This window comes from Jejuibacter sp. L23, assembly GCF_050815825.1.
Taxonomy (GTDB): Bacteria; Pseudomonadota; Gammaproteobacteria; order Enterobacterales; family Enterobacteriaceae; genus Jejubacter; species Jejubacter calystegiae.
Genome location: NZ_CP138199.1, coordinates 4286933 through 4344603, shown reverse-complemented (window position 1 = coordinate 4344603; position 57671 = coordinate 4286933). Strand labels below are relative to the sequence as shown.

The window sequence follows — 57671 nt, the reverse complement described above, 5'->3', positions numbered from 1 at the left end:
ATTTTCGCCGGGCCGAAGAAACGTTTAAGAGTGGCGACAGGATGCCTGTAGCACCGCGTTTTCCTTACGGGCCGCCCATGCGGCGAACCCCGAACAAATTAGCAGCAGCAGACCGAAGGCGAACGGGCTCCACCATCCGACAGCGTCAAACAGGAAACCACCAATACCCGCACCCAGCGTAATCGCCATCTGAATCACCGCCACCATTAACCCACCGCCCGCTTCGGTATTATCAGGCATTGCCCGACTCAGCCACAGCCCCCAGGCCCTCGCCGCGATAGGGCGAGGCCTTAGCGAGTGGGGACTATTTCGCTGGCGGCGTCAGGCCGTCGGCGCGCATGCGTTCGCGGATGTGCGCGGCACGCTCTTCGGAGCCCGGGTGGTCGTCAAACATTGAGCTGCTGCGACCCTGCTCCATTTTGGCCAGTTTCTCGAAGCTGGTGACCAGCCCGGAAGGGTTGATGCCTCGTTTGCGTAGCAGATCGTAGGAGTAGTCGTCGGCTTCGGACTCCTGGCGTCGTGAGAATTGTGCGTTAACCAACTGCCCGCCCAGCGCGCCCAGTTCCGACTGGGAGAGGCTGCCCAGAATTCCCCCGGCTGAGGCGGCAATCGCCCGCAGGGTATTGGTGCCCATGGCGACCTGAATCCCTTTTTTCACATGGCCGAGCGCTACGTGGCCCATTTCGTGGCCGACAACCGCTTCCACCTCGTTATCGTTCATCATGTCCATCAGCCCGCTGTAGACGCGAATACAGCCGTTGGCCATGGCGAAGGCGTTGACCTCTTCGGACTGATAGACCTTATAGTTGGTCTTCACGCCGTTAATATCGCTCCCCAGGGCGCTGGCAATTTTGTTCAGGCGTTGGCTGTATTCGCTGTTGGCTGGCGCAATAGTCGATTTACTGTCCATTTCAGTACAGGCTTTGTCGCTCAGTTCGATGACCTGTTCATCGCTGACCGGGAACAGATTTAGAATACTGGAATCAGAGGATCCCGAGCCGCCGGAATCAAGAGTCTGGCAGCCACTCAGCAGTGTCGTTGCGGCGACGATACCCAACAGCATCGGACGCATTTTCATGTGTTAACTTCCGTTTTAAAAAGATAATGAAGGGATCTGAAAAGCGGCGACGATGATATCAGGCGCCGACCTGGGGCTGAGTATAAATAAGAACCCCTGTCGTGGGCGAGCCATTGTCCGGTTTTATTGCCCGTTCCGGAGATTTCCTAAGTGGACAAAAGGATGCTCCATGTACATGACCAGCGGCTTGCGGTACATTGTTGATAACATTTTTGTTCAAATCTAAGGCGTAGCCTGTAACCATCCGATCTGGAGTCAAAATGTCTTCTCGTAAAGAGCTTGCCAATGCCATTCGTGCGCTCAGCATGGACGCCGTTCAAAAAGCCAAATCCGGTCACCCGGGTGCCCCTATGGGTATGGCGGATATCGCAGAAGTTCTGTGGCGCGATTACATGAATCACAATCCGACCAACCCGCACTGGGCCGATCGCGACCGCTTTGTGCTCTCTAACGGGCATGGTTCCATGCTGATCTACAGCCTGCTGCACCTCACTGGCTACGATCTGCCGATGTCTGAACTGCAGAACTTCCGTCAGCTGCATTCGAAGACGCCGGGCCACCCGGAAGTCGGTTACACCGCGGGCGTTGAAACCACCACCGGTCCGCTGGGGCAGGGGATTGCCAACGCGGTGGGTATGGCGATTGCCGAAAAAACCATGGCGGCGCAGTTTAACCGTCCGGGCCACGATATTGTCGACCATCATACCTATACCTTCCTGGGCGACGGCTGCATGATGGAAGGGATCTCCCACGAAGTGTGCTCGCTGGCGGGTACCCTGAAGCTGGGCAAACTGGTCGCTTTCTACGACGATAACGGTATCTCCATTGATGGCGAAGTGGATGGCTGGTTCACCGACGATACCGCGAAGCGCTTCGAAGCTTACGGCTGGCACGTGGTTCGTGGCGTTGATGGTCACGACGCTGACGCTATCAAAGCCGCCATTGAAGAAGCGCGTGGCGTCACTGACAAGCCTTCTCTGCTGATGTGCAAAACCATTATCGGTTTTGGCTCGCCGAACAAGGCCGGTACTCATGACTCCCACGGTGCGCCGCTGGGCGATGCCGAAGTTGCCGCTACCCGCGAAGCGCTTGGCTGGAAGTATGAGCCGTTTGTGATTCCTCAGGATATCTACGCGCAGTGGGACGCCAAAGAGGCGGGCCTTGCGAAAGAGCATGCCTGGAATGAGAAATTTGCCGCCTATGCGAAAGCTTTCCCGCAGGAAGCCGCAGAATTTACCCGCCGTATGAAGGGCGAAATGCCGGCCGACTTTGCGGAAAAAGCGCAGTCTTTCGTCGAGAAACTGCAGGCTGAACCGGCGAAAATCGCCAGCCGTAAAGCTTCCCAGAACGCTATCGAAGCTTTCGGTCCCTGGCTGCCTGAATTCCTGGGCGGCTCCGCCGACCTGGCGCCGTCTAACCTGACGCTGTGGTCCGGCTCTAAAGCGCTGAATGAAGATCCGGCGGGTAACTATATCCACTACGGCGTGCGTGAATTCGGTATGACCGCTATCGCCAACGGTATCGCGCTGCACGGCGGTTTCCTGCCGTACACCTCTACCTTCCTGATGTTCGTTGAATATGCCCGTAACGCGGTGCGTATGGCGGCACTGATGAAGCAGCGCCACGTGATGGTGTACACCCATGACTCTATCGGTCTGGGCGAAGATGGCCCGACTCACCAGCCGGTTGAGCAGCTCTCTTCCCTGCGTCTGACGCCGAATATGAGCACCTGGCGCCCCTGTGATCAGGTGGAATCTGCCATTGCCTGGAAATATGGCGTTGAGCGTCACGACGGTCCGACCGCGCTGATCCTCTCCCGCCAGAACCTGGCGCAGCAGGAGCGTAGCGCTCAGCAGCTGGCGGACGTTGCTCGCGGCGGTTATGTGCTGAAAGATTGCGCAGGCCAGCCGCAGCTGATTCTGATCGCCACCGGCTCTGAAGTTGAGCTGGCCGTGGCTGCCTGGGATCGCCTGACGGCGGAAGGGGTGCAGGCGCGCGTGGTTTCCATGCCGTCCACCGACGCTTTCGACAAGCAGGATGCCGCTTATCGTGAATCGGTACTGCCGAAAGCCGTTAGCGCTCGTGTGGCTATCGAAGCTGGTATCGCCGACTACTGGTTCAAGTATGTGGGTCTGAACGGCGATATCGTGGGTATGACCACCTTTGGTGAGTCTGCTCCGGCAGAGAAACTGTTCGAAGAGTTTGGCTTCACCGTGGATAACGTGGTTAACAAAGCGAAAGCGCTGCTGTAACCCCATTATCGGGTATTGATGAAAGGCTCCCGGTGGGAGCCTTTTTTCGTTGGCTTCCTTCCAGTGACGTTATTTTGTGACGCACATCAAGTTATTTTCCCGGTACCGCACCCAGGGCGTTCCTTTTAGCGGCCGTTTCGCTTATTCTGGCTGAAGCGTTTCAGTTGTTTCGTTTCAGTAGAAAAAATGCTCGACAAACGACCAAACAGTCACCCTTTGGGCATGCAAAGATTCCTTAAGGCATCACGCTGGATTACTCTGTCAGCCGTTTTGGTGGGAATCTGGCAGGAGAGATATGACCGTACGCATCGCGATTAATGGCTTTGGCCGCATCGGACGCAATGTGGTTCGCGCCCTCTACGAATCCGGGCGCCGCGCGGAGATTGCCGTGGTGGCTATCAACGAACTGGCGGATTCCGCCGGGATGGCGCATCTGCTTAAGTACGATACCAGCCACGGGCGCTTCGGTTGGGACGTTCGTCAGGAGCGTGACCAACTGTGGATTGGCGATGACGTTGTGCGCCTGCTGCATTTGCGCGAACCCGAACGGCTTCCCTGGCGCGATCTGGGTATTGATGTGGTGTTGGACTGCACCGGCGTGTACGGCAGCAGGGCCGATGCCGAATTGCATCTCGCCGCAGGTGCGAAGAAGGTGCTGTTCTCTCATCCCGGAGGGAATGACCTGGACGCTACCGTGGTTTACGGGGTGAATCATCAGGCGCTCAGGGCGGAAGATCGTATGGTGTCCAACGCCTCCTGCACCACCAATTGCATTATCCCGGTGATTAAGCTGCTGGAAGATGCCTGGGGCATTGAGTCCGGAACGGTAACCACGATTCACTCCGCGATGCACGATCAGCAGGTTATCGATGCATATCACCCGGATCTGCGGCGTACCCGGGCGGCCAGCCAGTCGATTATTCCGGTTGATACCCGGCTGGCGGCGGGCATTACCCGTATCTTTCCGCAGTTCTGTGACCGCTTTGAAGCGATAGCGGTCAGGGTGCCAACCATCAACGTAACTGCCATCGATCTGAGCGTTACGCTGCGCCAGGCGGTGACGGTTGAACAGGTTAACCTGTTGCTGCAAAAAGCGGCACAGGGGGTATTTCATGGTATAGTTGACTATACGGAATTACCGTTGGTCTCGACAGATTTTAACCACGATCCGCACAGTGCCATCGTCGATGGCACCCAGACGCGGGTCAGCGGTGGGCACCTGGTCAAAACCCTGGTCTGGTGCGACAACGAATGGGGCTTTGCTAACCGAATGCTCGACACAACGTTAGCGATGGCCGCCACTGGTTTCAGGTAAGGCGCGGTTTGCGCCTGCAAAACTTTAAGAATCAACGAGAGGATTCACCATGTCTGTAATTAAGATGACCGATCTGGATCTGGCTGGTAAACGCGTGCTAATCCGTGCGGATCTGAACGTGCCGGTTAAAGATGGGAAAGTGACAAGCGATGCCCGTATCCGTGCCTCCCTGCCCACCATCGAACTGGCTCTGAAGCAGGGCGCAAAAGTGATGGTCACTTCCCACCTGGGTCGTCCGACCGAAGGCGAGTACAACGAAGAATTCTCTCTGCTGCCGGTAGTTAACTACCTGAAAGACAAGCTCTCTAATCCGGTTCGTCTGGCGAAAGATTACCTGGACGGCGTTGAAATCGACGCTGGCGAACTGGTGGTGCTGGAAAACGTTCGCTTCAACAAGGGCGAAAAGAAAGACGACGAAGCTCTGTCTAAGAAATATGCCGCACTGTGCGACGTGTTCGTGATGGACGCTTTCGGTACTGCGCACCGCGCCCAGGCTTCCACCCACGGTGTGGGCAAGTTCGCCGACGTTGCCTGTGCTGGCCCGCTGCTGGCTGCCGAGCTGGACGCGCTGGGTAAAGCGCTGAAAGAGCCGGCTCGCCCGATGGTTGCCATCGTTGGTGGTTCCAAAGTTTCTACCAAACTGACCGTGCTGGACTCGCTGTCTAAAATCGCTGACCAGCTGATCGTGGGCGGCGGTATCGCTAACACCTTTGTTGCCGCACAGGGCCACAACGTGGGTAAATCCCTGTACGAAGCTGACCTGGTAGATGAAGCCAAACGCCTGCTGGGCACCTGCGATATCCCGGTTCCGACCGACGTACGTGTGGCAACCGAGTTTTCTGAAACTGCGCCTGCAACCCTGAAGTCGGTAACCGACATTAAAGATGATGAGCAGATTCTGGATCTGGGCGATGTTTCCGCTGAAAAACTGGCGGAAATCCTGAAAAACGCTAAAACCATTCTGTGGAATGGCCCGGTTGGCGTATTCGAATTCCCGAACTTCCGCAAAGGCACCGAGATTGTTGCCAACGCTATCGCTGACAGCGAAGGCTTCTCCATCGCAGGCGGCGGCGATACCCTGGCCGCCATCGATCTGTTCGGCATCGCCGATAAGATCTCCTACATCTCCACTGGCGGTGGCGCATTCCTGGAGTTCGTGGAAGGCAAAGTACTGCCGGCAGTCGCCATGCTCGAAGAGCGTGCTAAGCAGTAATGCATCTTCAGGCGGGAAAATCCCGCCTGTTTTTCAATGACATCCTGGCGATTTCACTCAGGTGAAAGACGACGGATGAAAGGCCGAGAAGATACAGGACAACGTAACATGTCAAAAATTTTTGATTTCGTAAAACCTGGCGTGATCACTGGCGATGACGTACAGAAGGTGTTCCAGGTAGCAAAAGAGAACAATTTTGCTCTGCCGGCAGTTAACTGCGTGGGTACTGACTCTATCAACGCCGTGCTGGAAACCGCTGCGAAAGTAAAATCGCCGGTTATCGTCCAGTTCTCTAACGGCGGTGCGGCTTTTATCGCGGGTAAAGGCGTTAAGACCGATGTTCCTCAGGGCGCGGCCATTATGGGCGCTATCTCTGGCGCGCATCACGTGCACCAGATGGCTGAACACTACGGCGTGCCGGTTATCCTGCACACCGACCACTGCGCCAAGAAACTGCTGCCGTGGATCGATGGCCTGCTGGACGCCGGTGAGAAGCACTTTGCCGCGACCGGTAAACCGCTGTTCTCTTCCCACATGATCGACCTGTCTGAAGAGTCTCTGGAAGAGAACATCGAGATCTGCTCTAAATATCTGCAGCGTATGTCCAAAATGGGCATGACCCTGGAGATCGAACTGGGCTGCACCGGCGGTGAAGAAGATGGCGTGGACAACAGCCATATGGACGAATCCGCGCTGTACACCCAGCCGGAAGACGTGGACTACGCGTACACCAAGCTGAACGCCATCAGCCCGCGTTTCACCATCGCCGCTTCCTTCGGTAACGTACACGGCGTTTACAAGCCGGGTAACGTTAAGCTGACTCCGACCATTCTGCGCGACTCTCAGGACTATGTTTCCAAAAAACATAACCTGCCGCACAACAGCCTGAACTTCGTGTTCCACGGTGGTTCCGGCTCTACTGCTGCTGAGATTGAAGAGTCTGTAGGCTACGGTGTTATCAAAATGAACATCGATACCGACACCCAGTGGGCAACCTGGGAAGGTATTCTGAACTACTACAAAGAAAACGAAGCCTATCTGCAGGGCCAGTTGGGTAACCCGAAAGGCGCAGATCAGCCGAACAAGAAGTACTACGATCCGCGCGTATGGCTGCGTGCCGGCCAGCAGTCCATGGTGACTCGCCTGGAAAAAGCGTTTAAAGAGCTGAACGCTATCGACGTACTCTAAATCAGCGCGTAACGCACTGTTGACAGGGCCTGCTGCAAGCGGGCCCTTTTTTTGTTTTTATTCTCCTCTTGTGGTTGCCTGCTTCTCCCCTGGTATAATCCCCCTCCTTTGCTTACCCTTTAAGGGGATTGCTTCGGCGAAGCGAGTTTAAACCATAACGATATTAAGGATTTATGGATGGAAGACATTAACGTCATTGGCGGCATTGAAAATGCCGGTAACTGGGTCGTGCGCAATCAGGCGCTGCTAATTGGCTACGCGGTTAATATTGCCGCCGCTATCGCTATCATCATCATCGGTATGATCGTGGCCCGCATGGTGTCTAATGCGGTCAATAAAGTCATGCTGTCCCGTAAGATAGACTCCACCGTGGCGGATTTCCTTTCCGCACTGGTACGCTATGGGATTATCGCCTTTACGCTGATCGCCGCCCTGGGGCGGGTTGGGGTACAGACCGCTTCGGTGATTGCAGTACTGGGTGCTGCCGGTCTGGCCGTGGGGCTGGCGCTGCAGGGCTCGCTCTCTAACCTGGCGGCTGGCGTATTGCTGGTTACTTTCCGCCCGTTCCGCACCGGCGAATTCGTCGATATCAGCGGCCAGTCCGGCACCGTGCTGAACGTGCAGATTTTCTCTACTACCATCCGCACCCTGGATGGCAAAATAGTGGTGATTCCAAACGGCAATATTATCAGCGGCAATATCGTGAACTATTCACGCGAGCCGGTACGCCGTAACGAATTTATTATTCAGGTCTCTTACGATGCCGATATTGATGAGGTAAAACGCCTGCTCAATGAGCTTATCCAGGCTGACGATCGCATGCTGAAGGATCATGATATCGTGGTGCGTCTGAATGAACTGAGTGCCTCTTCGGTCAACTTTGTGGTGCGTGCCTGGAGTCGCAGCAGCGAACTGATGCCGGTTTACTGGGATTTCCTGGAAAACGTGAAGCGCACCTTTGATGCCAACGGTATCAGCTTCCCGTATCCGCAGATGGATGTTCATCTGAATCAGGTGAAGCCTGCGGAAAAAGCATAATTTTTATGGCCGGCCAGTGCGCCGGCTTTTTTATCCCCTCCTGTATTAGCCCATCTTATCGTTGATTAAAATTATCCATTTCCTCTAATAATTCTGCGGTATTACACTCTGCCGACAATGATAAAGAGTGGAGTTGTATTGCTATGTTATCCTGGTATTTTCAGGGGCTTATATTAGGTTCAGCCATGATTTTGCCATTGGGACCGCAAAATGCGCTGGTGCTGAACCAGGGCATTCGCCGCCAGTATCACCTGATGGTGGCGACGCTGTGCGCCTTAAGTGACCTGGCGCTGATTGGCGCCGGTATTTTTGGCGGCAGCGCGCTGCTGTCTCAGTCACCCTGGTTGATGGCGCTGGTGACCTGGGGCGGCGTGGCCTTTCTGTTCTGGTACGGATGGGGGGCCTTTAGGGTCGCTATGAGCCCGGATGTGGCACTGACCAGTGAGGAGACTCGCAAGCAGGGAAGAGTGCGGATTATCATCAGTATGCTGGCGGCCACCTGGCTTAATCCTCATGTCTATCTGGATACCTTTGTGGTGTTGGGAAGCCTTGGCAGCCAGCTGGAAGCAGAGCCAAAGCGCTGGTTTGCTATCGGGACTATCAGCGCCTCTTTCCTGTGGTTCTTCGGTCTGGCGCTTATGGCCAGTATGCTGGCTCCCCGGTTGCGTACCGCTTTGGCCCAGCGCATTATTAATGGCGGCGTGGCGCTGGTGATGGTCGTTATCGGCCTGCGTCTGGCAGGCGAAGGCATTGATTTGCTGAAAACGCTGGCAGGCTAACCCCGGCGCCGTCGATAAACTACACTAAAGGCCGGATATCGTGATTTTTCAGGCGAAAAGCACTTGCAAGGCAGCAGCGATTTCGGCTGAATGGCAGGCATCATTTGTGGAATGAGGAACGGAGGAATGACAGTGAAGTTTAAAGTATTAGCATTAGCGGCTGTGTTAGGGCTGAGCGGCGTGGCCGCGCAGGCAAACGAGTTGCCGAATGGGCCGCATATCGTCACTTCTGGCACCGCCAGCGTCGATGCCGTTCCCGACATCGCCACCCTGACCATTGAGGTGAGTGTTTCATCGAAAGAGGCCGCTACCGCCAAGAAGCAGGCCGACGATCGCGTTGCCCAGTATCTGGGTTTTCTGCAGAAGAACGGCGTAGAGAAGAAAGATATCAGCTCCGCGAATCTGCGCACTCAGCCGGAATATGATTATCTGAAGGACGGCAAGTCTCAGCTTAAGGGCTACCGCGCCGTACGTTCGGTCGAAGTGACGCTGCGCCAGTTGGATAAGCTGAACGAACTGCTGGACGGTGCGCTGAAGGCCGGCCTTAATGAAATCCGTTCGGTCTCTCTGGGTGTAGCGCATCCGGAAGAGTACAAAGAAAAAGCGCGTAAGGCGGCGATCGACGATGCCTTACGTCAGGCTCGTAGTCTGGCTCAGGGCTTCGACAGCAAGCTGGGGCCGGTCTATAGCGTTCGCTACCACGTGGCTAACTATCGCCCAACGCCGATGGTGCGGATGATGAAAGCCGAAGCGGCGGCGCCGGTATCGGCGCAGGAAACCTACGATCAGCAGACCATTCAGTTTGACGATCAGGTGGATGTGGTATTCCAGTTGCAGCCGCAGGGTGGGGCGCAGCAGCAGTAACTTCCCCCTGGCCCTGACCTTCTCCCCAATGGGGAGAGGGTCAAAGGGTTAATCCTGGCGTAGTACCTTATGACCGAATGCCACCAGGGCATCGGTCACTTTGCGCATCATCCGGCTTTCTGGCGCGAAGCGGTGCCAGTAAAGCATCCGGCGCTGATACAGACCCGGGGTCAGGTCAATCAGCTCGCCATTTTCCAGCTCTCTCTCAATCTGAAGATGCGGAATCATACAGCAGGTGGTGCCCTGACGCGCCAGTTGAACGAAGGCTTCCGATGAGTTCACAATATGACAGGGCACGCTGCCTGGCGGCAGATCGAAGTTCTGCTGCAGGAAGGCCTGATGCATATCGTCGAGGTGATCGAAAGCCACCGCGGGCGCTTTAAGCAGCGCTGAACGGGTGACGCCATTGGGAAAATAGCGTTCGGCGAACGCCTTTGAACCGACGAACAGATAGTCCAGTGCGCCCAGTTTATCCACCAGGCAGCTCGGCAGCGCCTGGGACTGAATACTGACTGCGCCGACCACTTCACCGCGGCGCAGGCGCTCCTGAGTGCGGGTTTCGTCTTCGACCTGAAGATTCAGACGAATAGGGGAGTCGGCCAGCACTTCCGAAAGCGCAGGCAGCAGCCAGGTCGCCAGACTGTCGGCGTTCACCGCCAGCGAAAGCAGCAGCGGCGTGGAGCCGGATTCATCTCCAAGCCACTCCTCTTCCAGTAGTTCCACCTGGCGCAGCAGCGCCAGCAGCTTTTGCCCCTGTTCGGTAGGGCGCGGCGGAACGGTTCGTACCAGAAGCGGTTGCCCGAACATATTCTCCAGCTGCTTGATGCGCTGTGACACCGCAGACTGGGTGATGCACAGCTTCTGCGCGGCGCGCTCAAAACCCCGCTCGCGTATGACCGCATCCAGTGCCTGTAATGTCCTGTAGTCCGGGCGTTTCATTGTTGTGTTGTACTCCTGTTTTTATCGTGCCCAGCACTATGACACAATTTCGGTCTTGATCCAGTATTGGATCGCCGTCGGGCTGCCCACTTTTGTGTCGTCATGCACTATAATGCCGACATCTTTCACGAACAGGCATAACCATCATGACGCAGGATGAACTGAAAAAAGCGGTCGGCTGGGCCGCTCTCCAGTACGTACAACCGGGAACTATTGTGGGCGTTGGCACCGGCTCCACCGCCGCTCATTTTATCGATGCGCTGGGTACCATGAAGCACCAGATAGAAGGCGCGGTATCAAGTTCAGACGCCTCAACGGAAAAGCTTAAAGGGCTGGGCATTCCGGTGTTCGATCTCAACAATGTGGACTCCCTGGGGATCTACGTGGATGGCGCAGATGAGATTAACGACCAGATGCAGATGATCAAGGGCGGCGGCGCTGCGCTGACGCGCGAAAAGATCATCGCCTCCGTGGCGCAGAAGTTTATCTGTATCGCGGATAGCTCCAAGCAGGTGCCGATTCTGGGTAACTTTCCGCTGCCGGTAGAGGTTATTCCTATGGCACGCAGCTGCGTGGCGCGTCAGCTGGTGAAGCTGGGGGGGCGCCCGGAGTACCGCCAGGGCGTGATGACCGATAACGGTAACGTGATTCTTGATGTGCATGGCCTGGAGATTTTGGACCCCGTGGCGCTGGAAGATGCTATTAACGCCATTCCCGGCGTAGTGACTGTGGGACTGTTTGCACGTCGTGGCGCCGATGTGGCATTGATTGGTAGCGAAGATGGCGTAAAAACAATCGTAAAATAAACGCCGCTTTTTGCCTGAGCCGGGGCGGATGATGCCCCGGTTTGCCAGAAATTTTTTACACCGCTTTTTTAGTGACATATGTCACATATTTTTCCCATCTCCCGCATTTGTTCTGTAACATTTCTATCACACAACGTTTTGTTCTGCTTTTGCATCATCATGACTTTTCTTAAATAAAGACCACGCAAACGTTCATATTGCCGGGACCGCTATTTTTGATATGTTGACAGAAGGCGAGCTTATGTTCGGTCGTTAAGACACAGCATCTACAACAAGACAGGGTCGGGAAATGGCAAAAGTATCACTGGAGAAAGAGAAAATTAAATTCCTGCTGGTGGAAGGCGTGCATCAGAAAGCGCTGGATAACCTGCGGGCCGCGGGTTACACCAACATTGAATATCACAAAGGGGCGCTGGATAGCGATGCGCTGAAAGCGTCGATCCGCGATGCCCACTTCATTGGAATCCGATCCCGTACTCAACTGACCGAAGAGATCTTCGCTGCGGCCGAGAAGCTGGTAGCGGTAGGCTGTTTCTGTATCGGCACCAACCAGGTGGATCTGGATGCGGCGGCCCGCCGCGGTGTGCCGGTGTTCAACGCGCCGTTCTCCAATACGCGCTCGGTCGCTGAGCTGGTGATTGGCGAACTGTTGCTGCTGCTGCGCGGCGTACCGGCAGCGAATGCCAAAGCGCATCGCGGCGTCTGGAACAAGCAGGCGGCGGGCTGTTTTGAAGCGCGCGGTAAAAAGCTGGGCATTATCGGTTATGGCCACATCGGCACCCAACTGGGCATACTGGCGGAATCGCTGGGTATGCACGTTTATTTCTACGATATCGAAAGCAAACTGCCGCTGGGCAACGCCACTCAGGTACAGCATCTTTCCGATCTGCTGAATATGAGCGATGTGGTGAGCCTGCACGTGCCGGAAAATGCCAGCACTAAAGATATGATTGGCGAACATGAGCTGGCGCTGATGAAGCCGGGCTCGCTGCTGATCAACGCCTCACGCGGCACCGTAGTGGATATCCCGGCGCTGTGCGATGCGCTTTCCCGTAAGCACCTGGCCGGTGCGGCCATTGACGTTTTCCCGACCGAGCCTGCGACCAACAGCGATCCCTTCCTGTCGCCGCTGTGCGAGTTCGACAATGTGCTGCTGACGCCGCACATCGGCGGCTCCACCCAGGAAGCGCAGGAGAATATCGGCCTGGAAGTGGCCGGTAAGCTGGCTAAGTACTCCGATAACGGATCCACCCTTTCGGCGGTGAACTTCCCGGAAGTTTCCCTGCCGCATCATGGCGCGACCGTGAGCCGTCTGCTGCATATTCATGAAAACCGCCCCGGGGTGCTGACAGCCATTAACCAGATCTTTGCCGCCGAAGGCATTAATATCTCAGCCCAGTATCTGCAGACCACGCCGCATATGGGTTATGTGGTTATCGATATCGATGCGCCGGAAGCGGTGGCGGAAAATGCCCTGCTGGCCATGAAGGCGATTCCGGGCACTATCCGCGCGCGACTGCTCTACTAATTTGCGTCGTCAGTAACAAAGGCCTCTTCGGAGGCCTTTTGCTATTTATCGGGCCGCGCTTTCTGTTTCCGGTTGTGCCGAGGCCGGTACGCCGAACAGCTTATCGAACGCCCAGTTATAGATGAAGGTATAGCAGGGGATGATGGCGATCAGCGCCATATCCAGCAGGAAGGCTTGCACCAGGGTAATCCCCATCCACCAGGCGATCAGCGGGATCAGGAACACCACCAGCGTTAACTGAAAACCTACCGCGTGCAAAATACGCCGCTTTACGGTGCGGGTACGCGAATCCTGGCGGCTTTCCCACCACTCAAACAGCGTATTCCAGATGAAATTCCAGCATACGGCGATGGTGGTAATAATCACCGATAGCGGGCCGGTGGTGGTGGGGGCGGTGCCGGAAAGCAGCGCCAGTCCCAGAGCGGAGATTGTCATTCCAATCAGTTCATAGGCGGTGACATAGACCAGTTTGCGTTTTACACCCTGCACATTTTCCTCTCTGTCGGTTTCGTGATGATGATGTGGGCGCTAAGATTGCCTCAGCGTGACTGACAGAAAAAGTCAGGAGCTATCAATTTTAGTGACAGGTTGGGCTATGCACTTTACGCGTGACAATATCGAACTGTTTCTGGCCGTGCTGGATCACGGCTCCTTTTCAGCCGCAGCCAGGGCGCTACGCCGGGTGCCTTCGGCTGTCAGTATGGCGGTGGCGAATATGGAAGCGGAGCTGGGCTATGCGCTGTTTGACCGCAGTCGCCGTGAGCCGATGCCCACCGACCGGGCCCTGGCGCTGGCGCCTCACGTCAGAGCGACGCAGGACCAACTGACCCAGTTGCACAACCATGCGCTGGCGCTTTCCCGGGGGTTAGAGAGCCGGTTGTCCATCGGTGTGGTCACCGATGTTAATCCTCAGGCGTTGCTGCGGGCGGTGAATCAACTCTCCCGACGCTATCCGCTGCTGGAGGTGGAGATGATTCAGGCAGCGCAGGATGAGATTGTTCACCTGTTGCAGCAGCAGCGCATCAGTCTGGCGCTGGCCTGGGGTGGCCTCCAGGTCGACGGGCAGCTGCAGTTTCAGTGGGTGGATGATGAAGCGCTGGTGGCGACCCTGGCGGCGGATCACCCGCTGCTTGCCGAAAAGAATGCGCCGCGCTGGCTGGAGGATTTGATTCAGGTACGTCAGATTGTGGTGGCCAGCCGCGATCGACCGCTGGCGGATGCCCGGGCGAAGGTGGCGACTTCCTGCTGGTATGCCGACAGTTTCGCGATGGCGTTGGAGATGGTGGAAGCCGGGCTGGGCTGGGGCAATTTCCCCCAGACGCTTATTGCCGCCAGACTGGCTCAGGGCGAACTGGTACGTTTACGATTCGGTAATACCGAGAATGCGCTGCGTTTGCCGGTGCACCTGATATGGAATAAGGCGCAACCGCTGGGACAGGGGGCCAGAGAACTGGTGGCGCTGATGCGTGGCGGGAAATAGCGATTACCACTGCCACAGCCGGGAAGGGGTTACCATCGCGGGTAACGGAATATCCCAGTGCTCTACCGGCAGGCTTTCCACCTGCTGGCAGTCATGCGCGTAACCCACCGGCGCGAAGCCGTGGCTGCGCCAGTTTTGTAAGGTGCGATCGTAAAAGCCGCCGCCCATGCCCAGACGCTGGCCGCAGGTGTCGAAAGCGACCAGCGGCACGACCAGGGCGTCCAGGGCGTCCAGCGCCAGCACCTGGCGCACGTCCAGCGGGGGCTCGGCGATTTTCAGGCGGTTTTCCCGGAGTTCGGTTTGCGGCGTATAGCGCAGGAATAGCAGATTACCGGTACTGAACGGGTGAAGAACCGGTAGATAGACTTCGCGATTATCGGCCCACAGCGCCTCAATGGCCGGGCGGGTATCCAGTTCGCCGTCAAAAGAGAGAAACAGCGCTACGCGTTTAGCCTGACGTACGGGCGCGTAGGCCAGTAGCCGCTGGGTGGCCTGACGGGCGGCAAGCTGCTGCTGGTCGGTGCTTAAGGCGCGACGACGCTCACGTACCATCTGACGAATTTGTTGACGAGTCTGGGGAGTGATTGCGCGTTGGGTCATGGTAGTTAAAAGAAGAGAGGGAATCTCCGAGATGCCGCCGCAGGCTGTAACCCTTGAACCCGTGGTTCAAGGTGAATGCATCGTCATATTCTTAAGGCTTCCCGGGCGGACCGGGCATGCTCACCGAACATGGATCGTCACATTCTTGTGGTATGAAATATCGGCTCAGGGGACTGGCCCGCTTGCAAACATCTCAGAGAAATTTTTTCCTTCAGGGTCACTCTACCATAGTCGACCATGAAGTGTTATTCAAACTTTGCACCCGTTCGTTCTGAATTGCGACCCTGTTCAAGCAGTGCCTGCTCGATAGTCTGCTGCAGCATGCGAATTCGTTGATCCATACTATCAGCATATTCCTGGGTCTTGCCCTTTTCCTGGGCCAGTTCATAGCACACGTTAAGTGCGGCGATGAAAATCAGGTGCTCGGTATTTGTGACTCTAGTGCGTTCTTTTAAATCCTGCAACCGCTGATCGAGCTCTTCTGCAGCCCGGTTCAGGGCATCCCTTTGTTCGGGCGGACAATTGACCCGCAGGGAGCGTCCAAAAATCTGGATATCGACTGGTTGTACAGACATGCCCACCTTCCTGCTGTTTGATTGCCAGCCTTCCACCACCGCCCGGGGCGGCGAAGGGGCGTCACTATAAGCTACACCACATCGAAGATACAAGCCCTTTTCTGGTATCTCCGGGGTTCATGATGGTAGCATACCATAGAACTCTTCCTCCCAACGACGACGAATGCGCATGTCTATACAAAACAACGCTATGCCTGGTTACGACGCGCTCGGCCAGCTGCTCAACCAACAGGGCGTGGGACTGACTCCCGCGGAAATGCACGGTCTGATCAGCGGAATGCTATGCGGCGGCAATAAAGACGCCAGCTGGCGGACGCTGCTGCACGAACTTACCAACGAAGGTCTGGCTTTCAGTAAGGATCTTAGCGATACCCTGGGTCAGATGCACTCTGCCACCGGCGAAACGCTGGAGGACGACGGCTTTAATTTTCAGCTTTTTCTTCCTGCTGAAGAGTCCAGCGTCTTCGATCGCGCTGATGCGCTGGCGGGGTGGGTCAACCACTTCTTGCTGGGCCTTGGCGTGTCACAGCCTGGCCTGGACAAGGTCAAAGGGGAAACTGGCGAGGCGATCGACGATCTGCGTAGCATCGCCCAGTTGGGCTATGACGAGGACGAAGATCAGGAAGAGCTGGAGATGTCGCTGGAGGAGGTCATCGAGTATGTGCGAGTCGCTGCGTTACTCTGCCACGACACCTTCAACCGCCCGGCACCCACCGCGCCGGAGGTACAGAAACCGACGCTTCATTAAACTTCAGGAGGTGCTATGACACAGCAAGAGTTTTTGCGTCGCCGTCAGGCGCTGCTGGCGCAGATGGCGCCCGGCAGCGCCGCGTTGATTTTCGCTGCAGCGGAAGCTACCCGCAGCGCTGACAGTGAGTACCCCTATCGCCAGAACAGCGATTTCTGGTACTTCACCGGTTTTAACGAGCCGGAAGCGCTGCTGGTTCTGATTAAGAGTAATGAAAGCCACAATCACAGCGTACTGTTTAATCGCGTTCGCGACAAAAACGCCGAGATCTGGTTTGGCCGCCGTCTGGGTCAGGAAGCCGCACCGCAAAAGCTAGGGGTCGATCGCGCCCTGGCCTGGAGTGAAGTCAACGCTCAGCTCGGGCAGTTGCTGAATGGTCTGGATGTGGTCTATCACGCGCAGGGACTTTATCCCTATGCCGATAAGATTGTGTTTGGCGCGCTGGAAAAGCTGCGCCAGGGCTCGCGCCAGAATCTGAGTGCTCCCGCCACGTTAACCGACTGGCGCCCCTGGGTGCACGAAATGCGCCTGTTTAAATCGCCGGAAGAGATAGCGGTACTGAAACGCGCCGGTGAGATCTCGGCGCTGGCCCATACCCGCGCCATGGAAAAATGCCGTGCCGGTATGTTTGAGTACCATCTGGAAGGCGAAATTCATCACGAATTTAACCGTCATGGTGCCCGTTATCCCTCTTACAACACCATCGTGGGTTCGGGGGAAAATGGCTGCATCCTTCACTACACCGAGAATGAAAGCGAATTACGCGATGGTTCCCTGGTGTTGATTGACGCGGGCTGCGAATATCAGGGCTATGCGGGTGATATTACCCGTACTTTCCCGGTCAGCGGCCGTTTTAGCGCGCCGCAGCGCGCCATCTACGACATTGTGCTGGAATCGCTGGAAACCGCGCTCAGATTATACCGCCCCGGTACCACCATTCAGGACGTCACCAGCGAAGTGGTGAAAATTATGCTTAGCGGTCTGGTCCGGCTGGGCATCCTGAAAGGCGGCGTAGAGCAGTTAATGGAAGAGAACGCCCACCGGCGTTTCTTTATGCACGGACTGAGCCACTGGCTGGGGCTGGACGTTCACGACGTAGGCGAATATGGCCCGGATCGTTCGCGCCCACTGGAGCCAGGCATGGTGCTGACCGTGGAGCCCGGGCTCTATATTGCGCCTGATGCCGATGTTCCGGCGCAATATCGCGGTATCGGCATTCGTATCGAAGACGATATTGTGATTACCGAAACCGGTAACCAGAACCTGACGGACAGCGTGGTGAAACGGGCGGAAGATATTGAAGCCCTGATGGCGGCGGCGCGCGCATGAGTGTGATTATTGTTGGCGGAGGGATGACCGGCGCTACCCTCGCGCTGGCCCTGTCGCAGTTAAGCGGCGGCCAGCTTCCGGTGCATCTGGTGGAAGCGCATGCGCCTGAGTCACAGGCTCATCCGGGGTTTGATGCCCGGGCTATCGCGCTGGCCGAAGGCACCTGCCGGTTACTGGCGCAGATCGGTATCTGGCCCGCGCTTTCCGGCTGTGGTACCGCCATTGAGCAGGTCCAGGTCAGCGATCGCGGCCATGCTGGCGCGGTGATTCTGGAGGCGCGCGATTATCAGACCGAAGCGCTGGGCCAGGTGGTGGAACTCCATGAGGTCGGGCTGCGCCTGTTTAATCTTCTGCGCGATGCGCCGGGTGTGACGCTCCACTGCCCCGACCGGGTTGCGGGCAGCCATCGCACGCAGCAGGAGGTGACGGTCACGCTGGAAAGCGGGAAGACGCTGACCGGCCAGGTGCTGGTGGCGGCGGACGGTTCGCGCTCGCCGCTGGCCGCCGGTTGCGGCATCCGCTGGAGCCAGCAGGATTACGACCAGGTCGCCGTGATCGCCAATGTGACCACCGCGCTGCCGCACCAGGGACGCGCCTGGGAACGCTTCACCCCCGACGGTCCGCTGGCGATGCTGCCGATGTCGCAAAATCGCTGCTCGCTGGTGTGGTGTCACCGTCGCGACCGTCAGGAAGCGGTGATGGCCTGGAGCGATGAACGCTTCTGCGATGAGCTTCAGCGCGCCTTCGGCTGGCGCCTGGGGCGTATTACGCAGGCAGGCGCGCGTAGCAGTTATCCGCTGGCGCTGACCCGTGCCGATCGTAAAGCCACCCATCGCCTGGCGCTGGTGGGAAATGCGGCCCAGACGCTGCATCCCATTGCCGGTCAGGGCTTTAACCTGGGCATGCGCGATGTGATGACGCTGGCTGAAACTCTGACAGCCGCCTGGCGTCAGGGTGAGGATATCGGTCTGTGGCCGGTGCTGGAACGTTATCAGTCCCGCCGTCGCCAGGACCGGGCCGCCACCGTTGGTGTGACCGACGGCCTGGTGCAGCTCTTTGCCAATCGCTGGGCGCCGCTGGTGGTGGGGCGCAATCTTGGCCTGATGGCCATGGATTATCTTACGCCGGTGCGCGATGCGCTGGCGCATCGTACCTTGGGTAGGGTGGTTCGTTAAGGAGAGTCATAGTGCAAAGCGTAGATGTGGCAATTGTCGGTGGCGGCATGGTGGGGCTGGCCCTTGCCTGTGGTCTTGAGGGCAGTGGCCTGCGTGTTGCCGTTCTGGAACAGCAGGCGCCGGAAGCGCTGGATCCCCAGGCGCCTCCGGCGCTGCGGGTATCGGCGATCAACGGCGCCAGCGAGAAATTGCTGACCCACCTTGGCGTATGGTCGGCCATTTTGCAGCGCGCCAGTTGCTATCACGGTATGGAAGTGTGGGACAGCGACAGCTTCGGGCGCATTGCCTTCGATGACAACAGCTTTGGCTTCAGCCATCTGGGCTACATCATCGAAAACGCCGTGATTCACCAGGCGTTGTGGCAACAGGCGCAGCAGTGCAACGACGTAACGCTGCTGGCGCCTGCGCAAATGCAGCAGGTCGCCTGGGGAGAAAACGAAGCCTTCCTGACCCTGAAAGATGGCAATATGCTGACCGCCCGACTGGTGGTGGGGGCCGACGGCGCTAACTCCTGGCTGCGCCAGCAGGCCGATATTCCTCTCACCTTCTGGGACTACCGGCATCATGCACTGGTCGCCACCATTCGTAGCGCGGAGCCTCACGGCGCCGTGGCGCGTCAGGTGTTTCACGGCGATGGTATTCTGGCATTTCTGCCTCTGAACGATCCCCATCTGTGCTCCATTGTCTGGTCGCTGCCGCCGCTGGAAGCAGAGCGGCTACAGCAGGCCGATGAAGCGGCCTTTAATCAGGCGCTGTCAGTGGCATTCGATATGCGCCTGGGGTTATGCCAGCTTGAAAGCGAACGTCAGGTCTTCCCGCTAACTGGCCGCTACGCTCGCCAGTTTGCCGCGCATCGTCTGGCATTATTGGGTGATGCCGCGCACACCATTCATCCGTTGGCGGGGCAGGGGGTAAACCTGGGCTTTATGGATGCCGCGGAGCTGATGCATGAGCTGCGCAGGTTGCACGCTGGCGGTAAGGATATTGGTCAGCACCTCTATCTGCGCCGCTACGAGCGCAGCCGTAAGCACAGCGCTGCGCTGATGCTGGCGGGCATGCAGAGCTTCCGGGAGCTATTTGCAGGTCAACATCCGGCGAAGAAGCTGCTGCGCGATGTGGGCCTGAAACTGGCCGATACGCTGCCCGGCGTGAAGCCTCAGCTTATCCGTCAGGCGATGGGGCTGAATGATTTGCCTGAGTGGCTAAAGTAGTTTTTGGACTCTCCTTCTCCCGGCGTCCGCCGGGAGAAAAATCTCTCATTTGAAATATTCTAATTTCATCGCTTATTTCGCATTAGATTTATTTATCCGTGGCGAAATTTGATGTAGTGGAATTGTTCTTATTTTTATCATAAATGTTATCTGATTCTGATTTTTAGCCTAAATACGATGCGATTATGTGCATTGTTTCGCATTTTGCCAGTCATATTCACTGTCTCCTTTGTTCATCCTGAACCTCATCCGCTAATGTGTCTGCTTATGGTTCAGCCGCCCTTTCGGTGGTAAGTTCAATGCAAAGGTAACGTTTGCGTCGATGCCCGTTGCGGCACCGGCGCCGGGTTTCGTCCGCCGATCCGGCGGGCGGACAACGCCGCCCATCTGAACGGAAAACGAGGAAGAGATGGCTCAACAGACCCCTTTGTTTGAACAACATAATCTTTGCGGTGCGCGTATGGTGGATTTCCACGGTTGGATGATGCCGCTGCACTACGGTTCCCAGTTGGACGAGCACCATGCGGTGCGTACCGATGCTGGAATGTTTGATGTCTCGCACATGACCATCGTTGACCTGCGCGGCAGTCGCACCCGGGAGTTCCTGCGTTATCTGCTGGCGAACGACGTCGCCAAACTGACCAAACCGGGCAAGGCGCTCTACACCGCCATGCTTAACGCCTCCGCTGGCGTTATCGACGACCTGATTGTCTACTTCCTTGCCGATGACGGGTTCCGCCTGGTGGTGAACTCCGCCACCCGCGAAAAAGATCTTGAATGGATAACCCGCCACGCCGCTGATTACGAGGTAGAGATCACCGTGCGTGACGATCTGGCGCTGATTGCGGTTCAGGGCCCCAACGCCCAGGCCAAAGCGGCGGGCCTGTTTAACGACCAGCAGCGTGCGGCGGTTGAGGGAATGAAACCGTTCTTCGGGATTCAGGCTGGCGACTTCTTTATTGCCACCACCGGTTATACCGGCGAAGCGGGCTATGAGATTGCCCTGCCTAATGAACAGGCGGCGGCATTCTGGCAGCAGTTGGTGGAAGCGGGCGTTCAGCCCTGCGGCCTTGGCGCCAGAGATACGCTACGCCTTGAAGCCGGTATGAACCTGTACGGTCAGGAGATGGACGAAGGGGTATCGCCGCTGGCGGCTAATATGGGGTGGACCATCGCCTGGGAACCGGCGGATCGCGACTTTATCGGTCGTGAGGTACTGGAAGCACAGCGCGAGCAGGGCACCGAACAACTGGTCGGACTGATCATGACCGACAAAGGCGTGCTGCGTAACGACTTACCGGTGCGCTTTACCGATGCCGAAGGCAATCTGCAGGAAGGGAAAATCACCAGCGGCTCATTTTCGCCGACCCTGGGCTACAGCATTGCGCTGGCCCGGGTGCCGGCAGGCATTGGCGACACCGCTATCGTGCAGATCCGTAATCGCGAGATGCCGGTAAAAGTCACCAAACCGGTTTTTGTGCGCGCGGGCAAACCGGTCGCGCAGTGAATGTGATATCGCTTTAGCCAATTCGGGGCCGGCCTGACGCCATGGAGGCCGCCCACAGTGGATACCGAACAATTCAGGAGAACAAAGATGAGCAATGTGCCGAACGAACTGAAATACAGCAAAGAGCATGAATGGCTGCGTAAGGAAGCCGATGGCACTTACACCGTGGGCATTACCGAACACGCGCAGGAGCTACTGGGCGATATGGTGTTCATCGACCTGCCGGAACAGGGCGCCACGGTTAGCGCGGGAGACGACTGCGCGGTCGCGGAATCCGTTAAGGCGGCGTCCGATATCTATGCGCCGGTGAGCGGCGAAATCGTGGCCGTGAACGATACACTGAGCGACTCTCCGGAGCTGGTTAACAGCGAGCCTTACGCTGGCGGCTGGATCTTTAAAATTAAAGCCAGCGACGAAGCCGAAGTCGCCACGCTGCTTGACGCCGAAGCCTATACCGCCCTGTTGGACGAATAAAGTAAAGGGGCCGGGCATCTCCCGGCCCCTGTTGTTTTGCCCTTTGCGATCCGGAAGCACAGCTCATGAATCAGACCCTAAGCCAGCTTGAAAACAGCGAAGCCTTTATCGACAGGCATATTGGCCCTTCCTCCGAACAGCAGAAGCAGATGCTGGAAGCGGTGGGCGCCGACTCCCTGGATGCGCTGATTGCGCAGATAGTGCCAGAGGATATCCAACTGGCCGAACCGCCCAACACCTCTGGTGCGGCCACCGAACACGACGCGCTGGCGGAGCTAAAAGCTATCGCCCGCCGCAATAAATGCTTTAAATCCTGGATTGGTATGGGCTATGCCGCCGTGCATACCCCGCCCGTGATTCTGCGCAACATGCTGGAGAATCCGGGCTGGTATACCGCCTACACTCCGTATCAGCCGGAAGTCTCTCAGGGGCGCCTGGAGGCGCTGCTGAACTTCCAGCAACTGACGCTGGATCTTACCGGGCTGGATATCGCCTCTGCTTCGCTGTTGGATGAAGCGACCGCCGCCGCTGAAGCCATGGCGATGGCGAAGCGCGCCAGCAAGCTTAAGGGCGCCAACCGCTTCTTCGTAGCGGCAGACGTGCATCCCCAGACCCTGGACGTGGTCCGTACCCGCGCCGAAACCTTTGGGTTTGAGGTGATCGTTGACGAAGCCCGCTGCGCGACCGAACACCAGGATTTGTTTGGCGTACTGCTCCAGCAGGCAGGTACGACCGGTGAAGTCCACGATTACGGCGACCTTATCGCCGAACTGAAGAGCCGCAAGATTATTGTCAGCGTCGCCGCCGATCTGATGGCGTTGGTACTGCTGACTGCCCCCGGCAAACAGGGAGCGGATATCGCCTTTGGTTCTGCCCAGCGCTTTGGCGTGCCAATGGGCTATGGCGGTCCGCATGCGGCCTTCTTCGCCGCCCGCGATGAATTCAAACGCTCAATGCCAGGACGCATTATCGGCGTATCCCGTGATGCATCCGGTCAGACCGCGTTGCGTATGGCGATGCAGACCCGTGAGCAGCATATCCGCCGCGAAAAGGCGAACTCCAATATCTGTACTTCACAGGTGCTGCTGGCCAATATCGCCGGTTTCTACGCAGTGTGGCACGGCCCGCAGGGGCTGAAGCGCATCGCGAACCGTATCCACCGCTTCACCGATATTCTGGCCGCCGGGTTGAAGGCGAAAGGGCTAACGCTGCGCCACGAGAGCTGGTTCGATACTCTGTGCGTTGAAGTGGCAGATAAGGCGGGCGTTCTGGCCCGGGCGGAGCAGCGCGAAATCAACCTGCGCAGCGATATTCCGGGCGCGGTAGGCATTACCCTGGATGAAACCACCACCCGTCAGGACGTTCTCGATCTGCTTAGCGTGCTGACTGGCGACGACCATGGTCTTGAGATCGACGCGCTGGATAAAGAGGTGGCGCTCGATAGCCGCTCCGTGCCGCAGGCTATGTTGCGCGACGACGAGATCCTGACGCATCCCAACTTTAATCGTTACCGTAGCGAAACCGAGATGATGCGCTACATGCACAGCCTGGAGCGTAAGGATCTGGCCCTTAACCAGGCGATGATCCCGTTGGGCTCCTGCACCATGAAGCTCAACGCGGCGGCAGAGATGATCCCCATCACCTGGCCGGAATTCGCCAGCCTGCATCCTTTCTGCCCGCCGGAGCAGGCGGAAGGCTATCAGTTGATGATAGGTCAGCTTTCCGAGTGGCTGGTGAAGCTGACCGGCTATGATGCGCTTTGCATGCAGCCGAACTCCGGCGCCCAGGGGGAATACGCGGGCCTGCTGGCGATTCGTCGCTATCATGCCAGCCGCAACGAAAGCGGGCGCGATATCTGCCTGATCCCGAGCTCCGCCCACGGCACCAACCCGGCCTCGGCCCAAATGGCGGGAATGCAGGTGGTGGTAGTGGCCTGTGATAAACAGGGCAATATCGATCTTGCGGATCTGCGGGCGAAGGCGGAACAGGCGGGGGAGCAGCTTTCCTGCATCATGGTGACCTATCCTTCCACCCACGGCGTTTATGAAGAGACGATCCGCGAGGTTTGCCAGATAGTGCATCAGTTTGGCGGTCAGGTGTATCTGGATGGCGCCAATATGAACGCCCAGGTGGGGATCACCAGCCCGGGCCATATCGGCGCGGATGTTTCGCACCTGAATCTGCACAAAACCTTCTGCATTCCGCACGGCGGCGGCGGTCCGGGTATGGGCCCCATCGGCGTGAAAGCGCATCTGGCACCGTTCGTGCCGGGCCACAGCGTGGTGCAGATTGAAGGAACGCTGACCACTCAGGGGGCGGTTTCCGCCGCGCCGTTCGGCAGCGCGTCGATCCTGCCCATTAGCTGGATGTATATCCGGATGATGGGGGCTCAGGGTCTGAAGAAGGCGAGCCAGGTGGCGATTCTGAACGCCAACTACATCGCCAGCCGCCTGAAGTCGGCTTATCCGGTGCTCTATACCGGGCGTGATGATCGGGTGGCCCATGAGTGCATCCTGGATATTCGTCCGCTGAAAGAGCAGACCGGTATCAGTGAAATGGATATCGCCAAGCGTCTGATCGATTACGGTTTCCATGCGCCGACCATGTCCTTCCCGGTGGCGGGCACCCTGATGGTGGAGCCGACGGAATCGGAAAGCCAAATGGAACTGGATCGCTTTATCGACGCCATGCTGACCATTCGTCGCGAAATCGACCGGGTGGCGGACGGCGAGTGGCCGCTGGAGGATAACCCGCTGGTTAACGCACCGCACATTCAGCAGGAGCTGGTGAGCGAGTGGAACCACCCTTACAGCCGTGAACTGGCGGTATTCCCGGCCGGGCAGCAGAACAAATACTGGCCGACGGTAAAACGTCTGGATGACGTTTACGGTGACCGTAATCTGTTCTGTTCCTGTGTTCCCATCAGCGAATATCAGTAATCTAAAGTTCCCTCTCCCCTCGGGGAGAGGGCCAGGGTGAGGGGGAAATGTTCGCACATCTGCAGAGGAATAACCTATGACACTGGCTCTGGTCACCGGCGCCAGCCGGGGAATTGGGCGGGCCACCTCACTGCTGCTGGCCCGTCAGGGGTACTGCGTGGCGGTAAACTATCTGCGTAATGAAGCGGCGGCCAGCCAGGTGGTTGAGGAGATCGCTGCCGCAGGCGGTAGCGCCTTCGCGGTACAGGCCGATATTGCCGACGAGCAGCAGGTGGTTGCGATGTTTGAACGTCTGGATCAGACGGGTGAACCGCTCAGCGCGCTGGTGAATAATGCCGGTATCTTATTCCAGCAGGCAAGGCTTGAACAGCTGGATGCCGAACGGATAAACCGGGTGCTGGCGACCAACGTGACTGGCACCTTTCTGTGCTGCCGCGAAGCGGTAAAGCGTATGTCCCATCGCCACGGCGGGGCGGGCGGCGCTATCGTTAACGTCTCGTCTGCGGCGGCGCGGCTGGGATCCCCCGGGGAGTATGTCGACTATGCCGCTTCTAAAGGGGCTATGGATACCCTGACCACCGGCCTGTCGCTGGAAGTTGCAGGGCAGGGCATTCGGATTAATGGCGTGCGTCCCGGTTTTATCTATACCGACATGCATGGCGATGGCGGCGAGCCTGATCGTGTGGATCGGGTTAAGGCATCGCTGCCGATGCAGCGCGGCGGTCAACCGCAGGAGGTCGCGGAAGCTATCGCATGGCTGTTAAGCGACCGCGCCTCTTACGTCACCGGCAGTTTTATTGACCTGGCCGGGGGGAAATAGTGCTTTCCTGCCATTCAACGGGGCGCAGGCGCCCCGGTTCTGATTAGGCCGTTACGTTAATATTGCGACCAATTGCCGGATTAGACGGCAGCGCAGGCGCGGATTCCAGAAGGGTGAGCGCGGTATCGGACTGTGAATTGATGGCTTTTTTGAGAACGGTATTGCCGATCTCGGTGCGTAGCTGCATCTGATCGAGAGCAGCCGCCATTGAATCAACCTGAGCGATATCCATCATATTTTCCTTATAGTGAATAATGGTGATAACCGGTAAAACTGCTACCTGTCATCACCATTATCGGGGTGGGGCGGATAAAACTTTATCTGTGCTAATCCATCCCTTTCGATGTGGCGATATCGCGGCGCTGGAATTACAGCATTTCGCCGTTGCTGGCGATTACCTGCTGATACCAGTAAAAGCTCTTTTTACGGGAGCGGGACATATCGCCGCTGCCGTCGTCGTGCTTATTCACATAGATAAAGCCGTAGCGCTTATCATACTGGCCGGTGGTGAAGGAGACGCAGTCGATACAGCCCCAGGGGGTGTAGCCCATCAGCTCCACGCCGTCGTAAGTCACGGCCTTTTTCATCTCTTCCACGTGGGCACGCAGATAGCCGATGCGGTAGTCGTCGTTGATGGTACCGTCCGCTTCCGGGGTATCCACCGCGCCGAAGCCGTTTTCCACGATGAACAGCGGCTTCTGATAGCGCTCCCACAGTTCGCACAGCGCGTAGCGCAGGCCCACCGGGTCAATCTGCCAGCCCCAGTCGGAGGCCTTAACGTGCGGGTTAGGCACGCTTCCCTGGAAGCCGGAAAGCGCGTCGCCGCTGCCGCCTTCCGCCTGTACCGCGTTGGTCATGTAGTAGCTGAGGCCCAGATAGTCACAGCAGCCTTCGCGCAGTACCTGCTCGTCACCAGGCTCCATCTGGATAGTAAATCCGCGGCGCTGCCATTCATTCAGCACGTAAGAGGGGTAGTAGCCGCGCATCTGCACGTCGGTAAAGACGTAGCGCTCGCGCATGGCCTCCTGGGCGAACATCACATCCTCTGGCTTACAGGAGAACGGATAGAGCGGCACCATGGCCAGCATGCAGCCAATTTTCATCTCCGGATTGATCTGGTGGCCAATCTTCACCGCCATGGCGCTGGCGACAAACTGGTGATGCATCACCTGGTACATGGTCTGTTGCGGATTTTCATGTTCGGTATAGACCACGCCGGAACAGCAGTAGCCGAACAGCGGCGCCCGCCAGTTACGCTGGTTATTGATCTCGTTAAAGGTCATCCAGTACTTCACTTTGTTCTTATAGCGCTCGAACACCACCCGGGCGAAGTTCACGAAGAAATCCACCACTTTACGGTTAGTCCAGGCGCCGTAGTGCTGTACCAGGTGCAGCGGCATTTCAAAGTGGGAAAGGGTCACCACCGGTTCGATATTGTATTTCAGCAGTTCGTCGAATAAATCGTCGTAGAACTGCAGGCCCTCTTCATTGGGCTCCTGCTCGTCGCCTTTCGGGAAAATGCGGGTCCAGGCAATGGAGGTGCGAAAGCACTTAAACCCCATTTCGGCGAACAGCTTTACGTCTTCTTGATAGCGACCGTGAAAGTCGATGGCTTCGTGGTTCGGGTAGTACTTACCCGGCTCAACGGTTTGGGTGATTTCGCGGGGAACGCCGTGAGCGCCGCCGGTCAGTACGTCGCAGATGCTCGGCCCCTTTCCGCCTTTGTTCCAGCCGCCTTCTACCTGGTGCGCGGCGACCGCGCCGCCCCACAGAAAGTCTTTCGCAAGGGTCAGTTTTTTCATATTCGTCATTCTCTTTCAGATACCGTAAATATAATTAAATTATAAGGCGATAGACCAGCCTGATTATTGCTGTTGAGGCCGAGTCTAGCAAAGAGAAATAAAAAGTCACGCTATAACAAATAGCAGAAAAGGTGACATGTTACTTATAAAAAACACCCTGTTTTTTATTCGCTATTTTCTGACCAGTCGGCGGCCAAGCGATTCCAGGATATAGATAACCGGAATCTGGGTGGTGATGTCATAACCGCCGTCAAGGCGGGTCTGGGGGATGTGCCACGAGATATTAAAATCGGCCAGCTTTGCCAGTCGTGAACCGTCGTGGCTGGTGACCGAGAGCACCTTGCAGTGGTGCAGGCTGAACTGGCTGGCGAAGCGCAAAATCTCTTCGGTTTCGCCGGAAACCGACAGCACGATAGCCAGCGCATTACGGGCCATATCGCTGGTGATTGGGAAATAAGGGTCATCAATATGATTACTGAATTTCCCCATATTAGAAAAGTAGCGGGCGCCATATTTCGCCATGGCGCCAGAAGTGCCTACGCCAACGAAAATAATGCGCTCAGAAGCAAGAATAATCTCGGCGGCGCGATCGAGCAGGGCATCAAATTCGGCGGTATTGATGCTGTTAAAATAGCGGGTGATTTCACCCACGGCGAAAATATCCTGCTGTGGCGTATTCTGCTCCAGCCAGAGCTTATAGCGAATACGGAATTCGGAATAGCCATCGCAGTTAAGCTTACGGCAGAAGCGTAACACCGTGGTGGTGGAAACCCCTGCCGCTTCCGCCAGCTCGCGAATGGTCATGTACATCACTTTGTCGCGATTTTTAATGACAAAGTGGTAGACCGTCATCTCCAGGTTATTGAGGCTGGCGATGGCGGCATGGGTGAACATCGACACGTGGCTATTCCTCTTGCGGCGGCTTTAACGCAGCCAGCCTTTCTGCTGAGCAATCTGAAGCTGGCCTTCCACATAGTGCCACAGCTCGGGCAGGGTGTCGGCTACGTGGGCGTTACGCTGTATAACCTGCTCCAGAGCAATATTATTTTCCAGCCAGCTGCGGCCTTCATTATGCAGATTCTGCAACACCGGCAGGACGCGATCCAGAGCGCCAGCAAAGCGGGCATCCAGACTTTCACCCGCTTCGTATTCCTGCCAGAGCAGCAGAAACTCGCCCGCCATGGGCTGGGGCAGTAACCCGAAAAGACGTTCGGCGGCCCGGGCTTCCTGCTCTTCCACCGCTTCGCGGCCTGCCAGATCGTAGACCAGTACGTCACCCACGTCGATCTCCACGATGTCGTGAAGCAGCGCCATTTTCACGACCCGACCAATATCGACCCCCTGCGGCGCGAACGGGTACAGGCTCAGTGCGCCCATCGCCAGATGCCAGCTGTGTTCGGCGGAGTTTTCATGGCGGCTGTTGCCGATAAGCCGGGTTCGCCGCTCCACCTGTTTGAGCTTATCCAGCTCCATCAGGAAGGCGATAACCTGGTGCAGGGCATCGGGGGTGGCGGTGGCGGTCATTTCGGGGTCTCCGGTTAGGGTCTACAATGGTCTGATTGTAAAGGAAAAGGCAGGCTGACGCGATGCGGAGCGCTGACAGTTACAGGCAGTCACACAATTATTTTGAGCTAACGGTTGTTCGCTGGAATTATTTGCGGTTATGCTGGGGGCGCTGATTTTTTCGTCATCAACCCCGCGGAGTCGCAACTCGTATGGCCCGAAAACCATTGATCGCTCAGGGATACTCGCTGGCGGAGGAGATCGCCAACAGCGTTAGCCACGGCATAGGCCTGGTCTTCGGCATTGTCGGACTGGTACTGCTGCTGGTTCAGGCGGTAGATGCCAACGCCGGTGCCACCGCTATTACCAGCTACAGCCTGTACGGCGGCAGCATGATCCTGCTGTTTCTTGCTTCCACACTCTATCATGCGATACCTCATGAGCGCGCCAAACGCTGGCTGAAAAAGTTTGACCATTGCGCTATTTATTTGTTGATTGCCGGAACCTACACGCCGTTTCTGCTGGTGGGACTGGATTCCCCGCTGGCTCACGGGTTGATGATCGTTATCTGGAGCCTGGCGCTGTTAGGAATTCTGTTCAAGCTCACTATCGCCCACCGTTTTAAGATACTGTCGGTAATCACCTATCTGGTGATGGGCTGGCTGTCGCTGATTGTGGTTTATCAACTGGCCATCAGGCTATCCGTGGGCGGCGTGACGCTACTGGCGGTAGGTGGCCTGGTCTATTCGCTGGGCGTTATCTTTTACGTCTGTCGGCGTATTCCCTATAACCACGCCATCTGGCATGGCTTCGTACTGGGCGGTAGCGTCTGCCATTTCCTGGCGATTTATCTCTATGTCCGCTGATACCAGCCCCCCTTGCGGGGGGCGGTTACGTTACTCTTCAACCAGGGTATAGGGCAGGGGAGCGATGGTCAGTTCGCCGCCTTCGTCTTCATGAACCCGGAACAGGCTTCCCTCTTCCATATCATTGTTCATGACCACCTGCGCCAGCAGTCGACCGTCGTCCAGGCGCACGGCAGCCAGTACGGTACCGGTACGGCGCCAGTTTTCGCCCATCTTCAGCTCCATGCTTTCCCCGGATTCCGGCACCCGCCCGGCCTGACCTTCCAGCAGCCACAGCGCGCGTTTATTGGCGCCGCGGAATTTAGCACGAGCCACCATCTCCTGGCCGGTATAGCACCCTTTTTTAAAGCTGATGCCGCCCATCACCTGTAGGTTGGTGGCCTGGGGAATAAATTGCTCGCTGTTGGCGCTGTCGATCACCGGCAGGCCGCCTTCTATATCCAACGCCAGCCACTGGTCGCTGTTATTGAGCTGGGCTTCACCGCGTAGCGATTCCGTTAACCGTTCCGCGCCTGCGGCATCGGTGACGATCAGGAAACGTTCCGCGGGCCACGGCAGCCACATCAGTTGGGTATCCCCATCGTTTACCTGCGGCGTATCGGCATCCGGCAGCGTGCCGAACAGGTTGGCCAGCGCCGATCGCGCCTGGAAACCGGCCACGCCAAGCAGAACGGTGTTGTCGTCTGCTTCGATGGTGACTTTCGAGAAAACGGCATATTTTTTCAGGGCGGCAAGCTGTGCGTCACGCACGCTGCGGCGCTCAATAAAGGCGAAGCCATCATGGCGGCGGAACAGTCGCAGGTTGCTCCACATTTTGCCCTTGGGATCGCAGTGCGCCACCAGTAAGTGCTGGTTTTCCGTCATCAGGGCGATATCAGCAGTGACCTGCCCCTGCAGATACTTTTCGCTGTCCGGGCCGGAAACAGTCACCAACCCCCAGTCGTCAAGGGTCATCAGCGTAAGGGGCAGACGCGCGCTGGCCCCGGGTTGGCGGGGAGGAAACGGATTGAAAGCCATAGCAAAGTCCCAAAGTTGACTCGTGATGAATATCACCTAATGGTAAAAGAGCCGCCTGTCAATGCAAGCGCTTTGATAGCGCGATTTGTGCCCTGAGAGGAAACTGCGGCCGGGTACGCAAAGTAGTGCGAAAATGCGCCAGTAGCGAAAATATTTCACGGAAATTCAGCGCAGGATGCAACATTCAGTAATGGAAATAGCAAAAAAGCAGTTACACTATCTGCCGTCACCCAACTGTCTGTTAAGCAGGTAAGAGAGTATGGATATCAATAATAAAGCCCGAATCCACTGGGCTTGCCGTCGTGGCATGCGTGAACTGGATATCTCCATCATGCCCTTCTTCGAATACGAATACGACACCCTCAGCGATACCGACAAACAGCTGTTCGTCCGTTTGCTGGAGTGTGATGACCCCGACCTCTTCAACTGGTTGATGAATCACGGTGCGCCCGCGGATGCGGAGTTATTGCGTATGGTACGGTTGATTCAACAGCGGAACCAGGAACGTGGTCCTGTGGCAATGTGATCTCCGGGTCTCCTGGCAGGCGCAGTGGCTCTCTCTGCTGGCGCATGGGATAGTCGCGACCGCCATTCTGCTGCTTCCCTGGCCTTTGAGCTATATGCCCATCTGGCTGCTGCTGATTGCCCTTGTGGTATTCGACTGCGTGCGTAGCCAGCGGCGTATCCATGCCTGTCAGGGAGAGCTGGCGCTGCTCGACGATGACCGTCTGAGGTGGCAGGGTAAGGTCTGGGAATTTTCTGGCCGACCGTTGCCGCTGCCTGGCGGCATGCTGTTGCGGCTTAAGTGTCCGGAAACCCGCAAGCGCCAGCTGCTGTGGCTGGCAGCGGATTGTTTGCGGGAAGAGGAGTGGCGCAATCTGCGCCGTCTGTTACGTACCCGTCGGTTGCAGGGCGAGTAATTCCAGGCGTCGGGCATTGCGGCTGACGCCGCCGTTCATCAGGCGAGACGTTCCGCCATCTCTCCCAGAATCTGCTCACACCATACCTGAATACGTTCATCGCTCAGGTCATACTGATTGGTTTCATCCAGCGCCAGCCCCACGAACAGCTGACCGTCAGCGATAACCGGTTTCGGGCTGGTAAATTCATAGCCTTCGGTCGGCCAGTAACCAATGAAATCCACCCCTTTGGGGGCCAGCCTGTCATGTAGCATACCCAGCGCGTCCAGGAACCATTCCCCGTAGCCCAACTGATCGCCCATGCCATACAGGGCCACAATTTTACCCTGCAAATTCAGGCTATCGAGCTGGTCCCAGACGGCTTCCCAGTCCTCCTGAATTTCACCGAAGTCCCAGGTGGGAATACCAAGGATCAATACATCGTACTGCTCCATCAGCGCCGGGGCGTCGTCTTTAAGATTATGCAGGGTGACCAGTTCCGGGCCGATAATGTCGCGGATCTTCTCTGCCGCCATCTCGGTATAACAGGTGCTGGAGCCATAAAAGAGGCCGATATTCATAGCGATGACTACTCAGTTATTCAACGTGTCTGGCGGCAAGTGTATCAGATTCCGGCGGCATGCATTTATCCTTCAGGCGACTGGGCGTGAATCTGCATAGCGCTTAAATTTGGGTATAATGCGGGTCTGCGTATAAAAGAGAGCCAAAAGTGGAACAGGATTTAGCCCGCATTGAACAGTTTCTCGACGCGCTCTGGCTGGAGCGCAGCCTGGCGGAGAATACGCTCAGCGCCTATCGCCGCGACCTGAAAACGGTGGTTTGCTGGCTGCATCATCAGGGTAGCGATTTGCTGCGCGCCGGTGCGCCGGAACTTCAGGCGCTGCTGGCTGAACGGGTGGAAGGGGGCTACAAGGCCACCAGTTCCGCCCGTCTGTTGAGCGCGCTGCGCCGCCTGTTCCAGTATCTCTATCGCGAAAAAATGCGCCCGGACGATCCCAGCGCGCTACTCTCTTCGCCAAAACTTCCCCAGCGTTTGCCCAAAGATTTGAGCGAGGCTCAGGTGGAACGCCTGCTTCAGGCGCCGCTGGTGGAGCAGCCTCTGGAGCTGCGTGACAAAGCGATGCTGGAGCTGCTCTACGCCACGGGACTGCGCGTTTCTGAACTGGTGGGGCTACAGCTTAGCGACGTCAGCCTGCGTCAGGGGGTGGTGCGGGTGATTGGTAAAGGGAATAAGGAACGGCTGGTGCCGCTGGGCGAAGAGTCGGTGTGGTGGCTGGAAAACTATCTGACCCATGGGCGCCCCTGGCTGTTAAACGGCCAGACCAGCGACGTATTGTTTCCCAGCCAGAGGGGGCGCCAGATGACGCGCCAGACTTTCTGGCACCGAATCAAACATTATGCCGCGCTGGCCGGTATCGACGGTGATAAGCTATCGCCTCACGTACTACGTCATGCGTTTGCCACCCACCTGCTCAATCACGGTGCGGATTTACGCGTGGTGCAGATGTTGCTGGGACACAGCGACCTTTCCACCACCCAGATTTATACTCATGTGGCGACCGAGCGTTTGCGTCAGCTGCATCAACAGCACCACCCGCGGGCGTGAGTGCTTCAACACGACAAAGGATTATTGATGAAAAAAGGTCTTGTACTCTTTTCGCTGCTGGCCGCTACCTTTGCTGGCGCCGCCCACGCTGATGACGCTGCCATTAAACAGACCCTGAGCAAACTGGGAATGGGGCAGGCAGAGATTAAAGACGCGCCGGTGCCCGGTCTGAAAACCGTATTAACCAACAGCGGCGCGCTCTATATCACGGAAGACGGCAAGCACCTGCTACAGGGGCCGCTGTATGATGTGAGCGGCGGCCAGCCGGTCAACGTGACCAATAAGCTGCTGATGGGCAAGCTGAACGCCCTGAGCAAAGAGATGATCGTCTATAAGGCGCCGAAAGAGCAGTACGTTATCACGGTTTTCACCGATATCACCTGCGGCTACTGCCGCAAGCTGCATGAAGAGATGAGCGACTATAACGCTCTGGGCATCACGGTGCGCTATCTCGCTTTCCCGCGCCAGGGGCCCCAGAGTCAGGCCGAGAGCGATATGAAGAGCATCTGGTGCGCCAGCGATCCGCGTAAGGCCTTTGATAGCGCGATGAAGGGCGGAAAAGCCGCGGCCGCCAGCTGTGATATCGACCTCACTCAGCACTATGCGCTGGGCGTTCAGTTCGGGGTTCAGGGCACGCCAGCGATGGTCCTGAACGACGGTTCGCTGATTCCGGGCTATCAGGGGCCGAAAGAGCTGAAGGCCTTCCTGGATCAGCACAAGAAGCTGACGGCAGGCGGGCAGTAACGGGTGGAACAGCAAACGCAACTTCGGCGCCGGGAACCAGACACGACCGTTGTATTCCCGGCGCAGGTGCCACCTTTGCTGCAGCGACTCTATGCCAGTCGAGGCGTACACAGTATGGCGGATCTGGAGCGTAGCGCCAAAGGGCTGCTGCCCTGGCAGCAGCTTAACGGTATGGCCCAGGCGGTAAAACTGCTGCATCAGGCGCTCATCGATAATCTGCATATCGTGGTGGTGGGCGATTTCGACGCCGACGGCGCTACCAGTACCGCCCTGAGCGTTCTTGCACTACGCGCTTTTGGCGGCAAACAGATAAGCTATCTGGTGCCGAATCGCTTTGAGGATGGTTATGGACTGAGCCCCGAAGTGGTGGATCAGGCCCATGCCCGCGGTGCGCAGATGATAGTGACCGTGGATAACGGTATTTCCTCTCATTCCGGGGTGGCCCGGGCCCACGAACTGGGGCTACCGGTGGTGGTGACCGATCACCACCTGCCGGGCGAAACGCTACCGGCGGCGGATGCCATCATTAACCCAAATCTGGCGGATTGCGACTTCCCGTCGAAATCGCTGGCGGGCGTTGGGGTCGCCTTTTATCTGATGCTGGCGCTGCGAGCCCATCTGCGCGAAAGTGCGTGGTTTGAGCAGCAGGGTGTCACGATCCCCAACCTGGCCGAATTCCTCGATCTGGTGGCGCTGGGAACGGTAGCGGACGTGGTACCGCTCGATGCCAACAACCGAATTCTGACCTGGCAGGGGCTGAGCCGTATCCGCGCTGGCCACTGTCGTCCAGGAATTCGCGCCTTGCTGGAAGTGGCGAACCGCGATCCTAAACGTCTGAATGCCAGCGACCTGGGCTTTGCCCTGGGGCCGCGTTTGAACGCTGCCGGTCGACTGGACGATATGTCAGTCGGCGTGGCGCTGTTGATGTGCGATAACCTGAGCGAAGCTCGGGTACTGGCTAACGAGCTGGACGCGCTGAACCAGACCCGTAAAGAGATAGAGCAGGGGATGCAGGCCGAGGCCATGACGCTGTGCGAATCCCTGAGCCGTAGCTGCGATTCGCTGCCAGCGGGGCTTGCGCTCTATCATTCCGAATGGCACCAGGGGGTGGTGGGAATTCTGGCTTCGCGAATCAAAGAGCGCTTCCACCGCCCGGTGATTGCCTTTGCACCGGCAGGCGACGGCACTCTGAAGGGCTCTGGCCGTTCGGTACAGGGACTGCATATGCGCGATGCTCTGGAGCGTCTGGATACCCTGCACCCCGGGCTGATGCTGAAGTTCGGCGGCCACGCCATGGCGGCGGGCCTGTCGCTGGAAGAGGCCCGCTTCGATGAGTTCCGCCAGCGCTTCTCTGCGCTGGTGGGGGAGTGGATAGACCCGGCGATGCTTCAGGGCGAAGTCTGGAGCGACGGCCCGCTCTCTGCGCAGGAGATGACGCTTGAGACGGCAGAGCTGCTGCGGGATGCCGGCCCCTGGGGGCAGATGTTCCCGGAACCGCTGTTCGACGGCCAGTTCCGCCTGCTCCAGCAGCGCATCGTTGGCGAACGCCACCTGAAGGTGATGGTGGAGCCGGTTGGCGGCGGACCGCTGCTGGACGGTATCGCCTTTAATATCGATACCGCTCTCTGGCCGGATAACGGCGTGCGCGAAGTGATTCTTGCCTATAAACTTGATGTTAACGAGTTCCGTGGCAACCGTTCGGTACAGCTGCTGATCGATAAACTCTGGCCGCTGTAAGAGGAGCTCCGTCGGCGTGACGGAGCTATAAAAACCGCGCCAAATCCGGTAAACTCAATCCCTTATTTTCGAAAACCGTCCACTAAAAAGACTGACTACTCATGTTTGAAATTAATCCGGTAAAAAACCGCATCCAGGACCTCAGTGAACGCGCCGACGTTCTTAGGGGGTATCTTTGACTACGATGCCAGAAAAGAGCGTCTTGAAGAAGTAAACGCCGAGCTGGAACAGCCGGACGTCTGGAATGAGCCCGAACGCGCCCAGGCTCTGGGTAAAGAGCGCTCTTCTCTGGAGGCGGTCGTTGAGACCCTTGACCAGATGAGTCAGGGCCTGGAAGACGTAGAAGGTCTACTGGAACTGGCCGTTGAGGCCGAAGATGAAGAGACCTTCAATGAAGCCGTCGCCGAACTGGATCAGCTGGAAGCCAAACTCGGTCAGCTGGAGTTCCGCCGTATGTTCTCCGGTGAATACGATAGCGCCGACTGCTACCTGGATATCCAGGCCGGTTCTGGCGGCACCGAAGCGCAGGACTGGGCCAGCATGCTGCTGCGCATGTATCTGCGCTGGGCGGAAGACAAAGGCTTTAAGACCGAAATCATTGAAGAGTCGGAAGGTGAAGTGGCCGGGCTTAAGTCCGCGACTATCCGCATTGCCGGTGATTACGCCTACGGCTGGCTGCGTACCGAAACCGGGGTTCACCGCCTGGTGCGTAAGAGCCCGTTCGACTCCGGCGGTCGCCGTCACACCTCGTTCAGCTCCGCGTTCGTCTATCCGGAAGTGGATGACGATATCGATATCGAAATCAATCCGGCGGATTTGCGTATCGACGTTTACCGCGCGTCCGGCGCGGGCGGTCAGCACGTTAACCGTACCGAATCGGCGGTGCGTATCACCCACATCCCCACCGGGTTGGTGACGCAGTGCCAGAACGACCGTTCGCAGCACAAGAACAAAGACCAGGCCATGAAGCAGATGAAAGCGAAGCTTTATGAACTGGAAATGCAGAAGAAGAATGCCGAGAAACAGGCGATGGAAGACACCAAGTCTGATATCGGCTGGGGGAGCCAGATCCGCTCCTATGTGCTGGACGATTCGCGCATTAAGGATCTGCGTACCGGTGTCGAGACGCGCAACACCCAGGCGGTGCTGGACGGCTCTCTGGATAAATTTATTGAAGCAAGTTTGAAAGCGGGGTTATAAAAACCACTATGTCAGAACAACAGCCTCAGGGCACTGAAGCGGCGGCCGAGCTTAATAACGAACTACAAAATCGTCGCGAAAAGCTGGCTGCGCTGCGCGGTCAGGGCGTGGCTTTTCCTAACGATTTCCGCCGCGACCATACCTCCGAACAGCTGCATCGTGACTACGACGAAAAACAGAACGAAGAGCTGGAAGCCCTGAATATCGAAGTGAACGTGGCCGGTCGTATGATGACCCGCCGCATCATGGGTAAGGCTTCCTTCGTCACGCTGCAGGATATGGGCGGCCGCATTCAGCTTTACGTTGCGCGCGACGATCTCGACGAAGGGGTTTATAACGAGCAGTTCAAGAAGTGGGATCTGGGCGATATTATCGCTGCCCGCGGTAAGCTGTTTAAAACCAAAACCGGCGAACTTTCTATCCACTGTAGCGAACTGCGCCTGCTGACCAAAGCTCTGCGCCCGCTGCCGGACAAGTTCCACGGCCTGGCGGATCAGGAAACCCGCTATCGCCAGCGCTATCTGGACCTGATTGCGAACGAAGAGTCGCGTCACACCTTCCGGGTGCGTTCCCAGATCCTGTCCGGTATTCGCCAGTTCATGGTGGGCCGCGGCTTTATGGAAGTGGAAACCCCGATGATGCAGGTGATTCCGGGCGGCGCTTCCGCGCGTCCGTTTGTGACTCATCACAATGCGCTGGATATCGATATGTATCTGCGTATCGCGCCGGAGCTGTACCTGAAGCGTCTGGTGGTGGGCGGTTTCGAGCGGGTGTTCGAAATCAACCGTAACTTCCGTAACGAAGGTATCTCCGTACGCCATAATCCCGAGTTCACTATGATGGAACTCTATATGGCCTACGCGGACTACAAAGATCTGATCGAGCTGACCGAATCGCTGTTCCGCCAGCTGGCTCAGGAAGTACTGGGCACCACTGAGGTCGCCTACGGTGATGAAACCTTCGACTTCGGTAAGCCGTTCGAGAAGCTGACCATGCGCGAAGCCATCAAAAAGTATCGTCCGGAAACGGAGATGGCGGATCTCGACGACTTCGATAAAGCGAAAGCGATTGCCGAAAGCATTGGCATCAAGGTTGAGAAGAGCTGGGGCCTGGGCCGTACCGTGACCGAGATCTTTGAAGAGGTGGCGGAAAGCCATCTGATTCAGCCGACCTTTATCACCGAATACCCGGCCGAAGTCTCGCCGCTGGCGCGCCGTAACGACCAGAATCCGGAAATCACCGACCGCTTTGAGTTCTTCATTGGCGGCCGCGAAATCGGTAACGGCTTCTCGGAGCTGAATGACGCTGAAGATCAGGCGCAGCGCTTTGCCGACCAGGTTGCGGCGAAAGATGCGGGCGACGATGAAGCGATGTTCTTCGATGAAGACTATGTGACCGCGCTGGAGCACGGCCTGCCGCCGACCGCCGGTCTGGGCATTGGTATCGACCGTATGGTGATGCTGTTTACCAACAGCCACACCATCCGCGACGTTATTCTGTTCCCGGCGATGCGTCCGCAGAAGTAATGCGTTGATATAACGTGCGCAAACGCCCTCCTGATACGGAGGGCGTTTTTGTTTCTGGCATCGGGCGATGCTAAGATAGCGGTCGTTTAAGATTCAGGCCCGAGAGGACGAGATTTGAGCAGGGGACGCCCGGTAATCACCCGATTTTTCAGCATGCTGTGCATATGCTTCAGCCTGCTGCTGACCGCCTGTTCTTCGAATAAATCTCTGCCGGAGCAGGGCAGCTATAGCGGTCCAACCTGGACTGTGAAACGCGGCGATACCCTGTGGCGCATTGCCTACAGCAGCGGCAGCAGCGTTAAGGCGCTGGCTCGCCTGAATAATCTTTCCGCGCCTTATACCCTGGCCGTTGGACAAAAGCTGCGTCTGAAAGGCAGTGCTACGACGGCGAAATCTACCCGAACCGCTAAAGCCACGCCCCGTAAAACCTCCAGCGGCGCTGTGGCGAAGGCTGCGCCGCCGCCGGCGGGTTCGCGCTGCTGGCGCTGGCCGGCTCAGGGCAAAGTGGCGCTGCCGTTCTCCAGCGCTCAGGGCGGTAATAAAGGGATTGATATCGGCGGCCAGCGCGGCGCGCCGATCTATGCGGCGGGGGCCGGTAAGGTGGTCTACGCCGGTAATCGCCTGCGCGGCTACGGCAACCTGATTCTGCTGAAGCACGGTGAAGATTACATTACCGCCTATGGCCATAATGAGCGCATTCTGGTGACCGAAGGCCAGCAGGTGAAGGCCGGACAGCAGATAGCCACCATGGGCAGCAGCGGCGCCAGCAAGGTGGGACTGCATTTCCAGATTCGCTATCGCGCCACCGCCATCGACCCCCAGCGCTATCTGCCGCCTTCGTGCTGACCTTCGCTTAAAATACCAGCACTTAACGCAGCGGGGGTTGCCAGAGGGTGGGGAAGGTCTATAATGCCATACGCACTTCCGATGCGGGCGTAGTTCAATGGTAGAACGAGAGCTTCCCAAGCTCTATACGAGGGTTCGATTCCCTTCGCCCGCTCCAAAACCATTCTTAAAGTCTACTAACTTACTGAATCCTGAGGGACACGGCTTAAAGCCTTCCGATAGTTTTACTCACTGTAACCAACACTGTGACTAACTTTGTTGAAGTAGTGAGCAGACCCAGGGACTCAGTACATGCTCAACTCAAGAACCTACCCTTATTAGCGTAACGGTGTCTTCTACATCCGTCTTGGGATGAAGACTACTGGTTGCCTGACAGCTTCGCTTCCTTCTCACAACCGTTATAAACTAGCGTCAGTATGTAGTGGCACATTGAATTTTCGAAGCAGGGGAAAACAACGTCTTTCGATGCGCAACCCGGCTCCACTGGCGGCACCTGAGGCACTGAATCAGAGCTGGTCGATTTTATGCATGATGCACTGGTGTGTGGCAGGCTATTTCGGACCTCCAATGTGGTGGATGACTTTAACCGAGAGGCCCTCGCAATAGAAATCGACCTGAATATTCCGGCATAGCGGGGGGCAGAGTGCTGGACAGGGTCGTGGCAAACCGCGGCTACACGCTGAAGATGCGGATGGATAACGGACCAGAACTGATCTTGCTGGCGTTGGCACAATGGGCTGAAGAACATGGGATCATTCTGGAGTTTATTAAATCGGGTAAACCGACGCAGAATGCCTTTATCGAACGCTTTAACCGGACGTACCGGACAGAGATACCGGATTTTTATCTGTTCAGGACACTGAATGAAGCACGGGAGCTCACAGAGTGCTGGCTGACGGAATACAACAGTGAGCGACCTCATGAATCCCTGAATAACCTGACGCCGGAATAGTACCGGCGATGACTGGAAAACCGGAAATCTCAAAAAGTGCATGGAACTAAAACGGGTATGCATTTCAGAATGCTCTTTGCTCTCCTTTAATTTTATGAACTAATGCCTGATTGATTGTTTTTTTATTAAATGAAATAAGAGTTATCTTGTTTTTGGTTTTTTTTGCCAGGCAGGATTAAATAATGTTATGTCTGTAGGTTAATCCTTGTTATATCTTGCCATGGGATTGTTTTTAAATGTCCAGGATTTTTCCTTTTTTAATAAGATAAATCCAACAGGCGGATTCTTACAGGAATTGTAAAAAGGGGGGTGATATGTCCTAATTACTTTTTGGTTATGGCGGTTTTTTATTTTTCAATGCCCTTCTTTTTATGATGTCCTATGTTAACAATATTTTTGTAATGCAATGATTTTTATTGGAATTATTTATTGTTTATGATTTTTGCAATCGCATTTATAGATCAATATCTTGGTTTCAATAGTTATTAGCTATTAATTGGGGCGGCTTTATCGGTAAAAACATCTTTGATATTTTTGTCTGGTGAATAAGAATCTCCATAAAGGAAAATAAAAAATAAATTATATGTGGTATCTTTTGTGATATTTATTATGGTGGGTGTCGGTATGTATCGTCATCAGTATTGACGGTATTCATTGATAATTTGAAAATTACCAGGGAACTTAAGCCACAGTAAAGAAGGTAGCTTCCTGAAAACGCCTTTTGCTGGGGGCCCTGGGTTCGGATATGTTACTGCTGATAATGGCCATAGCCAGGATGGTGAATGCAATGAATATTGTAGTTATTTCCGATGATGTTTTCTATAGCCAGGGCCTAAAGAATTATCTTGTCTCCCAGGGTGCCAGTGTGTTTGTTTATCATTGCATTGAGGATCTTGAGCATCTTTCTTACCCGATCTTGCTGTACATCGTGGCGATAGATAATAACGTTTTTTTACAGCGAGCTTGCCAGGCTTTGAATAATGTAAAAAATGTTCTTCATGTTTTTGATGTTATGGAAATGAGCAACAGCTCGATTTATACCGGATATATATCAAAAAGGATCGAGTGTAAGTCAATGTGGGCATCGGTATGTCGATTTATCAAGGTTGGTTATACTCGTAAGATCTCATTTTCAGCGACTGATTTTTTGATTATGAATAGTATCATTGATGAGCAAGATCGCATTGCGACTATTGCACGGCGATTGCATATGCCGACGAAGAAAGTTCATGGTAAAAAATATGTGTTGATGAAGAAATTAGGATTTACCCGTCCTCACCCCAAAAATCTTTTTTTCTGTAATGCGTTGATGGTATTACGCTGTAATGCAAAAAATATTGGTTACCTGAAAAAGTCTGAGGGTGATAACGTTCATTTTCCCCGCTGGCAGGAGGATATAAGCATCGTAAAAGGAACTTAACCTATAGAATTTTAAGGCGTTAGCTACCTGATTAATAGTTTAGTCAACGGATTAACACAGCTTCTTTATTTTAAGGGGCTGATGCTTATATTGTGTCATCCAGGGGATGAAAATGAATTCTATCTTTAGAGTAAAATGGAACAGAAATCTTCGGCGTTATGATGTGGTTTCCGAACTGGGAAGTCGAAACAGCAAGGTCACTGGAGGAACGGATAAAATCCGGATTGGTTCTCCTGTTATACGGTTAAGCACGCTGGCAGCTCTGATTGCGACTTCACTGCTACAGTTCGCTCAGGCACAGGATTTTACTGTTGTTCCGACTTCACCGACTAATATCACCACTCAGGTGATGCAAAATGGTAGTAATTCTCTGACCGGCGATTTTTCCGCTGTTCAGCGTGGGAATCCGGGATATCAGTGGATGACGCTGGGTGAAGCGCGGGCACAGGGATATATTAGCGCTGATACTGAAAAGTGGATCGATTATAACATTATTCGTATTGGCTCTCAGGCGACATCTATTAATGTAAAGGATCCTATAACCGGCGCGAACAGGAGTATGTCCGTTTATAATAATGCGGATTTTCAGCAGCAGGCTGGGGAAGATTTTCGCGTTGCAGTTTCCCTTCCTGCTGGCGCCAATGGTCAGTATGTAGATAAAAATTTTTATGTGGTCGGTACCGGTTCCAGCCTGGACATTAATGTTGGCAGTACCGGTAGTTCATGGGTAACGGATGTCAGTAACCGGTTTAGCGCCATCTTAAAAAGTAGTGTGAAAGATCAGAACCTTTCATCCGCTTTCCACGTCACCTCTGACGGCAGCGGCAGAGCGATTCTGAACTACCTTTCTAAGACCGTGGTCTCTCTGGGAAATAACAATAACAATATCAGTGATGCCAGCAGAGCGCTGGCAAATATGCCCGTTGATAGTTTTACTGGGACGTTTGATAGCGTCATTGGCCAACAGACAGTTAATAACCTTGAGGATTTTAAGAACTATAATAGCGCGATTATTAAAGCCCTTCAGAGTGGCGAAATCCACCTTGATGAAAAGGGGTATCGCGAAGATCTGATGAAAGCCTGGGATAATACCATCCATAAGGTTTTCGCTGATGTGGATATCGCAGCTGATGATGCGGTGCGGGGTTACGTTAACGACAAGGCAGTTTCATTTATTCACGCAGACGGCGCCGGGGCGGCGGTCACGATTGGCGACAGTGCCAATATCCAGATGGTTGACTCTACCGCGACGTTGGTAAATCTGGAGAATGGCGCTACCCTGGTGAACAACGGTATTTTAGGCAGCGCCGGAAATCCCCTTCAGAATTCTTATATTATCGCCGCGCACCAGACCTCAGTGGCTGAAAATAATGGAATAATTGATGCAGGTACCAACCCGGAGATGGCGGCCTATTTCGGTGAGCAGCAAATGGAAGGGGTCGCATACGGTCAGCAGTCGGCGATTATTGCAGATGGTTATGCAGTCGTTAAGAATAACGCGACCGGTATGATTAATATCGCGGCAAGAGACGATTACAGGGGCAATACCGGGGTGCTTCTCGCCAGTCACGCGGACTTTACCAACGATGGCAACCTGAATATCGCCGCATCTCAGGAATCGACAGGTATATTAAGCACCGAAAGCAATATTGGCGTGGAGGCTCAGGACAGTACCCGGGTGACCAATAACGGCCAGATCTATATTGGTCGGGAAGCCCAGCGCTCGGTTTCCGAAGATACGGCGGATCTGGCTATCGGGCAGCACTCCATTGGCGTTCATGTTTATGGCAGTGCGGTATTTAATGCAACTCAGGACTCTTCCATTACCATCGGCAGCCTGGTAGAGAATGCGACTGCGATAGATATTGGCGGCACCGCCACTCTGAATCAGGCCGGAACCATTAATATTAACGGCAATGTTGTTTCTGGCTCGGCGGCCCGTAACGTCGGGATACTGGTTCAGAAAGATGCCACGCGCGCCGACCGGGTGGTGAATAGCGGCACAATTAATCTGAACGGAATAAACGCCATCGGTATCGATGTGCTGGGCGGCGGTCAGGCGACCCATACCGGCACCATCAATATTAACAACGGCTTCGATTCGGCCAGCGGCTATCCGAACTATGGCGTGGTGGCTGAGGAGACCGGCGCCCTGGCGATTATCTCCGGCGATATCAATCTTAACGGCGATCGCGCCGTGGGGGTTTACGCTCAGAACGGCGGCGTCATCAATGTTATCGATCAAGGGTCCGTCAATTTTATCTCTGGTCAGGAGCAGACCGGTTACCTGATCTACGGCGCCGGCTCTACGGTTAATAATACCGCTACGGGGTCGCAGGTCGTCTCTACGCAGGGCTCTACGCTATACCGTATTGATAAGGGAGCAACTTTTACGGGTGATACCGCTGGTACATCCACGCTTAGCGCGACCGGAAAAGATTCAACTATTATTCGCGTTACGGGTCAGACGAGCAAAGGCGAACAAAGTACGCTGACTACCGGCGGTCTGGCGCTGGAGGTGCATGCCGAAGGGGCGACTGGCGTGCGCGTGGAAGGCGGCGCGAAAGGTACTATCGATGCTGATACTGACATTACCATTTCTGGTACGGGCGCAACGGCCGGTATCGTCGACGGTCGCTATTTTGATTACAAAGACGCAAAAGAAGATGCGAGTCTGAAAGGGGATTCCGTTCTGACCAGCTATGCCACGCTGTCGGCAGACAATACCGCTTCAGATGCCCTGGGATACAAAGTGCTGAGTGGCGGTACGCTGGAACATAAGGGGAGCATTGATTTTACCGGCGCTGCCGACAGTACTGGCGTACTGGTTAATGGCGGTACCCTGGATAACAGCAAAACCATCGCCGTCAATGGCGTCGCCGTCGATATTGAAGGTCCGGATTCGACGGTCACCAATACCGGAACCGTTACCGCAACGGATGGCACGGCGGCCTATCGCGTAGGGAACGGCGCGTCTCTGACGCTGAGCGGCGCGGGAACCACGAATGCTAAGGGAACCGCTAACGGCATTCTGCTGGATACCGGCGCAGTGGGGCTGAACGTTGAAGGCGCCACCATCCAGATGGATGCTGACGGTACCGGCAACGGAATTGAAAACACGGCGGAAATCACCGGCATTCAGTTGACCGATACCACCATTAACGTGGGCAAAGGGGCCGGTATCCGTACGGCCTCCACCCTGGCTTCGGAAAACAGCGGAGCGATCTCCGTTAACGGTAGCGGCACCGGCATTCTGTTTGAGAATAAGGATGGCTCGACTACCGATGGCGCCTTCGATCTCTCGGCATCCCAGAATCTGGTCATTGATGTTAACTCCGCTCAGGGTAAAGGTCTGGTGACCAATACCCGGGGGGCGGTGATGAGCGGCGTTAGCGTTAATATCAATAATGAGCAGGGGGGGGCGGCGCTGGAGATCGGCGGCACAACCAGCCGCGTTGAACAAAGCGGCAACCTGAGCTCTTCCTCACTGGAAAAGGCTGTGGTGGACCTGCAGAGTAGCGGACTGGATAGCATGCTCAACAGCGGTTCTATTCTGGCCCGTTCAGCGGATCAGGTTGCCGTACAGGCGTCATCCGACTCTTCTGGCATAGCTTTTACTAACGCCCAGGGCGGCGTTATTCGCGGCAGGGTTAATCTGGAAGGCGGGGAAAACCGCGTTAATCTGGAGCACGGCAGTCAGGCCACCGATGTCTTCACCCTTGGCGGCAATGACAGCTATCGGTTGAAAAATATCGATGATACCGACAGCGCGCTTTTCACTTCGCTGAATGCCGGTACGGGGAGCGATTTGCTGCAGCTGGATGGTTCGCAGTATGCGCTGAATGCCGATGGCGTGCTGAACGGCTTTGAAAATATCAGCCTGATCAATCAGTCCCGGTTCACGCTGAATAAGGTATCCCTGGCGCTGGGCGACAATCAGGATGATGCGGCGGGCACTGGCTACAGCATTGAGGCCGGTAGTACGCTCGGCATTGTGGCGGATAAAAACGTCGACTTTGCCAGCCATCTGGCGGGCACCGGTCTGGTCCAGGTGAATCTGGGAAGTTCGGATAACGCTTTTGCATTTACCGCCAACAACGCCGGGGATGGCTTTACGGGGACCGTGGATCTGGCCGACAGCCGTTTCCTGTTGGATGGCGATAACACAAGCGCGCTGTCGAAAGCCACGCTGAAGCTCAGCGACGGCAATATAACGACCGTTGCCAAAGGCACCCAGACCATTGGTGGCCTGACCTTTAACGGCGGTACCGCCCGTTTTGATACTGATACCCTGGGTAAGGGCGTGGCGGAATCCTATGTGGAAACGACGGACCTGCTGGACATCAGTGGTCGGGGACAGGTGCAGGTGATGTTGAATCCGGTGCTGAATGCGCCGACGTTGCCGGACAATACGCTGAGCCTGATGCAGCAGGACGATGCCCAAATCGGACTAAAACTGGCAGGCAGCACCGGCACCGTTGCGGGCAGCGGCGGCAACCTGACCCTTATCGATCAGAACGGTAACGTCATCAGCGATGCGGTCACCGCCAGCGTAGAACAGAACGGAATGGCCGTGGCGAACGCCACCTATGATTATCGTCTTACCGGTGGCGATAACAGCGACGGGCTTTGGGTGAACTACGGCCTGAAGTCGCTGGCGTTGCTGACAAAAGGCGAAGATGCGCTGACGCTGAGCGCCGCAGGCCTGCAGGGCGCGGGCGCCGATCTTAGCGCCCAGGTGACCGGCGACGGCGATCTGGCCGTGGATAGCGGCGCCGGGAATACGCTGTCGTTGTCGAATCTGGATAACGACTATACCGGCGTAACCGATGTTCGCAGCGGCAATTTGTTGATGGTAAACGACAACGTGCTGGGCCAGACCGCTGAACTGCGCCAGGCGGCAGACACCGCCGTGGATATGGGGGGACACAGTCAGAGAGTCGGTCTGCTGAATACGCAGGCGGGCGCGAAAACCATGCTGAACGGCGGAACGCTAACCGTTGCGAACGGCGGCGAGGTAAACGGCGCCCTGTCCGGTGCGGGTAACCTGGTTCTGAGCGGCGGCACGCTGGCGATTAACGGCGCGAACAGCGAACTGAGCGCGGCGACCCGCATTGACGCGGGCGCAGAGGCGGCGCTGAACCATGTCTCCGGGCTGGGTAGCGGCGGTATACAGGCAGACGGCACGCTGAGGCTGAAACAGGCTGCGGGCGATTTGGTTAATGCCCTGAGCGGCGCAGGCCTGGTGGCCGCAGAGCAGGGCAGCGACGTCACTCTACGTGGCGACAACAGCCGCTTTGCCGGTCGTTTTGATATCTCCGCAGACAGTCAGCTTACCGCCACTTCTCCGGCCAGTCTGGGAACGGGCGCGGTGGCAGACGAAGGCACTCTGACGCTGGATGTTGCCGAACGCTGGCAGATAGCAAATGCCATTAGCGGTAGCGGCGATGTCCACAAGGCTGGCGCAGGCCAGGTCGTACTGCAACAGGCCGCTGCGCAGTATACCGGCCAGACGGACGTTGCCGCCGGCACTCTGACGCTGGGTAGCGCAGGCAGCGACGTGACGCTGGCATCCTCTGCGGTCAGTATCGCCAGCGGCGCCGTGTTTGGCGGTTATGGCGGTACGGCGGGCGATGTCAGCAACCAGGGTACCCTGGTGGTGGGCGAACTGACCTCTCCGCTGACCAGAGCGCTGGCGACATCAGGCAGCGCCACCACCTTTACCGTGGGCGGAAACCTGACTAACGCCAGCAATATTGTCATTGGCCAGAGCGGCTTCGGCACCCCTGGTAATGTGCTGCACGTGAGCGGCGACTATGTTGGCAATGGTGGGACTATCGCCTTTAACACCGCGCTGGGCGGCGATGATTCCGCGACCGATCGCATGATTATTGATGGATCCACCAGCGGTACTTCGGCGGTGAGCGTCACCAACGCGGGAGGCAGCGGCGCGCAGACCCTGAACGGCATTGAGCTTATCAGCGTCGGCGGTAATTCAGCCGGTGAATTCACCCAGTCTGGCCGTATTGTGGCGGGGGCGTACGACTATCAACTGGTGCGCGGCTCGGGAAGCAATGCCAGTAACTGGTATCTGGTTAGCGGTACAAATCCGGATCCGACACCCACTCCGGATCCCGATCCGCAACCGACCCCGGATCCTGAACCAACGCCAGAGCCCTGGGTTCGTCCGGAAGCCGGGATCTACACGGCGAATATCGCGGCGGCCAATACGCTGTTTGTTAACCGTCTGCACGATCGTCTGGGGGAAACCCACTATGTGGATGCTCTGACCGGTGAAAAGCGGGTGACCAGCATGTGGCTGCGCAATGTCGGTGGACACAACCGCTTTAAGGACAGCAGCGGCCAGCTCAGCACCCAGGCAAACCGTTATGTGATGCAGCTCGGCGGCGATGTCGCTCAGTGGAGCAGCGACGGACAGAACCGGTTCCATCTTGGGGTGATGGGTGGTTATGCCAACCAGAAGAGCAACAGCCGTAACAGCCACAGCGGTTATCATGCCGACGGCAGTATTAACGGCTACAGCGTGGGGCTGTACGGCACCTGGTTGCAGGATAACGAAACCAAAACCGGCGCTTATGTGGATACCTGGTTGCAGTACAGCTGGTTTAACAACAGCGTTAGCGGTGAATCCATCGGCAGCGAAAGCTATAAGTCGAAGGGGCTGACGGGATCGGTGGAAGCCGGTTATACCTGGAAACTGGGCGAGCGTGATGAGCGTACCCGCTTCTACATCCAGCCGAAGGCGCAGGCTATCTGGATGGGGGTAAAAGCCGACGACCATACCGAAGTCAACGGTACCCGGATCTCCAGCGAAGGGGACGGTAACGTTCAGACCCGGCTTGGCCTGCGCGGCTTTATTAAAGGCCACAGCAAGCTGGATGACGGTAAGCAGCGGACCTTCGAGCCGTTTGTTGAGGCGAACTGGATCCACAACACTCGTGACTTTGGCGCCACGATGAACGGTGTTCGGGTCACTCAGGCCGGTGCGCGTAATATCGGCGAGCTTAAAGTGGGCGTGGAGGGTCAGCTTAACCCACAGGTTAACCTGTGGGGCAACGTGGCCCAGCAGGTTGGCGACAAGGGCTACAGCGATACCAGCGCCATGCTGGGTGTGAAAGTGAACTTCTGATTGACAGGGCCCCGTACAGGGGCCCTTTTCCTGGCATCATTTTTCTTCTTGTGATTCTGTCTGAACCTTCCCGTTTCCTCCGTAAAACGATGGAGATACTTTTCTCCACTCGCCTTCATTCTATCCCTTACTTAATTATCAGGTTATTTATCTTCCGTTATATATGTATCACTGTGTGGTTAAATAACACGCCAAATTGATAACGCATTTGAATTATATCGATTGGTAATTTTTTGTCTGATGGTCATAAAACAACGTCAAATAATGGGTGATAGCCTTTTTATGTTTAAGGATAAATATCTAAAAATAACCATGCAAATGCTATGATTATTTAATGGAAGGATTTGATGCATTAGTGATGTTTACCTTTTCTACTCATTTGTTTTGGTTGTTTGTTTTTATTTTTTGCTCTTTTATAGTTTTTTGTTCTGGGTTTTTGGTTTTCTGCCTTTTTGTTTTTCTTTATTTGTTTTGTTTTTTGGATTTAATCTCTTTTTTTGTGATTGGTTGGTTTTTTTAACCTTTGCTATCAAGTGGTTATTGTGGCGTTTATCCTAAAGTGATTTTGTTTTTATGTTTATTTTCATATGGATGCTGTATTTATTTCAGTGAATAAAGTCTTTATAGATTATTCTTATACCTGTTTTGCACTTTTTGAGCATCCAGCTAGACTCGAAACACCCATAAACCGTTTTACATATTCCCTTACAGGTGGTGATGAAAAAGAGACTGCCCTGGGATGCCAGAGTTGCGTCTGTTGTTAGTTTTGCGCTCTGTTGTATCTCCCAGGCAGAAATAACAATTCACATAGCAATAACTTTAAAAAATACATACAGCGGCGCTGATTAGTTCTGGTCAGCTTAACCTTTGTAATGGAAGCTAATATGGTAGACATCGCAATCACCGATGCTGCTGGTAATGCCATGCGCGCTACCAGCGGCAATGAGATTAATTTATCTTCACCAGGCATTGTGAAATTAAAAATAAACCCGCAAGATATTGCGGGAACCAGCAGGGTGGGGAATGACCTCTCAATTTCGCTAAATAATGGCGAAAAAGTTGTGGTAAAAAATTTTTTTACCGCAAATGAACAGGGGGAAACCAGCAAGCTGGTACTGGAAGATGGGCAAGGCGCATTGTGGTGGGTGCAAAACCCGGAAAGCGTACCGCATTTCCAGCCCATAGAAGATATCAGCGCACTGGCCGCAGAGGATGAAGGCATCAGCGCAGCGCCTTTTATCATGGCCGGTGCGGGCGCCCTGGGTATCGCTGCCATGTTCCTGGGGGCGAATAACGATGACGATAATCATCATAGCTATGTCCCCCCGGAAATGGATTCTGGTGAGGATGATAATACGGCGCCCGCCGTCGTCGACGATCTGAAGATTGTTGATGATCAGGAACCCGTTACCGGGGAGATTACCCGCGGCGGCGCCACGAACGATGCCCGCCCAACCCTGAGCGGAACGGCGGAAGCGGGCAGTCTGGTCACTATCTATGATGGTGAAAAGGTATTGGGCAGCGTCACGGCTGACAGCAATGGTAACTGGAGTTTTAAACCATCGACGGCGCTGGGTGATGGTCAGCACAGCCTGAGCGTGACGGTAACGGACAGCGCCGGGAACGTGAGCGATCCTTCCCCGTCATTTACGATTACAGTGGATACCAGCGCGCCTGAAGCCGGCACCATTAGCGGTGAGAGTGCAACCAGTAACAGTCTGCCCGCGTTGAGCGGAACGGCGGAAGCGGGCAGCCTGGTCACCGTTTATGATGGCGATAAAGTGCTGGGTAGCGTCACGGCGGACAGCAATGGCAACTGGCGTTTTACGCCGTCGACATCTCTGAGCGATGGTCAGCACAGTCTGAGCATTACCGTCACGGATAAAGCCGGAAACGTGAGTGAGCGTTCGACGGAGCTCGTCGTGACCGTGGATACTCAGGTTGCCGCCGTCACCAATCTGGAGCTGATCGATGATTCCGGCAAAGATATCAAGATTATTTCCAACGGCGGAACCGTTAACGATACGCGTCCCACTTTACGTGGTAATGCGGAGCCCGGAAGTACCATCTCTGTTTATGATGGCGATACGCTGATTGGCAAAGCGATTACGGATAGCCATGGCAACTGGAGCTTTACCTTCCCTTCTGAACTGACAAAGGGTTCTCATCATTTCTCGACGGTTGTCACCGATGCGGTAGGGAACGTAAGCGCCCGTTCCCCGGATTTTTCCGTGAATGTACAAGGTCAGGGAGCTGGCGGCGGTTCAGACTCTGACGCTGATGCGGATAGCGATTCGGACAGCGATTCGGATTCGGACAGCGATGCTGATTCTGACAGCGATTCGGACTCTGACAGTGATTCGGATTCGGACAGCGATTCGGATTCGGACAGCGATTCGGATTCGGACAGCGATGCTGATTCTGACAGCGACTCGGATTCAGACAGTGATTCGGATTCGGACAGCGATTCGGATTCGGACAGCGATGCTGATTCTGACAGCGACTCGGATTCAGACAGTGATTCGGACTCCGACAGCGATTCGGACTCTGACAGCGATTCCGACTCTGACAGTGATTCCGATTCCGACAGTGATTCGGATTCTGACAGCGATGCTGACTCCGACAGCGACTCAGACTCTGACAGTGACTCGGACTCCGACAGTGATTCCGACTCTGACAGCGATTCCGATTCTGACAGTGACTCCGACTCCGACTCCGACAGCGACTCGGACTCTGACAGCGATGCTGACTCCGACAGCGACTCAGACTCTGACAGCGACTCGGACTCCGACAGTGATTCCGACTCTGACAGCGACTCAGACTCTGACAGCGATGCTGATTCTGACAGCGATGCTGATTCTGACAGCGATTCGGACTCTGACAGCGATTCAGACTCCGACAGCGACTCGGATTCGGACAGCGACTCGGATTCGGACAGTGATTCTGACTCTGACAGCGACTCGGATTCAGACAGCGATGCTGACTCGGACTCCGACAGCGATTCCGATTCGGACAGCGATGCTGATTCTGACAGTGACTCGGATTCTGACAGCGATTCAGACTCCGACAGCGACTCGGATTCAGACAGCGATGCTGACTCGGACTCCGACAGCGACTCGGATTCAGACAGCGACTCGGACTCCGACAGTGATTCGGACTCTGACAGCGATGCTGATTCTGACAGCGACTCAGACTCTGACAGCGATTCGGACTCCGACAGCGATTCGGATTCAGACAGCGACTCAGACTCCGACAGCGACTCGGACTCTGACAGCGATTCGGATTCTGACAGTGACTCGGATTCGGACAGCGATTCTGACTCTGACAGTGATTCGGATTCGGACAGCGATTCGGACTCCGACAGCGACTCAGACTCTGACAGTGACTCGGACTCCGACAGTGATTCCGACTCTGACAGTGATTCCGACTCTGACAGCGACTCAGACTCTGACAGCGACTCAGACTCTGACAGTGATTCCGATTCTGACAGTGATTCCGACTCTGACAGCGATTCCGATTCTGACAGTGACTCGGACTCCGACAGCGATTCTGACTCTGACAGCGATTCGGATTCGGACAGCGATGCTGACTCCGACAGCGATTCAGACTCTGACAGCGACTCGGATTCAGACAGCGATTCGGACTCTGACAGCGATTCCGACTCTGACAGTGATTCGGATTCGGACAGCGATTCGGACTCCGACAGCGATTCAGACTCCGACTCTGACAGTGACTCGGACTCCGACAGTGATTCCGATTCTGACAGTGACTCGGATTCGGACAGCGATTCAGACTCTGACAGCGACTCGGATTCAGACAGCGATTCGGATTCGGACAGCGATGCTGACTCCGACAGCGATTCAGACTCCGACAGCGATTCTGACTCTGACAGCGATTCGGACTCCGACAGTGATTCCGATTCTGACAGTGACTCGGATTCGGACAGCGATTCAGACTCCGACAGCGACTCGGATTCAGACAGCGATTCGGATTCGGACAGCGATGCTGACTCAGACAGCGACTCGGACTCCGACAGCGACTCAGACTCTGACAGCGACTCAGACTCTGACAGTGACTCGGACTCCGACAGCGATTCAGACTCCGACAGCGACTCGGATTCGGATAGCGATTCAGACTCCGACAGCGATTCTGACTCTGACAGCGATTCGGATTCGGACAGCGATGCTGACTCCGACAGCGATTCAGACTCCGACAGCGATTCTGACTCTGACAGCGATTCTGACTCTGACAGTGACTCAGACTCTGACAGTGACTCGGACTCCGACAGTGATTCCGACTCTGACAGTGATTCCGACTCTGACAGCGACTCAGACTCTGACAGTGATTCCGATTCTGACAGTGATTCCGATTCTGACAGTGATTCCGACTCTGACAGCGATTCCGATTCTGACAGTGACTCAGACTCCGATAGCGACTCAGATTCGGACAGCGACTCGGATTCTGACAGCGATTCGGACTCCGACAGCGACTCGGACTCTGACAGCGATTCGGATTCTGACAGTGACTCGGATTCGGACAGCGATTCTGACTCTGACAGTGATTCGGATTCGGACAGCGATTCGGACTCCGACAGCGACTCAGACTCTGACAGTGACTCGGACTCCGACAGTGATTCCGACTCTGACAGTGATTCCGACTCTGACAGCGACTCAGACTCTGACAGTGATTCCGATTCTGACAGTGACTCGGACTCCGACAGCGACTCGGACTCTGACAGCGATTCTGACTCTGACAGCGATTCTGACTCTGACAGTGATTCCGATTCGGACAGCGATTCGGATTCGGACAGCGATGCTGACTCCGACAGCGATTCAGACTCTGACAGCGACTCGGATTCAGACAGCGATTCGGACTCTGACAGCGATTCCGACTCTGACAGTGATTCGGATTCTGACAGCGATGCTGACTCCGACAGCGACTCAGACTCTGACAGCGATTCGGACTCCGACAGCGACTCGGACTCCGACAGCGACTCGGACTCTGACAGCGATTCGGATTCTGACAGTGACTCGGATTCGGACAGCGATTCTGACTCTGACAGTGATTCCGATTCCGACAGTGATTCGGATTCTGACAGCGACTCGGATTCAGACAGCGATTCGGATTCGGACAGCGACTCGGATTCGGACAGCGATTCGGACTCCGACAGCGACTCGGACTCCGACAGCGACTCGGACTCTGACAGCGATTCGGATTCTGACAGTGACTCGGATTCGGACAGCGATTCTGACTCTGACAGTGACTCGGATTCAGACAGCGACTCAGACTCCGATAGCGACTCAGATTCGGACAGCGACTCAGACTCCGACAGCGACTCGGACTCTGACAGCGACTCCGATCTCCAGGCCAGAGACGATGCAATCCAACTGGAGCTGACGTCCACCACAACCCAGACCACCAGCAGCCATTCGGATACCGGTAGCATCTTTATCGGTCTTCTGGGCGGATTAATTAATCTGGGCAGCGGTAATGCCGTTACCGGCTTCACCGTCGAGGAAGGGCACAGCGCCAGTATCGATGTGACAGTCACTGGTCGTTCGTTACTTTCCGCCATCAGCGATCTGGATGTGGCGGTGCAGCGCTGGGATGCCAGCAGCGAAACCTGGGTCACCGTGGCAGATAGCTCCAGCGATCCGTCGCTTATCTCCATTATCGGTGGCGACACCGTTTCGTTGACCCTGGATAACCTGGAACCCGGACAGTATCGCGTCACGGCGCTCAGTGATAACGCGCTGCTGGGGCTGCTTTCCACCACCACCGTCGCGGTTGATGTCACCGATACCGGGCCGGGCGTTAGCGGTACGGCCAGCGGTAACCTGATTACCGATGATGACGGCGTTCACGGTAGCGATAGCGTAACGGCAGGCACGCTGGTTAGTCAGGTCACCAATAGCGATGGTACGGTCGTTGAGGTTCCCGCCAGTGGCGAAGGGGTGACCATTGACGGCGAGTATGGATCGCTGACGCTGTTTGCCGACGGTAGCTGGACCTACACGCTGCTGGATACCTCGACCTCGGTACAGGGTAAAACCGAAACCTTCACCTACACCCTGAGCGACGGAACGCAAAGCTCCAGTGCGAACCTGACCATAGCGCTGACGCCGCCGGGTGGCAGCGACGAAGTGGTAACGGCCGTTGACGATCGGGTCACGCTGGATGTCGAAACTGTCTATCAGGAAACCGATAACGGTGAAAGTTCGAAGACCGGCTTTGTACTGCTGAACCTGGGATTGGGCGATATCCTGGATCTCAGCCTGATCGATATCAATAACCAGGCAACCTTCTCCGTAGGGGCGGATGAAGTACGCAACCTGAACCTGCAGGCCAATGCCGGTGGCATTGCGATAGGAACCTCGTTCGATCTGTACATCTACAAATACGATGAACAGAGCGGCCAGTATCAGGTCATGCAGCGCGTGGAAGACTGGTATCGAATCATCCTGCTGGGCGGAGTTTCGGATGAACTGCCGATTACCCTGACGGAAGGTAACTACCTGTTCCTGCTCAATGCTACCAGCGGTCTTTCAGTGGCGACGGGATATACCCTGAAAGTGCTGTCCGATGTGACCCACTCGGTATCCACCGATAACGTCAGCGTTACGGGCAACGTGGTAAGCGAAGGTGACGGGGCCGATACGGTGCCTGAAGGCAGTGTGATTAGTAGCGTGAACGGCGTCACCATCGCCAGCGACGGGACGACCACCATTGCCGGTCTGTATGGCGAACTGGCCATCGATAATCAGGGGAACTACACCTATACCCTGTATGGCGGTCAGGAAGCGGCGAACGTCGGAGCGAGCGAACGCTTTAGCTATACGGTTACCGGACCGCAGGGGACTCAGTCCACCGCGACCCTGACCGTTAATCTGACCCAGCCTCAGCTTACCGCCGTTGATGATACGGTGGCGCTGGAAGCGGCTGCGGCCAACGTTAGCGCTGCGTTTAGTCAGGTAAACCTGGCCAGCGCCGACTGGACCACCGGCAGCAGCAGCGTCACGCAGAACGCCCAGGGCGCTTTCCACGTGGATGAAGGCCATGTCCTGACGGGGATCTCGTTGCAGTACGCCCTGGACGATAGCCTGCTGTTGGGCAGCGTGGGGCTGACCATTAGCTACACCATTACCAATGCGGCAGGCGAAGTGGTGGCAAGCAGTAGCTCGCCCCTGATAACCAACAGCAATGCGTCGCCGGAGGCGATAAGCCTGGGCTCCCTGGTGTTGGCAGGGGGAGATTATGTTCTGCACGTCACCAGCATCTCCGATGCGGCGGGAACGGTGATTTCACGGCCAACGGTATCGGTTGATGCCTCGCTTTCAGGCACCGAAATCACACTGGATGAGTTCCATACCGGTGAAGCCGTGACCGTCACGGGCAACATCCTGGATGGCAGCGATGCCGATGGCGCAGCGGATGAAACCCTTGATATCAACACTCAGCTTATCGTCAGTAACGACCAGCAGTCGGTTACGCTCAATCAGTACGATGAGCAGCCGGCAACCCTGGCAGGCAAGTACGGCACCCTCACCATTTATGGCGACGGTCACTACAGCTACAGCCTGAATGGCGATGTTGATATCACGTCCATCACCCAGAAGGAGACCTTTGACTATCAGTTGAAGACCGCAGATAACGCCAGCGTCAGTGCGACGCTGACGGTCGATCTGCATCCGATGCTGAGTGGTAGCAGTCAGGGCGATACGGTCACCAGTACCGCCTATGACGATACCTATACGCTGGGGGCGGGGGCCGATACGGTCATCTTTAACCTGCTGGATGCACAGGACAGCACCGGCGGTAACGGTAGCGACAATGTCTGGAGCGACTTCTCCACCGCCGATGGCGATGGCGTAGACGTCACCGGGCTGCTTACCGACTGGGATGGCAGTAGCGATACCTTCGGCCAGTATCTGTCGGTGGAGCATACGGAAGACGGAAACACCGTTATTTCAATCGACAGAGACGGTAGCGGTTCGCAATACCAGTCCACGGAACTGATTACCCTGGAAGGGGCAGAAGTCACGCTGGACGAACTGCTACAGCACAACAGTCAGGATAACGTGTAACGGAAAACAGGCGGCACAGGGATGTGCCCGCCAGGTATCGGATTGAATAACGATACCGGCGGAGAAAATAACGATTATTTATCGTGCTAATCATAATAAAACTGAATTTTTGGGAAGTAATATGGGAATACATCGCTATTGCCATGTGGGGATCGTCTGCCTGCTAATGGGAATGATGCCATGCTATGCCGCATCTGAATCGGACGACATTCGAACGATTGACCCCCAGCAATTAAAGGCACAGCAACTACCTGCATTAACAGGCCAGGTGATGGAGCCTCTGCGCCATCAGCCTTCCACGCCGCTGGATATTAACGCTGCGGTACATCGCGCCGTTCAGTGGTATCCGGATATTAGTGAAGAAATTAATAAACTTTTTACCCAGGCGGCGAAAGTCGATGTGGCACGCGCGAAATATTATCCCCAGGTCAACGGGGGAT

Annotated in this window: 43 protein-coding genes, 1 tRNA gene, 1 other RNA gene and 2 pseudogenes (1 of these 47 cut by a window edge); 34 read left to right on the top strand and 13 right to left on the bottom strand. The window is 55.9% G+C overall.

What is annotated here, in order from left to right; translation table 11 throughout:
* Positions 1-24 precede the first annotated feature (24 nt).
* A complete protein-coding gene (locus SCU88_RS20775; protein ID WP_431810052.1) occupies positions 25-240 on the bottom strand; it encodes a hypothetical protein in 216 nt (71 codons plus the stop codon).
* 64 nt (positions 241-304) lie between these two features.
* Entirely contained in the window at positions 305-1078 is a 774-nt protein-coding gene (locus SCU88_RS20770) for a M48 family metalloprotease (RefSeq protein ID WP_175341041.1), read from the bottom strand.
* 260 nt (positions 1079-1338) lie between these two features.
* Here SCU88_RS20770 and tkt point away from each other — a divergent pair, with 260 nt between their 5' ends.
* The 7 genes from tkt to SCU88_RS20735 all read left to right on the top strand — a co-directional run bounded on the left by tkt (position 1339) and on the right by SCU88_RS20735 (position 9727).
* On the top strand, positions 1339-3330 hold the full coding sequence (gene tkt / locus SCU88_RS20765) for a transketolase (protein WP_175341040.1): 1992 nt from the start codon (positions 1339-1341) through the stop codon (positions 3328-3330).
* Between the two features lie 295 nt (positions 3331-3625).
* Positions 3626-4645: an erythrose-4-phosphate dehydrogenase gene (gene epd, locus SCU88_RS20760; protein ID WP_138093456.1), complete on the top strand. Its 1020-nt coding sequence runs from the start codon at positions 3626-3628 to the stop codon at positions 4643-4645.
* A 49-nt stretch (positions 4646-4694) separates the two neighbouring features.
* Positions 4695-5858: a phosphoglycerate kinase gene (gene pgk, locus SCU88_RS20755; protein WP_138093453.1), complete on the top strand. Its 1164-nt coding sequence runs from the start codon at positions 4695-4697 to the stop codon at positions 5856-5858.
* 108 nt (positions 5859-5966) lie between these two features.
* The gene (fbaA, locus tag SCU88_RS20750) at positions 5967-7046 is read left to right on the top strand and encodes a class II fructose-bisphosphate aldolase (protein WP_138093450.1); all 1080 of its coding nucleotides are present in this window, start codon (positions 5967-5969) and stop codon (positions 7044-7046) included.
* Positions 7047-7223: 177 nt separating this feature from the next.
* A complete protein-coding gene (gene mscS / locus SCU88_RS20745; RefSeq protein ID WP_138093447.1) occupies positions 7224-8084 on the top strand; it encodes a small-conductance mechanosensitive channel MscS in 861 nt (286 codons plus the stop codon).
* A gap of 143 nt (positions 8085-8227) precedes the next feature.
* Positions 8228-8863 (top strand): arginine exporter ArgO, encoded by a 636-nt coding sequence (gene argO, locus SCU88_RS20740; RefSeq protein WP_175341039.1) that lies wholly within the window; start codon positions 8228-8230, stop codon positions 8861-8863.
* Positions 8864-8995: 132 nt separating this feature from the next.
* A complete protein-coding gene (locus SCU88_RS20735) occupies positions 8996-9727 on the top strand; it encodes an oxidative stress defense protein (RefSeq protein ID WP_175341061.1) in 732 nt (243 codons plus the stop codon).
* Positions 9728-9775: 48 nt separating this feature from the next.
* On the opposite strand, the gene argP is transcribed toward SCU88_RS20735, so the two are convergent.
* Positions 9776-10666, bottom strand: a complete 891-nt coding sequence (gene argP, locus SCU88_RS20730) for a DNA-binding transcriptional regulator ArgP (RefSeq protein WP_175341038.1) — start codon at positions 10664-10666, stop codon at positions 9776-9778.
* Positions 10667-10812: 146 nt separating this feature from the next.
* On the opposite strand from argP, the gene rpiA reads away from it, so the two are divergent.
* Positions 10813-11472, top strand: a complete 660-nt coding sequence (gene rpiA / locus SCU88_RS20725) for a ribose-5-phosphate isomerase RpiA (RefSeq protein WP_175341037.1) — start codon at positions 10813-10815, stop codon at positions 11470-11472.
* A gap of 289 nt (positions 11473-11761) precedes the next feature.
* Positions 11762-13000 carry a phosphoglycerate dehydrogenase gene (gene serA, locus SCU88_RS20720; protein ID WP_175341036.1) on the top strand — a complete coding sequence of 413 codons (1239 nt, stop codon included), beginning with the start codon at positions 11762-11764 and terminating at the stop codon, positions 12998-13000.
* A gap of 45 nt (positions 13001-13045) precedes the next feature.
* Here the strand turns inward: serA and SCU88_RS20715 are convergent, their stop codons facing one another.
* Positions 13046-13489 carry a PACE efflux transporter gene (locus SCU88_RS20715; protein ID WP_175341035.1) on the bottom strand — a complete coding sequence of 148 codons (444 nt, stop codon included), beginning with the start codon at positions 13487-13489 and terminating at the stop codon, positions 13046-13048.
* Between the two features lie 106 nt (positions 13490-13595).
* On the opposite strand from SCU88_RS20715, the gene SCU88_RS20710 reads away from it, so the two are divergent.
* Positions 13596-14480 (top strand): LysR substrate-binding domain-containing protein, encoded by an 885-nt coding sequence (locus tag SCU88_RS20710; RefSeq protein ID WP_175341034.1) that lies wholly within the window; start codon positions 13596-13598, stop codon positions 14478-14480.
* A 3-nt stretch (positions 14481-14483) separates the two neighbouring features.
* Here the strand turns inward: SCU88_RS20710 and SCU88_RS20705 are convergent, their stop codons facing one another.
* The 3 genes from SCU88_RS20705 to zapA all read right to left on the bottom strand — a co-directional run bounded on the left by SCU88_RS20705 (position 14484) and on the right by zapA (position 15655).
* Entirely contained in the window at positions 14484-15080 is a 597-nt protein-coding gene (locus SCU88_RS20705) for a 5-formyltetrahydrofolate cyclo-ligase (RefSeq protein ID WP_175341033.1), read from the bottom strand.
* Positions 15081-15099: 19 nt separating this feature from the next.
* Positions 15100-15283: non-coding RNA, 6S RNA (gene ssrS, locus SCU88_RS20700), on the bottom strand.
* A 42-nt stretch (positions 15284-15325) separates the two neighbouring features.
* Complete coding sequence (gene zapA / locus SCU88_RS20695; RefSeq protein WP_175341032.1) at positions 15326-15655, bottom strand: cell division protein ZapA; 330 nt, start codon at positions 15653-15655, stop codon at positions 15326-15328.
* A gap of 169 nt (positions 15656-15824) precedes the next feature.
* Between zapA and SCU88_RS20690 the strand changes: the two genes are divergently transcribed.
* From SCU88_RS20690 to SCU88_RS20655, 8 genes are all read left to right on the top strand, one after another.
* Positions 15825-16403, top strand: a complete 579-nt coding sequence (locus tag SCU88_RS20690) for a UPF0149 family protein (RefSeq protein ID WP_175341031.1) — start codon at positions 15825-15827, stop codon at positions 16401-16403.
* Positions 16404-16418: 15 nt separating this feature from the next.
* Positions 16419-17732, top strand: a complete 1314-nt coding sequence (gene pepP, locus SCU88_RS20685) for a Xaa-Pro aminopeptidase (RefSeq protein WP_175341030.1) — start codon at positions 16419-16421, stop codon at positions 17730-17732.
* A complete protein-coding gene (ubiH, locus tag SCU88_RS20680) occupies positions 17729-18907 on the top strand; it encodes a 2-octaprenyl-6-methoxyphenyl hydroxylase (RefSeq protein ID WP_175341029.1) in 1179 nt (392 codons plus the stop codon). The genes pepP and ubiH overlap by 4 nt, the downstream gene beginning before the upstream one ends.
* 11 nt (positions 18908-18918) lie before the next feature.
* Entirely contained in the window at positions 18919-20118 is a 1200-nt protein-coding gene (gene ubiI, locus SCU88_RS20675) for an FAD-dependent 2-octaprenylphenol hydroxylase (protein WP_175341028.1), read from the top strand.
* Positions 20119-20527: 409 nt separating this feature from the next.
* The gene (gene gcvT / locus SCU88_RS20670; protein ID WP_175341027.1) at positions 20528-21625 is read left to right on the top strand and encodes a glycine cleavage system aminomethyltransferase GcvT; all 1098 of its coding nucleotides are present in this window, start codon (positions 20528-20530) and stop codon (positions 21623-21625) included.
* Positions 21626-21712: 87 nt separating this feature from the next.
* On the top strand, positions 21713-22099 hold the full coding sequence (gene gcvH / locus SCU88_RS20665) for a glycine cleavage system protein GcvH (RefSeq protein ID WP_175341026.1): 387 nt from the start codon (positions 21713-21715) through the stop codon (positions 22097-22099).
* Positions 22100-22164: 65 nt separating this feature from the next.
* Positions 22165-25038, top strand: coding sequence for an aminomethyl-transferring glycine dehydrogenase (gene gcvP / locus SCU88_RS20660; RefSeq protein ID WP_175341025.1), 2874 nt, complete (start codon positions 22165-22167; stop codon positions 25036-25038).
* Between the two features lie 76 nt (positions 25039-25114).
* Positions 25115-25858 (top strand): SDR family oxidoreductase, encoded by a 744-nt coding sequence (locus SCU88_RS20655; RefSeq protein WP_175341024.1) that lies wholly within the window; start codon positions 25115-25117, stop codon positions 25856-25858.
* Positions 25859-25901: 43 nt separating this feature from the next.
* On the opposite strand, the gene SCU88_RS20650 is transcribed toward SCU88_RS20655, so the two are convergent.
* From SCU88_RS20650 to SCU88_RS20635, 4 genes are all read right to left on the bottom strand, one after another.
* A complete protein-coding gene (locus SCU88_RS20650) occupies positions 25902-26093 on the bottom strand; it encodes a YjfB family protein (protein WP_431810051.1) in 192 nt (63 codons plus the stop codon).
* 133 nt (positions 26094-26226) lie between these two features.
* Positions 26227-27660, bottom strand: a complete 1434-nt coding sequence (locus SCU88_RS20645) for a 6-phospho-beta-glucosidase (RefSeq protein WP_175341023.1) — start codon at positions 27658-27660, stop codon at positions 26227-26229.
* Between the two features lie 171 nt (positions 27661-27831).
* Positions 27832-28554 carry an SIS domain-containing protein gene (locus SCU88_RS20640; protein ID WP_175341059.1) on the bottom strand — a complete coding sequence of 241 codons (723 nt, stop codon included), beginning with the start codon at positions 28552-28554 and terminating at the stop codon, positions 27832-27834.
* Positions 28555-28584: 30 nt separating this feature from the next.
* Entirely contained in the window at positions 28585-29184 is a 600-nt protein-coding gene (locus SCU88_RS20635; RefSeq protein WP_138093390.1) for an HD domain-containing protein, read from the bottom strand.
* 191 nt (positions 29185-29375) lie between these two features.
* Here SCU88_RS20635 and trhA point away from each other — a divergent pair, with 191 nt between their 5' ends.
* Entirely contained in the window at positions 29376-30029 is a 654-nt protein-coding gene (trhA, locus tag SCU88_RS20630) for a PAQR family membrane homeostasis protein TrhA (protein ID WP_138093387.1), read from the top strand.
* Positions 30030-30059: 30 nt separating this feature from the next.
* Here the strand turns inward: trhA and ygfZ are convergent, their stop codons facing one another.
* Positions 30060-31046, bottom strand: coding sequence for a tRNA-modifying protein YgfZ (gene ygfZ / locus SCU88_RS20625; protein ID WP_175341022.1), 987 nt, complete (start codon positions 31044-31046; stop codon positions 30060-30062).
* Positions 31047-31305: 259 nt separating this feature from the next.
* On the opposite strand from ygfZ, the gene sdhE reads away from it, so the two are divergent.
* Together sdhE and SCU88_RS20615 are read left to right on the top strand one after the other, a co-directional pair.
* Complete coding sequence (gene sdhE, locus SCU88_RS20620) at positions 31306-31572, top strand: FAD assembly factor SdhE (RefSeq protein ID WP_138093381.1); 267 nt, start codon at positions 31306-31308, stop codon at positions 31570-31572.
* A complete protein-coding gene (locus tag SCU88_RS20615; protein WP_138093378.1) occupies positions 31553-31966 on the top strand; it encodes a protein YgfX in 414 nt (137 codons plus the stop codon). The genes sdhE and SCU88_RS20615 overlap by 20 nt, the downstream gene beginning before the upstream one ends.
* A 38-nt stretch (positions 31967-32004) precedes the next feature.
* Here the strand turns inward: SCU88_RS20615 and fldB are convergent, their stop codons facing one another.
* Entirely contained in the window at positions 32005-32526 is a 522-nt protein-coding gene (gene fldB, locus SCU88_RS20610) for a flavodoxin FldB (RefSeq protein WP_138093375.1), read from the bottom strand.
* Positions 32527-32675: 149 nt separating this feature from the next.
* On the opposite strand from fldB, the gene xerD reads away from it, so the two are divergent.
* The 13 genes and pseudogenes from xerD to SCU88_RS20545 form a co-directional block, all read left to right on the top strand.
* The gene (xerD, locus tag SCU88_RS20605; RefSeq protein ID WP_138093372.1) at positions 32676-33572 is read left to right on the top strand and encodes a site-specific tyrosine recombinase XerD; all 897 of its coding nucleotides are present in this window, start codon (positions 32676-32678) and stop codon (positions 33570-33572) included.
* Positions 33573-33599: 27 nt separating this feature from the next.
* Positions 33600-34316, top strand: coding sequence for a bifunctional protein-disulfide isomerase/oxidoreductase DsbC (dsbC, locus tag SCU88_RS20600; protein WP_175341021.1), 717 nt, complete (start codon positions 33600-33602; stop codon positions 34314-34316).
* Between the two features lie 3 nt (positions 34317-34319).
* Positions 34320-36053: a single-stranded-DNA-specific exonuclease RecJ gene (gene recJ, locus SCU88_RS20595; protein ID WP_175341020.1), complete on the top strand. Its 1734-nt coding sequence runs from the start codon at positions 34320-34322 to the stop codon at positions 36051-36053.
* A gap of 101 nt (positions 36054-36154) precedes the next feature.
* A protein-coding gene (gene prfB, locus SCU88_RS20590) for a peptide chain release factor 2 (protein WP_175341019.1) occupies positions 36155-37253 on the top strand; the annotation gives its coding sequence in 2 pieces (ribosomal slippage) (positions 36155-36229 and positions 36231-37253; 1098 coding nt in all).
* Between the two features lie 8 nt (positions 37254-37261).
* Positions 37262-38779 carry a lysine--tRNA ligase gene (gene lysS, locus SCU88_RS20585; protein WP_175341018.1) on the top strand — a complete coding sequence of 506 codons (1518 nt, stop codon included), beginning with the start codon at positions 37262-37264 and terminating at the stop codon, positions 38777-38779.
* A gap of 114 nt (positions 38780-38893) precedes the next feature.
* Complete coding sequence (gene actS, locus SCU88_RS20580; RefSeq protein WP_431810050.1) at positions 38894-39625, top strand: amidase activator ActS; 732 nt, start codon at positions 38894-38896, stop codon at positions 39623-39625.
* 83 nt (positions 39626-39708) lie between these two features.
* A tRNA-Gly gene (locus SCU88_RS20575) sits at positions 39709-39782 on the top strand.
* A 182-nt stretch (positions 39783-39964) separates the two neighbouring features.
* A pseudogene (locus SCU88_RS20570) lies at positions 39965-40069 on the top strand (hypothetical protein); the annotation flags it as partial.
* Positions 40043-40627 (top strand): annotated as a pseudogene (locus SCU88_RS20565) (integrase core domain-containing protein); the annotation flags it as partial. The pseudogenes SCU88_RS20570 and SCU88_RS20565, both read left to right, overlap by 27 nt.
* A 737-nt stretch (positions 40628-41364) precedes the next feature.
* Positions 41365-41997 carry a hypothetical protein gene (locus SCU88_RS20560; RefSeq protein ID WP_175341016.1) on the top strand — a complete coding sequence of 211 codons (633 nt, stop codon included), beginning with the start codon at positions 41365-41367 and terminating at the stop codon, positions 41995-41997.
* 112 nt (positions 41998-42109) lie between these two features.
* Positions 42110-49147 (top strand): autotransporter outer membrane beta-barrel domain-containing protein, encoded by a 7038-nt coding sequence (locus tag SCU88_RS20555; RefSeq protein WP_175341015.1) that lies wholly within the window; start codon positions 42110-42112, stop codon positions 49145-49147.
* Between the two features lie 884 nt (positions 49148-50031).
* Complete coding sequence (locus tag SCU88_RS20550) at positions 50032-57231, top strand: BapA/Bap/LapF family large adhesin (RefSeq protein WP_175341014.1); 7200 nt, start codon at positions 50032-50034, stop codon at positions 57229-57231.
* A 172-nt stretch (positions 57232-57403) separates the two neighbouring features.
* Positions 57404-57671, top strand: partial view of a TolC family outer membrane protein gene (locus SCU88_RS20545; RefSeq protein WP_421805381.1) — the 5' end (the start) only. The gene runs 1097 nt beyond the window's last position; 268 of the gene's 1365 nt are visible here — the first part of the coding sequence; the start codon lies at positions 57404-57406; the stop codon falls past the right edge of the window.

Excerpts from the sequence above, each read along its gene's own strand:
- SCU88_RS20775 (WP_431810052.1), bottom strand. The coding sequence starts at position 240 with ATGCCTGATAATACCGAAGCGGGCGGTGGGTTAATGGTGGCGGTGATT.
- SCU88_RS20770 (WP_175341041.1), bottom strand. The coding sequence starts at position 1,078 with ATGAAAATGCGTCCGATGCTGTTGGGTATCGTCGCCGCAACGACACTG.
- tkt (WP_175341040.1), top strand. The coding sequence starts at position 1,339 with ATGTCTTCTCGTAAAGAGCTTGCCAATGCCATTCGTGCGCTCAGCATG.
- epd (WP_138093456.1), top strand. The coding sequence starts at position 3,626 with ATGACCGTACGCATCGCGATTAATGGCTTTGGCCGCATCGGACGCAAT.
- pgk (WP_138093453.1), top strand. The coding sequence starts at position 4,695 with ATGTCTGTAATTAAGATGACCGATCTGGATCTGGCTGGTAAACGCGTG.
- fbaA (WP_138093450.1), top strand. The coding sequence starts at position 5,967 with ATGTCAAAAATTTTTGATTTCGTAAAACCTGGCGTGATCACTGGCGAT.
- mscS (WP_138093447.1), top strand. The coding sequence starts at position 7,224 with ATGGAAGACATTAACGTCATTGGCGGCATTGAAAATGCCGGTAACTGG.
- argO (WP_175341039.1), top strand. The coding sequence starts at position 8,228 with ATGTTATCCTGGTATTTTCAGGGGCTTATATTAGGTTCAGCCATGATT.
- argP (WP_175341038.1), bottom strand. The coding sequence starts at position 10,666 with ATGAAACGCCCGGACTACAGGACATTACAGGCACTGGATGCGGTCATA.
- rpiA (WP_175341037.1), top strand. The coding sequence starts at position 10,813 with ATGACGCAGGATGAACTGAAAAAAGCGGTCGGCTGGGCCGCTCTCCAG.
- serA (WP_175341036.1), top strand. The coding sequence starts at position 11,762 with ATGGCAAAAGTATCACTGGAGAAAGAGAAAATTAAATTCCTGCTGGTG.
- SCU88_RS20710 (WP_175341034.1), top strand. The coding sequence starts at position 13,596 with ATGCACTTTACGCGTGACAATATCGAACTGTTTCTGGCCGTGCTGGAT.
- SCU88_RS20705 (WP_175341033.1), bottom strand. The coding sequence starts at position 15,080 with ATGACCCAACGCGCAATCACTCCCCAGACTCGTCAACAAATTCGTCAG.
- zapA (WP_175341032.1), bottom strand. The coding sequence starts at position 15,655 with ATGTCTGTACAACCAGTCGATATCCAGATTTTTGGACGCTCCCTGCGG.
- SCU88_RS20690 (WP_175341031.1), top strand. The coding sequence starts at position 15,825 with ATGTCTATACAAAACAACGCTATGCCTGGTTACGACGCGCTCGGCCAG.
- pepP (WP_175341030.1), top strand. The coding sequence starts at position 16,419 with ATGACACAGCAAGAGTTTTTGCGTCGCCGTCAGGCGCTGCTGGCGCAG.
- ubiH (WP_175341029.1), top strand. The coding sequence starts at position 17,729 with ATGAGTGTGATTATTGTTGGCGGAGGGATGACCGGCGCTACCCTCGCG.
- gcvT (WP_175341027.1), top strand. The coding sequence starts at position 20,528 with ATGGCTCAACAGACCCCTTTGTTTGAACAACATAATCTTTGCGGTGCG.
- gcvH (WP_175341026.1), top strand. The coding sequence starts at position 21,713 with ATGAGCAATGTGCCGAACGAACTGAAATACAGCAAAGAGCATGAATGG.
- gcvP (WP_175341025.1), top strand. The coding sequence starts at position 22,165 with ATGAATCAGACCCTAAGCCAGCTTGAAAACAGCGAAGCCTTTATCGAC.
- SCU88_RS20655 (WP_175341024.1), top strand. The coding sequence starts at position 25,115 with ATGACACTGGCTCTGGTCACCGGCGCCAGCCGGGGAATTGGGCGGGCC.
- SCU88_RS20650 (WP_431810051.1), bottom strand. The coding sequence starts at position 26,093 with ATGATGGATATCGCTCAGGTTGATTCAATGGCGGCTGCTCTCGATCAG.
- SCU88_RS20645 (WP_175341023.1), bottom strand. The coding sequence starts at position 27,660 with ATGAAAAAACTGACCCTTGCGAAAGACTTTCTGTGGGGCGGCGCGGTC.
- SCU88_RS20640 (WP_175341059.1), bottom strand. The coding sequence starts at position 28,554 with ATGTTCACCCATGCCGCCATCGCCAGCCTCAATAACCTGGAGATGACG.
- SCU88_RS20635 (WP_138093390.1), bottom strand. The coding sequence starts at position 29,184 with ATGACCGCCACCGCCACCCCCGATGCCCTGCACCAGGTTATCGCCTTC.
- trhA (WP_138093387.1), top strand. The coding sequence starts at position 29,376 with ATGGCCCGAAAACCATTGATCGCTCAGGGATACTCGCTGGCGGAGGAG.
- ygfZ (WP_175341022.1), bottom strand. The coding sequence starts at position 31,046 with ATGGCTTTCAATCCGTTTCCTCCCCGCCAACCCGGGGCCAGCGCGCGT.
- sdhE (WP_138093381.1), top strand. The coding sequence starts at position 31,306 with ATGGATATCAATAATAAAGCCCGAATCCACTGGGCTTGCCGTCGTGGC.
- fldB (WP_138093375.1), bottom strand. The coding sequence starts at position 32,526 with ATGAATATCGGCCTCTTTTATGGCTCCAGCACCTGTTATACCGAGATG.
- dsbC (WP_175341021.1), top strand. The coding sequence starts at position 33,600 with ATGAAAAAAGGTCTTGTACTCTTTTCGCTGCTGGCCGCTACCTTTGCT.
- lysS (WP_175341018.1), top strand. The coding sequence starts at position 37,262 with ATGTCAGAACAACAGCCTCAGGGCACTGAAGCGGCGGCCGAGCTTAAT.
- SCU88_RS20560 (WP_175341016.1), top strand. The coding sequence starts at position 41,365 with ATGAATATTGTAGTTATTTCCGATGATGTTTTCTATAGCCAGGGCCTA.
- SCU88_RS20555 (WP_175341015.1), top strand. The coding sequence starts at position 42,110 with ATGAATTCTATCTTTAGAGTAAAATGGAACAGAAATCTTCGGCGTTAT.
- SCU88_RS20550 (WP_175341014.1), top strand. The coding sequence starts at position 50,032 with ATGGTAGACATCGCAATCACCGATGCTGCTGGTAATGCCATGCGCGCT.